This window comes from Streptomyces sp. NPDC092296, assembly GCF_044755465.1.
Taxonomy (GTDB): Bacteria; Actinomycetota; Actinomycetes; order Streptomycetales; family Streptomycetaceae; genus Peterkaempfera.
The window spans coordinates 55,355-110,309 of sequence record NZ_JBIVRB010000018.1; the positions used below are offsets into that span (position 1 = coordinate 55,355).

The window sequence follows — 54,955 nt, forward strand, 5'->3', positions numbered from 1 at the left end:
GGCGAGGCGGTGGGCAAGGACGAGATCCTGGACGAGGTGTGGCCCGCCGGGTACGACGGCGACCCCAATGTGGTGGAGGTGCACGTCAGCGCGCTGCGGCGCAAGATCGACGCGCCGTTCGGCCGGCACAGCCTGCTCACCGTGCGCGGCGCCGGCTACCGCCTGGTGCCGGACGTTGGCTGAGCGCGGCCGCCGGGTCCCGCTGCGGTGGCCGCGTCCGCGCGGCGTACGCAACCGGGCGGCGCTGGCCGCCGCGCTGACGGCGGCGGTGGCGTTCGGCGCCGGTGGGCTGGCCATCCGCCAGCTGGTCTTCCAGGACCGGCTGGACCAGGTGCGGGAGTCCACCGACCGGCTGGCGCAGAGCGTGGTGCAGCAGATGCTGGGCAGCCGGGTGCCGGAGACCTCCGCGCTGATCGACCAGACGTACGAGGTGGTGCTCGACGACGGGCATCTGCTGGAGGCCAGCCCCGACCTGGCGCCGTACGAGGTGGCGGGCGCCGTGCTGCCGCCGCTGCCCGGGTCACCGGACGGGGCGCTGCGCTCCCGTACCGTCCGCCTGGGCCCGCTGCCGCGCTCCCCCATCGCGCTGTCGGCCGGGCTGCGCGGGCAGTCGGAGGCGCTGGCCGACCGCACCTGGGCCGTGCGCAGCGCCACCGTGCACGGTATGGCGCCGCAGGCCGCCGCCGCCTACCTGGGGCCGGGAGCGGGCGGCGGGCACTCGTTCACCGTGCACATCCTGGTGCCGCGGTGGGAGGCGGAGCGGGTGCGGGCCTCGCTGGACCGGCTGCTGCTGACCGGGGTCTTCGCGGCCACCGGGTTCGTGGTGGTGGTGGCCCGCGCGGTCACCGGGCGGGCGCTGCGGCCGGTGGAGCGGATCAGGGAGGGCATGGCGGAGGTGAGCGCCAGCGAGCTGCACCGGCGGGTGCCGGTGCCGCCGGACGGCGACGAGATCACCCGGCTGGCCCTCACCACCAACCAGACGCTGGACCGCCTGGAGGAGGCGGTCGCCCGGCAGCAGCGGTTCGTCGCGGACGCCTCGCACGAGCTGCGCAGCCCGGTCGCCAATCTGCGTACCGGCCTGGAGGTGGCGCTGGCGCACCCCTCCCGCACCCACTGGCCGGAGGTCGCCCGGGACGCGCTGGCCAACACCGAGCGGCTGCACCGGCTGATCGACGACCTGCTGGTGCTGGCCCGGCTGGACGCCACCGCCCCGGCGCCGGACGCGGCCGACGTGAAGTTGACGGCCGTGGATCTGGCCGCCGTGGATCTGGCCGCCGTGGTCCGGGCGGAGTGCGCCGGGCGGGGCGGGCCAGGTGCCCGGCTGCGGCTGTCCGGCGGGGAGCCGGTGCCGGTCGCCGGTGACCGGGGGCAGCTGCGGCGGCTGGTCCGCAATCTGCTGGACAACGCGGAGCGGCACGCGCGCTCCGAGATCCGGGTGGCGGTGTCGGCGGACGGCGCCGGGCGGGCCCGGCTGGTGGTGGCGGACGACGGGCCGGGCATCCCGGCCGCCGAGCGGCAGCGGGTGTTCGAGCGCTTCACCCGGCTGGACGACGCCCGAGCGCGGGACGACGGCGGTTCCGGACTGGGGCTCGCCATCGTGCGGGAGATCGCCGTCCGGCACGGCGGCACGGTGGAGGCGGACGCCGCCGAGGGCGGCGGGGCGCGGCTGACGGTGCTGCTGCCCGGCTGGCCCGGCCGCCCCGGCCCGGTGACCCCTGGCTGAAGGGATCTTCAGGTGTCTTCAGCCCTGCTTCAGGCGGCGGCCGGGAGGCTGGTCCGGTCCGGCCCCGGCGACGCCTTGCGCCCGGGGCGGTCGCCGAGCGAGAGGTGGGGCGCATGGGTGCGCTGCGGGTACGGGCGGGCGGGCGCGGCGGGCGCCGCGCCGCCGGGTGGGCGGCGGCGCTGCTGCTGGCCGGGGGCGCGGTGGCGGGCTGCTCCGGCGGCGGCGGGCCGGAAGCCCTGGAGCCGCCCGCGCCGCCGCCGGGGGCGCGGGCGGCGACGCTGGGCGCGCCGGACTGCTCGGTGCCTGCCACGGCGCAGCGCCCCGTCACCGAGGCGCTGGTGGCGGGCTCCGGCGGGGCCGGGGGGACGGTCCTGGAGTACCGGTGCGACCGTACGGTGGCGGTGCCCGGCTCCAGGGCCGCCCGGGTGGCGGGCGTCGGCTCCTGCGGCCGGGGCTCGGTCACGCCCGATGACGTCTTCAGCAACGGCGGTCTCGCCACCGGGCTGCTGCCGGAGCAGTTGCTGTGGCATGTGTTCTGCGTGGACCGGGCCGGGCAGCGGCTGGCCGTCGGCTTCATGGAGCTGGAGTACGGGACGGGCAAGGGCGGGCTGCCCGGCGTCACGTACTGGGTGACCAAGCCGTTCTAGCGGGTGGGGCGGCGGTCGGCCCGCCGCCCCACCCGGGGGTCAGGCGTGCCAGGGGCTGATGCCCCAGCGCAGGACGTGCTGCTCACCGGGGGCGAGTTCGACCAGGTCGGTGCCGCTGCGGAAGGCGTCGGGCGGGCAGGACATCGGCTCCACCGCGATGGACCGGCGCCGCTCGCCCTCGGCCAGGGTGTCACCGGTGTAGAGCTGGACCACCCGGGTGCCCTCGCCCAGCCACAGGTCGGTGCCGTACTCCCCCGACGGGTGGGCCAGCCGCACCACGGCGCGGCCGTCGGCGTCGCGTTCCAGCTCGGTGAAGGCGGTGTCCAGGTGCAGCCCGCCGATCGGCCGCGCGGCGCGGAAGTCGTACGGCGTCCCCTCGACGTCCTCGACGCCCACCGGCAGGCCCTCTTCGTCGGTGCGCAGCCGCCGCCGACCGGGGACGGTCAGCACGGCGTCGTCCACCAGGTCGGTGCCGATCGTCAGATAGGGGTGCTGGCCGGCGCCGTAGGGCGCCGGGACCGCCGAGCGGTTGCGGGCGGTGGCGGTGACGGTGAGGCCGTCGGCGGCGAGCCGGTACTCCACCCGTACGTCGAGGTGGAAGGGGTAGCCGGGCTGCGGCCGCAGCGGCAGCGCGAGCACGACCCGGCTCTCGTCCTGCTCCAGCACCTGCCAGGAGTGCCACTGCACCAGGCCGTGGATGGCGTTGCCGTGCACCGGCTCGGTCAGCGACAGTTGCAGGTCCTGGCCGTGCCAGTGGTAGCGGCCGTCCCCGATCCGGTTGGGCCAGGGCACCAGCAGCTGGCCGCGACCGCCGGTGATCGGCGCGTCGGCGGCGAATCCGTCGACCAGCGGACGGCCTCCGACGGCGTAGCTGCGCAGCGCGGCGCCCAGTTCGACGACGGCGGCGCTCTGGTCGCCGTGTCTCAGCCGGATCTCCCGTCCGTTGGGGTTGTCGTCCGTGTGCGGCACCTGCTGCCTCCTGGTCGATCGCGGTACGGGACGCGCTCCGCTGCGGAACCGGTACCGGGTCGGCCGGTGCCGGGCGCGCGGAGCGCGAGGCGGCTGCCGGGCGGCGGCCGCGCACCACAGTACGACGCGCGGGTGCGGGTGGCTGCGGGTGATCGGCAACGCCGTTGGGAGCGGGTGGCCCACCGGGGGGCGGTGGTGGACGAACCGGCTGGTCAGGCCGGGGTTCCGGGGTCGGCCGGTCCGTCCACGGCCGGTCAGGTACGGGCGCGGGGGCCGGTGCGGGCGCACAGGGCCCAGAGCATCAGCAGGTCCACGGCGATCAGCACGATGGCCCAGAGCGGGTACCAGGGCAGCCACAGGAAGTTGGCGATCAGGCTCAGCCCCGCCAGCAGCACACCCACCGCCCGCGCCCAGCGTGCCCCGGTGAACAGCGCGCAGCCGGCCAGGGCCACGATGAGGCCGAGGATCACATGGATCCAGCCCCAGCCGGTGAGGTTGAACCGGTAGGCGTAGTTGGCGGTGCGGACCAGCAGGTTGTCCCTGGCGATGGCGGAGACGCCTTCGAAGATCGACAGCAGGCCGCCGAAGATCATCAGGACTGCGGCGAACACCGTCCAACCGGTCACCAGGTCGTTTCCGGTGCGGTGGGTGGCGGGGGTTCCCGGTCGGCCGGTTTCAAGCCGGCCGGTTTCGCCGTGCCGACCGGTTTCGCCGGGTACGCCGGTCTCTCCGGGTCGACCGGTTTCGCTGGGCCGACCGGTTTCGCTGGGCCGACGGGTTTCGCTGGGCCGACGGGTTTCGCCTGATCCGCCGGTTTCATCGGGTCCGCCGATTTCACTGGCCATGCGGGGCTCCTTGGTGAGATGACTCCCCCTGCCGGCCGAACCGGGTCGGGCCGGCGGCCCCCCGCAATGAGCCTGACACCCGGGGCGCCGGTCGGCACTTCGGCCGACGGCCGCCACCGGGTGCGGCTGGCCGCGTCCGGTGGTCGAATGGAAGTGCGGCGGTGCCACCCGCCCGTCGCAGCATGCCTGGTACCGGGAACCATGAGGAGCCCAAGATGAGCGACAACGCCAACAGGGCCGGGTACTCGGCGGGCCGGACGGCCCACCGGGTGGAACGGCGGCCGTCGGCGCAGCAGGCCGCCGACCCGATCAGCGACAAGATCGACCGGCTGAAGGAGATCAGCGACCTGCGGGACCAGGGCGCGCTGACCGACGCCGAGTTCGAGGCCCGCAAGAGCCGCATCCTCGCTTCCTGAACAGTTCCCCGACCGGCCTCCCGCGCGGGAACACGCTGCGGCGGCGTCCCGCCCGGTGCCGCCGGGGCGGGGGTACAGCAGGGGTATAAAGGCCGCATGTCGGACGAGAGCGAGACCGGGCCGGCCACGGCACCGTACGGCGACCTGAGCCCGGCCCGCCGACGCCGGCTGCTGCTGCGGTCGCTGCTGCGTTCCGCGCTGACGGTGGCGCTGCTGGTCGCCCTGTATGCCCTGGTGCCGCTGGAGGGCCCGGTCGACCTGGCCAGGGTCGTCGTGCCGGCGGTGGGGCTGGTGGTCTTCCTGGTCGTGGTCGTGGCCCAGGTACGGGCCGTCGTACGCTCCGACCACCCCTGGCTGCGCGCCCTGGAGGGGCTGGCCTGCGCCGTTCCGCTGTTCCTGCTGCTGTTCGCGGTGACGTACTACCTGTTCGCCCGGGAGGTGGCGGGCTCGTTCAACGAACCGCTGGACCGGGTGGACGCGCTGTACTTCGCAGTCACCGTGTTCGCGACGGTGGGGTTCGGTGACATCGTGCCGACCACGGGGGCGGCGCGGGTGCTGACCACGGTGCAGATGGTCGCGGACCTGGTGGTGATCGGCGTGATCGTCAAGGCGCTGCTGGGGGCGGTCCAGGTCGGCCGCCGCCGCCAGAGGGGGGCGGATCGGAGCGGGGGGTGACACCACCGGGGGATGCGGGTGACCGGTACGTCCGGCGCTCTCCGCCCACGGCGGGCTGTCCGCGCAGTTCCCAGAGCCCCTGGCACGGGCCACCCAGGCCGACGGCGGACACCACCGGGGAACACGAGTGACCGATACGTCCGACGCACTACGACAACGCGGCGCGTCCCTCGGCACGGGCCACCCAGGGGCGCGAGGAACTGCGCGAACAACCCACCGGCGTGCCGCAGGGTCGACGCAGACACCAGACCCCCACCCACCCAGGGGCGCGAGGAACTGCGCGAACAACCCGGGACCGAGCCGCACCGGACCGCAGTCCCAGCCACCCTCCGGCCGTCCCACCGCCCAACCGCCCTCGGCCGCCCCCGGCCGTCCGGCCGTCCAACCGCCCAGCCGCCCGACCGCCCAGCCGCCCAGCCGCCCTCGGACCGCCTACCCGCGATCCCCCGCCGCCGCGTTGCGCCACGCCTCCATCCCGGCCAGCGACGCCTCCCGGGCCTGGCGCAGCCGGGCCGCCGCCCGTTCGCTCGGCGGCACCTCCAGCTGTCGTACCCAGCGCCGCCCGGCACTGGCGAGGGCGTAACCGGCCAGCGCGATACCGGCGGACGCCAGCAGCGCACCCCCGGCGGTGAGCGCGGCCCCGACGCTGATCAGCCGACTGTCGATCTCCAGCGACCGCACGGCGGAAGGAAGGTGGTGATGGTTCATGCCTTCACCATGCGGTACCACGCCGCCGCCCGCATCCCGAGCCCCGGCCGCCACCCGTCCCCGCCACCCGCCCCGCCCCGGGATGCCGGAAGCGACCCGCCGACCCACCCTGGACACACGGGGAGCGAGCGGACCGAGGAGCGGCGAGGATGGCCCAGGCCGAGCAGGCCGCCCAGCCGGCGGACCTCCACACCCTGCTGCGCAGCCCCGGCTACCGGCGCCTGCTGCTGCTCTCCGCCCTGGCCGGCATCCCCATCTCGCTGATCGCCTTCGCCTTCGTCGCCCTCCAGCACGCCATGCAGCACGGTGTCTGGGTGTCGCTGCCGCACGCGTTCGGCAGGTCCGCCGCGCCCTGGTGGTGGCCGCTGCCGTGCCTGGCGCTGGCCGGCCTGCTGGTGGCGTGGGTGGTCGTCCGGCTGCCCGGTCGCGGCGGCCACGTACCGGTGGACGGGCTCGGCGGCGCGCCGACGCTGCCGTCCCAGCTGCCCGGGGTGGTGCTGGCGGCGCTGGTGGGCCTGTCGCTGGGGGCGGTGCTCGGCCCGGAGGCACCGCTGATGGCGCTCGGCGGCGGGCTGGCGCTGTCGACCGTACGGTCCGCCGAGCGGGCCGAGGTGCCGCAGCTCGGCGCGGTGCTGGCCACCGCCGGCGCGGCCGCCGCCATCTCCACCATCTTCGGCAACCCGCTGATCGCTGCGGTGCTGCTGATCGAGGCGGCGGGGATCGGCGGACCCCGGCTGTATGCGCTGATCCTGCCCAGCCTGCTGGCCAGCGGGGTGGGGGCGCTGGTCTTCACCGGGTTCGGCTCCTGGACCGGCCTGGGGATCGGGTCGCTCACGCTGCCGCTGGCCCAGCCGACGGCGCAGCCGGACGCGGGCGACTTCCTGTGGGGCGTACCGCTCGCCGTACTGATCGCGGTGGGCGCGGCAGGAGCGATGGCACTCGCCCGGCGGGCCGCCGTCTGGACGGCGCGGCGCACCGTGCGGCGGACCGTGCTGTGCGCGGTGCTGGTCGGGGTCTGCGCGGCCGGCTATGCGCTGGCCACGGACCGGGCGCCCGACGAGGTGCTGCTCTCGGGCCAGGCCACGCTGGCGGCGGTGGCCACCGACCCGCACGCGTGGCCGGTCTCCGCGCTGCTGCTGCTCGTCCTGTTCAAGGGCCTCGGCTGGGCGATCTCGCTGGGCAGCCTGCGCGGCGGCCCGATCTTCCCCGCCGTGCTGCTGGGCGCGGCGCTCGGGCTGGCCTGCGCGGGGCTGCCCGGCTTCGGCGTGGTCCCGGCCATGGCGGCCGGGATGGCGGCGGCGGCCACGGCGGCGCTGCGGCTGCCCGTCTCGGCGGTGGTGCTGGCCACGCTGCTGCTGGGCCGGGACGGGACCGACCAGATTCCGCTGGTGGTGATCGCCGCGGTCGTCGCCTTCGTCACCGGCGAGCTGCTGCGCCGCCGGTCCCCGGCCGCCGCCGAGGGCGGGTGAGTACGGCTCAGTGCCTGCGGTGGCGCGGTCCGCGCTGGTCGCGGTAGTGCGGGCCGCCGATCAGGAAGAGCAGGGTCAGTACGCAGATGGCCAGCACCAGCAGCGCAAAGCCGATCATCTCAAGAGCGATCATCACGGCTCCTTCCGTCCGGTGGCCGGAAACCGGCAGCCCAACCCGGCGATGCACCCCGGTATGCACCCATTAAGGCATGGCGGCGCGGCCACCGCAGAAGTCCGCGATCGTGGCGCCGGGGCGGCGCCGACGCCGGGCCCGGACGACGGATGACCGGCCCCTGGGCGGGGACCGGTCATCCGTTCGGTACGGCTCGTACGTACAGACTCGTACGGTCAGAGGATGGCGCCCGGGGTGTACTTGGCGGCCTCGGGGAACCGGTCCGCGACCTGCTGCACGCGGCGGACCACCTCGGCGACCTGGGCGGCGGCCGCGCCGGTGAAGGAGAGCCGGTCGGCGAGCAGCTCGTCCAGCTGCGGGCGGTCCAGCGGGATGCGCTCGTCGGCGGCGAGCCGGTCCAGCAGCTCGTTGTGACGGGCGCCCTCGCGCATCGCCAGCGCGGAGGCCACCGCGTGCTCCTTGATCACCTCATGGGCGGTCTCCCGGCCGACCCCGGCCCGCACCGCGCCCATCAGCACCTTGGTGGTGGCCAGGAACGGCAGGTAGCGGTCGAGCTCCGCCTCGATGACGGCGGGGAAGGCGCCGAACTCGTCCAGCACCGTCAGGAAGGTCTCCAGCAGGCCGTCGAAGGCGAAGAAGGCGTCCGGCAGCGCGACCCGGCGGACCACCGAGCAGGAGACGTCACCCTCGTTCCACTGGTCGCCGCCCAGCTCGGCGGTCATCGAGGCATAGCCGCGCAGGATGACGGCGAGGCCGTTGACGCGCTCGCAGGAGCGGGTGTTCATCTTGTGCGGCATCGCGGACGAGCCGACCTGGCCGGGCTTGAAGCCCTCGGTGACCAGCTCGATCCCGGCCATCAGCCGGATGGTCTTGGCCAGGCTGGACGGGGCGGCGGAGAGCTGCACCAGTGCGCTGAGCACGTCGAAGTCCAGCGAGCGCGGGTAGACCTGGCCGACGCTGGTGAGCACCTGCTCGAAGCCGAGGTGCCCGGCGACCCGGCGCTCCAGCTCGTCCAGCTTGGCGGCGTCGCCGCCGAGCAGGTCCAGCATGTCCTGGGCGGTGCCGACCGGGCCCTTGATGCCGCGCAGCGGGTAGCGGCCGATCAGCTCGTCCAGCCGGGTGAAGGCGGCCAGCAGCTCGTCGGCGGCGGTGGCGAAGCGCTTGCCGAGGGTGGTGGCCTGAGCGGCGACGTTGTGCGAGCGGCCGGCCATCACCTGCTCGGAGTACTGGGCGGCCAGCGCGCCGAGCCGGACCAGCACGGCGACGGTGCGCTCCCGGACGTGCTCCAGGGACTGGCGGATCTGGAGCTGCTCGACGTTCTCGGTGAGGTCCCGGGACGTCATGCCCTTGTGGATCTGCTCGTGCCCGGCCAGCGCGCTGAACTCCTCGATGCGCGCCTTGACGTCATGCCGGGTGACCCGCTCACGGGCGGCGATCGACTCCAGGTCGACCTGGTCGACCACGCGCTCGTAGTCGGCGACGGCGTCGGCGGGGACCTCGATGCCGAGATCCTGCTGTGCTTTGAGCACGGCCAGCCACAGGCGGCGCTCCAGCACCACCTTGTGCTCGGGGGACCACAGCCTGGCCAGCTCCGCAGAGGCGTACCGGGCGGCGAGGACATCGGGGATGTTGGGCTTGGCGCTCACGTTTCGCAAGCCTAACAGTCTGCCCCGCCCCTCCCCACAGCCGGGGCAACCGGGCCCCCGGGCAGCACTGGACGTCTGCGGCGCGGCCAAAACCCGGCCCCTGCTCGTCGGCTCCGTCCACTTCTCCGCCCCTCCCCGCAGCTTCCCGGGAGGCTCCCCCGAGCAGCCATGCACCTCCCCGGCCGTGTGGGAGGCACGGTGCAGACCTCAGCCAACCGAGCCGGGGCCTTCGAGTGCCGGCCAAGCCGAGAGAACAGCACACGACACCAGACGGACCACCCCCGCCCGCGCGGGGAGAACGACTCGGCCGCTTCGGCTGTCGCGAACCGGGACGGACCACCCCCGCCTGCGCGGGGAGTGGGAGTGCCCCGCGTTCGAGATGGTCTTCCACTTCGGATCACCCTCGCGGGGGCGGGGGTGGTTACTTCTTTTTGGGGGGTGTGGGGGTCTGGGGGCGGGTGAGGTGGTCGAGGACGGGGATGAGGTGGTCGACGCCGCCGACGAGGGTGGGGGCGGTGCGGTATTTGCCCTGGACGACGAGGCTGGGGAGTTCGGGGATCTCGTAGCGCTCCATCAGGGCCGGGGCTTCGCGGGTCTCGCGGGCGACCTGGTCGGACTCGTAGGCGTCGGTGAAGCCGTCCCGGTCGATGCCCTGGGCGGCGGCCCAGTCGGCTGCGGCGTCCTCGGTGGTCAGGTCGGTGTGCTGGTCGCGTACGGCGTGGAAGACGGCGGACTGGAGGCGGTCGACCAGGCCCAGCCGCTCCAGGGTGTAGTAGAGCCGGGCGTGGCCCGACATGGCCGGGACGTCGGGCCAGACGGCCGGGACGCGGCGCAGCCGTACGTCGGCGTGGCGGGCGGCCCAGGCCTCCAGCGGCTTCTCCAGGCGGTGGGAGTGCTCGCAGTCGTACCAGAAGAACTCCACCACCTCCCGGCCGCCGCGCTCCTGGACGGCCTGGGGGTGGGCCAGCTTCACGTACTGCGCACCCTCGCGTGGTGCGTCGGCGGCGGCGGTCCGGGGGCAGATGGTCGCGGCGACGGCGGCCAGCACGACGGCCACCCGAGTCAAGTGCTTCATCGCTGAACCGTGGCACCGCGCCGCCCCGCCGCTCGCGGGGCGCACGGCGGACGGCCCCGGATTCGCCCGGCCGGGCGACGGCTCAGCGGACCAGCAGGTCGGCCAGGCGGTCCAGCTCGGCGCCGGGGTCGGCGGTGAGGCCGGTGTGGACCGGGCCCGGCTGGACCACCGTGCTGCGCGGCGCCGTCAGCCAGCGGAACCGCTTGCCGGGAGCGTCGGCCGCCGCCGGTCCCGCCCGTTCGCCGCCGAGGCAGACGCCCTCGACGCCGAGCAGCACCCGCCGTACGCCCGCGAGGTCGGCTGCCGGGTCCAGGGCCAGCAGCCGGGCGTCGTCCAGGTGGGTGCGTACGCCGATGAACTCGGCGGTGCGGCAGTAGAGCAGCACCCCGACGTTGATGTACTCGCCGCGCTCGATCCGGGGCACCGCCCGCAGCAGCGCGTACTCGAAGTCGTGCCGCAGCTGCGGTCCGTCCGTCATGCCGCCACCTCCGGGAGCCAGTCGCGGGGGCCGGCCGTGCGGGCGGCGAGCTGGGCGACGTACGCCGCGCGGACCGCGTCCGGGGAGTCGAAGCCGGGTTCGTCGGTCAGCCACTCGTCGGGGATCAGGGCCGCCGCCTCGCCCAGCAGCGCTTCGGTGACCAGCGGCGCCAGGTCGCGGTCGGCGGCCGCCAGGTCGGGGGCGAACCGGGCCAGGGCGTGGTCGGCCGCGTCGAAGGGGCGGCGGGTCCAGCCGGCGGCGCCGGGCCAGTGGTGGTGGAAGATCAGGCAGGCGCCGTGGTCGATCAGCCAGAGCTGCCCGTCGGCCATCAGCAGGTTGGGGTTGCGCCAGGAGCGGTCCACATTGCCGATCAGCGCGTCGAACCAGACGATGCGGCCCGCCAGCTGCGGGTCCACCTCGAAGCAGAGCGGGTCGAAGCCGAGCGCGCCGGAGACGAAGGCCATGCCGAGGTTGACCCCGCCGCTGGCCCGCAGCTGGTCCTGGATCTGCTGGTCGGGCTCGCTGCGGGCGAGGACCGGGTCGAGCCGCAGCCGCAGCAGGCCCGGCACCGGCAGGCCGAGCCGCCGGCCCAGCTCACCGGCCAGCACCTCCGCGACCAGCGCCTTGCGGCCCTGCGCGGCGCCGACGAACTTGGCGACGTAGACGCCCAGGTCGTCGCCCTCGACGACCCCCGGCATCGATCCGCCCTCACGCAGTGGCGTCACATAGCGGATCGCCGTCACCTCGGGAAGCACCGTGCCACCCTACCGCCGGTGATCAGCAACCCCCGACGCCGATCCGGCCGGGGCCCTCCGGCCCTGGGCCCCGGGCCCGCAGAGGCATGATCCGCCGCTGCGCGGTGAGGAGGAGTACCGAGGCGGGCCCGCAGAGGCGGCAGGGCCGTGCCCCGCGTGCGACCGTGGCCGCAGGCGGGGCACGGCACCGCGCCAGGCAGGCCGGCGACGGTGGTGACCAGCACTGTGTGAGGGGTGTCAGATGGAACGACCTCGGATTCTGGTGGCGGGCGGCGGCTTCGCCGGCGTGGAGTGCGCCCGGCGGCTGGAGCGCCGGCTGGCGCCCGCCGAGGCGGAGATCGCGCTGGTCACGCCGTACAGCTACCAGCTGTATCTGCCGCTGCTGCCGCATGTGGCCGCCGGGGTGCTGACCCCGCAGTCGGTGGCCGTGTCGCTGCGGCGCACCCTGCGGCGTACCAACATCCTGCCGGGCGGCGCGATCGGCATCGACAGCGAGGCGAAGACCTGCGTCATCCGCACCATCTCGGACGAGATCGTCGCCAAGCGGTACGACTACCTGGTGCTGGCCCCCGGCAGCATCACCCGGACCTTCGACATCCCGGGGCTGAACGAGTACGCCCGGGGTATGAAGACGCTGGCCGAGGCCGCGTACATCCGCGACCACGTGATCGCGCAGCTGGACCTGGCGTCCGCGACGCAGGACCGGGCGGAGCGCGAGTCGCGGCTACAGTTCGTGGTGGTCGGCGGCGGTTACGCGGGCACCGAGACGGCGGCCTGCCTCCAGCGGCTGACCACGGCGGCCTGCAAGCGCTATCCCCGGCTGGACCCCAGGCTGATCAGGTGGCACCTGATCGACATCGCCCCCCGGCTGATGCCCGAGCTCGGCGAGAAGCTGGGCCGCACCGCGCTGGAGATCCTCAAGCGGCGCGGGGTCGAGGTCTCGCTGGGGGTGTCGGTCGCGGAGGTCGGCGCGGACACGGTGAAGTTCACCGACGGCCGGCTGCTGCCGAGCCGCACCCTGATCTGGACGGCGGGGGTGGCGGCCAGTCCGCTGGTGGGCACCCTGGGCGCGGAGACGGTCAAGGGGCGGCTCGCGGTCACCGCCGAGATGCGGGTGCCGCACTGCGACGGGGTGTTCGCGCTGGGCGACGCGGCGGCCGTACCGGACCTGACCAAGGGCGACGGCGCGGTCTGCCCGCCGACCGCGCAGCACGGGCAGCGGCAGGGCAGGACGGTGGCCGACAATGTCATCGCCATGCTGCGCAACCAGCCGCTGAAGCCGTACCACCACCATGACCTGGGCCTGGTGGTGGACCTGGGCGGTACGGACGCGGTGTCCCGGCCGCTCGGCGTGGAGCTGCACGGCCTCTCGGCGCAGGCGGTGGCGCGCGGGTACCACCTGATGGCGCTGCGCACCAATGTCGCCAAGGCCCGGGTGGCCGCCAACTGGGCGCTGAACGCGGTCGCGGGCGACGACTTCGTCCGCACCGGCTTCCAGGCCCGCAACCCGGCGGCGCTGCGGGACTTCGAGTTCACCGACTCGTATCTGACCCGGGATCAGGTGATGGAGCACACCCGGTCGCTGCTGGCCAAGGGCTGACAGCCATCCGGCAGCGCGGACGGTCTCATCCGTACGGGTGAGGCCATCCGCCGCGTACCGGTCACTCGTACGGGTGAGGACCGGGCGACCGGCGGGGGCGCTGCGACCCAGGTGGCGGGCGGTGCCGGGCCCGACACGCCGCAGTGGGACGGGCCGGGGCGGCGCGGCGGCGCCGGTAGCGTCCCACGTCCATGCGACCGCTCTCCCCCGCCGCGCTGCGCGCGCGGCTGCCCCGCCGCGCCGTCCTGGGCGCCGCCGCGGCCACCACGCTGGCCACCGCGACCCCGGCCCGCCGGGCCGCCGCCGCCCCGCCGCCGACCGCCGCCACCGACCGGGCGGCGCTGCCGTCGGACGCGACGATCGCCCGGCAGGTGCGCGCCGAGTTCCAGCACAGCTGGGAGGGGTACAAGCGCGCCGCCTGGGGCTATGACGAGGTGCGGCCGGTGTCGGGCCGCCACAACGACTTCTTCCTGCGCGGCCGGTCCTTCGGCCTGTCGATCGTGGAGGCGCTGGACACCCTGTACGTGATGCAGCTGGACGCGGAGGTCAAGCGGTCCGCCGACTGGATCGAGAAGCACCTCGACCCGGCGGTGGACGGCGACATCCATGTCTTCGAGGCGGTGATCCGGCTGGTCGGCGGCCTGCTGGCGGGCCATCTGTGCACGGGTCGGCCGAAGCTGCTGAAGCGCTGCCGGGAGCTGACGGACCGGCTGCTGCCGGCCTTCACCGCCTCGCCCACCGGCATCCCGTATACCAGGGTCAATCTGCGGACCGGCGCGGTCTCCGGCTCCACCCCGCCGCTGGCGGAGGTGGGCAGCAACATCCTGGAGTTCGGCCTGCTCTCCCAGCTCACCGGGGACGGCCGGTACTACGACGCGGCCAAGGGCGCCTACCGGGCGGTGCTGGAGCGCCGCTCGTCGCTGGACCTGCTGGGCACCACCATCGACGTGGAGACCGGCCGCTGGGTGGACTACACCTCCAGCGCGCCGAATCCGCCGGTGGACTCCTTCTACGAGTACCTGTGGGCGGGCTGGGAGCTGTTCGGCGACCCGGAGCTGCGGGACTGGTACCGGCTGCTGACCGACGCGGTGCTGCGCGAGCAGGCGGAGCGGCGCGACGGGCTGCTCTGGTTCAACCAGGTCGACCCGGACACCGGCGAGCTGCTGGGCACCGGGCAGTCGGAGCTGGGCGCCTTCTACGCCGGTCTGCTGGCCAGGGGCGGCGACCGGGCGGCGGGCGAGGACTACTACCGCTCCTGGACGGCGCTGCTCGACCGGTACCCGGTGCTGCCGGAGGGCGTCGACTTCGACGCGGAGGAGGTGACCTCGGCCCGCAACGACCTGCGGCCCGAGTACGTCAACTCCTCCTTCGACCTGTGGCGGCTCACCGGCAACGCCACCTACAAGCGCTCCGCCTACCGGTACTTCCAGGGGCTGCGCGGCCATCTGCGGGTGTCCGGCGGCTACACGGTGGCCGCCGATGTGCTCGCCAAGCCGATGCGGCTGGGCGACCTGACGCCGGGCTACTGGTTCGCGGAGAACCCCAAGTACCTGTACCTGATGTTCGCCGACTCGCCGCGCTTCGACCGGCGCCGGGGGCTGCTGTCCACCGAGGGCAAGATCCTGCGCGGCGCCGTACGCCGCTGACCGGCCGCGCCGCCCTGCGGGCCATCGGCGCCGCCCGGTTCCGGTCAGGCCAGGCGGTACACGGTCAGGCGGGGCGGTACACGGTCAGTGCCCGGCGCTGCTTGCCCAGCAGCAACGCGTCGGGCGCGGGCGCCACCTCGCCGTCGTACGCCAGGTCGGGGACCGCCGCCAGGCCGGTGATCCGCAGCCGGGGCAGCCGGGCGGCGGTGTACACCCGGGAGCGGCCCAGGGTGCCGGTGAGGACGGCGGCGACCAGCCGGGTGCGGGCGAAGGGGGTGCTGCCGTCGACCACCCGGACGTCGAGCAGGCCGTCGTCCAGCCGCTGCCGGTAGGTGGGGGCGAAGCCGTCCGGCAGATAGCGGCCGTTGCCGGCGAACAGCAGCCACAGGCGGCGCGGGCGGCCGGCCACCGACACCTCCAGCGGCCTGGCGGTACGCAGCACCCGGACCAGGCCGACCGCGACGGCGGGCCACTTGCCGAGGCTGCCCTCCAACTGCTCGCGGGCGCGGACCAGTTCGGGGTAGACGCCGATGCTGAAGGTGTTGAGGAAGCGCAGCTCCGGACCCGACGTACCCGACGTACCCGACGCGCCCGCCCCGCCCTCCGGCCGGACCAGGCCGAGGTCCACGGCGACCGCCTGGCCGCCGTCCACCGCGTCGGCCGCCGCCTCCAGCGTCGGCACGCCCAGGTCGAGCGCGAAGTGGTTGAGGGTGCCGCCCGGGAAGACCGCCAGCGGTACGCCGCCGCGCGCGGCGACGACCGCCGCCGCGTTGACGCTGCCGTCGCCGCCGCAGATCCCGAGCGCCCCGCCGCGCCGGGCGGCCCGGCGGGCGCCCTCCGCCAGCAGTTCGCCCAGGTCGTCGTCGGCCTGGCAGCGCAGGAGTTCGGCGGCCGGGAGCAGCGTCGCCAGCCGGTCCGCGCAGCTGGTGAAGGGGCCCACGGCGGAGGCGCCCGCCCGGTCGTTGACCACCACGACCAGCCCCTCGCCGCCGGGCAGCGCCGGGGCGGCGACGCGCGGCCGGGCGGCGGCGGGGGCCTGCGGGCGCAGCGGCCACCAGCGGCAGGTGAGGGCCGCCGCGCCCACGCCGAGGGCGCAGCCCGCCAGGACGTCGCCGGGGTAGTGCACGCCCACGTAGACCCGGGAGGCGGCGACGGCGGCGGCGACCGGTGCGACCAGGGCGCCGAGCCGGGGCGACTCCAGCAGGACGCCGGTGGCGAAGGCGGCGGCCGAGGCGGAGTGGCCGGAGGGGAAGGAGCTGGTGCCGGGCTGCCGGGCGAGCTGGCGGACCAGCGGCACGGCGTCGGTCAGCGGGCGGTGCCTGCGGGTGAGCCACTTGCCGGCCGTGTTGGCGGCCAGCGAGGCGACGGCCAGCGCGCCGAGGCCGCGCAGCGCGGCGCGTCTGGCCGGCCGGTGTCCGGTGGCGGCGAGCAGCGCGGCCGTACCCGTCCACAGCAGGCCGTGGTCGGCGGCCCGGCTGAGGCGTGGCAGCACCGGGTGGGCGCCGCGCAGGCGGCTCACGGCCACGCGGTCGAACAGGCGGCGGTCGAGCTGGCTGATCGTCTGCATGCCCGGTGGCTACCCCGCCGCCGCGCCGCCATGGCTGCCGGGGTCAGACCGGGCGGGTGGTGGCGGCGGGGCGGTGGCCGAGGACGGCGGTGATGTCGGCGGCGAGGGCGGGGACCTCCCGGGCCGTCAGGGTGGAGACGGTGATCCGGATGCCGGGTGGCGACTCCAGGCGGAAGCGGGCGCCGGGGGTGGTGGCCCAGCCGCGCTGGAGCAGGCCGGAGACGGCGGCGGCCTCGTCGCGGACCGGGAGCCAGACGTTGAGTCCGCTGGTCCCGTGGGCGGTCACCCCGTGGGCGGCGAGGGCGGTGAGCAGGGCGTCGCGCCGCTCCCGGTAGGCGGCGGCGATCCGCTGGGCGGGGGCGGCCTCGGTGCGCCAGAGTTCGGCGACGGTGCGTTGGAGCAGGTGGCTGACCCAGCCGGCGCCGAGCCGCTGCCGGCCGAGTACCCGGTCGATGGTGGCGCCGTCGCCCAGGGCGACGGCGAGCCGCAGGTCGGGGCCGTACGCCTTGGCCGCGGAGCGGATCACGGCCCAGTGGGCGGGGACCGGGTCCTGGCCGGGGGCGGCGGCGAGCGGCCGGTAGGGCAGGTCGACGATCCCGTGGCCGTGGTCGTCCTCGATCAGCAGGACGCCGGGGTGGGCGGCCAGCACGGCGCGCAGGTCGCGGGCGCGGTCGGCGCTGAGGGCGGCGCCGGTGGGGTTCTGGGCGCGGTTGGTGACGACCAGGGCGCGGGCGCCGGCCGCCAGCGCGCGGGCGACCTGCTGCGGCCGGGGGCCCTCGTCGTCCACGGCGACCGGTGCGGCCCGCAGGCCGAGCGCGGGCACCAGGTCGAGCAGGCTGCTCCAGCCGGGGTCCTCCACCGCGACGGTGTCGCCGGGGCGCAGATGGACGGCGAAGATCCGTTCGATGGCGTCCAGTGAACCGGAGAGGACGGCCGTCCGGCCGGCGGGGGCGCCGTCGGCGCGGAAGGAGGCGTGGGCGAGGTCGTGCAGTACGGGGTCGGCGGACGGGCAGCCGTAGAGCACGGGGTCGCGGTCGAGCGAGGCGGCCGCGGCGGCGGTGGCCGGGGCGAGCGGCGGCAGCAGGGCGGGGTCGGGGTTGCCGGCGCTCAGGTCGCGGGTGCCGGGCGGCACTTCGACGCGGATCTCGTCGCGGCTGGTCACGGCGGGCCGGGGGCGGATGCGGCTGCCGCGCCGCCCGGCGGTCTCGATGACGCCCCGGTCGCGGAGCAGCCGGTAGGCGGCGGCGACCGTGTTGGGGTTGACGCCGAGGTGGGCGGCGAGGTCGCGCAGCGGCGGCAGCGCCTGGCCCGGCCGCAACTCGCCGCTGCCGACCGCCCGTTCGACATCGGCGGCGATCTCCGTGGCACGGCGGCCCTGGATTGGATATTCTCCTAGCACAAACCACATTATGCACTAGTACAGAGGTTGCCATGTCGACCCACACCGAACCGCCGTACCCGCAGACCCCGCGCACCACCCCCACCCGCTACCGCGACCGCGCCACCTGGGAGCGGGAGGCCGTCCACGCCATCCTCGACGAGGGCTACCTCTGCCACCTCGGCTTCGTGGTGGACGGCGCCCCGGTGGTGCTGCCCACCATCTACGCCCGCGTCGGCGACCGGCTGTACGTCCACGGCTCGACCGGCTCCCGTCCGCTGCGCGCGGCGGCCGACCCCGGCATGCCGGTCTGCGTCACCGTCACCCTGGTGGACGGCCTGGTGCTGACCCGTTCCGCCTTCAACCACTCGATCAACTTCCGCTCCGTGGTGGCCCACGGCACCGCGCACCGGGTCACCGACCCGGCGGAGCTGGCCGTCGCGCTGGACGCCCTGGTCGACCAGGTGGTGCCCGGCCGGTCCGCCGACTGCCGGCCCGCCGACGCCAAGGAGCTGGCCGCGACGGCGGTCGTCCGGCTGGACCTGGACGAGGTGTCGGCCAAGGTCCGCGCCGACGACGCGGACGACGAACCGGCCGACCTGGCGCTGCCGCACTGGGCGGGCGTGGTCCCGGTCCGCACCGTACGGGGCACGCCCGTCCCGGACGCCGCACTGCCGCCGGAGCAGCCGCTGCCCCCGTACCTGCGCGACGCCGGCTGAGGGAGGACCCGTGCTGATCCGCTCCTGGGACCGCGGCGAGGAGGCCGAGTGGCGCGCCTGGCTCGCCGAAGGCCGCGACTTCGGGCTGCTGGCCGCCAACGGCCCGCCCGGCGCCGGTCCGCTGCTGACCCCCACCCACTTCCTGCTGGACGCCGACCGGGGCGAGATCCTGATCCACCTGGCCGCGCCCAACCCGCTCTGGGCGGCACTGCGCGCCGACCCGCACGCCACCCTCGCGGTCACCGACGACTACGCCTTCGCCCCCGGCCACTGGCGGGCCACCGGCGGCACCCCGCCGGAGCACTCCACGCCCACCAGCTACTACGCCTCCGTGCAGTTCGACTGCACCGCCGAGATCCTGGACGACCCGGCGGACAAGGCCGAGGTGCTGACCCGGCAGCTGGCGCACTTCCAGCCCGAGACACCGATCGACCCCATCGTCCCCGGCAGCGGACCGTTCGGCGGCCAACTGCCCGGCATCCGGGCGCTGCGGCTGACGGTGGTCCGGGTGCGGGCCAAGTTCAAGTACGACGACAAGAAGCCCCCGGCGGTGCAGGCCGTCGCCGCCGAGCGGCTGGCCGAGCGGGCGCTGCCGCGCGACGCCGGGGCCAGGGCCCAGCTGCTGCGCCGGGCCGCCGCCCGCGCTCCGGGGTGCCCGGTGGACTGACCCCACCGGCCGACTGCTCTGCCTGGTTTCCTGCGATTTACAGGGGATCGTCGGCTTTTGCTGGTGTGATGGAAGCGGATCACGTCCGACCCGCCGCGCGGGCGGTCCGCCCCAGCCCTCGGGAGCCCATCCTGACCAGCACCGCACCGGCGCCCCACGCCGGCGAGACGCCACTGGCCCATGTCGTCTTCATCGCCGCCAGCGCGGCCATGGGCGGCTTCCTGTTCGGCTACGACAGCGCCGTCATCAACGGCGCGGTGACCGGTATCCAGCAGCACTTCGCGGTCGGCCCCGGCGAGACCGCCCAGACGGTGGCCGCCGCGCTGCTGGGGTCGGCGGTGGGCGCGGCGGTCGCCGGGTGGCTGGCCGACCGGTTCGGCCGCATCCGCATCATGCAGCTGGCGGCGGTGCTCTTCGCGATCAGCGGCGTGGGCTCGATGTTCCCGCCGAGCATCGAGGTGCTGGCCGCCTGGCGGGTGGTCGGCGGCATCGCCATCGGCATGGCCTCGGTGATCGCCCCCGCCTACATCGCGGAGGTGTCGCCCGCCGCCTACCGGGGCCGGCTCGGCTCCTTCCAGCAGCTGGCGATCGTGCTCGGCATCTCCATCTCCCAGCTGGCCAACTACGCCCTCAACCAGGCGGCGGGCGGCGACTCCAGCGGTCAGCTGGCGGGCATCCAGGCCTGGCGCTGGATGCTCGGCGTGGAGGCGATCCCGGCCCTGGTGTACGGCCTGATGTCGCTGGCCATCCCCGAGTCGCCCCGCTACCTGGTCGCCTCCGGCCGCGAGGCCAAGGCCCGCCGGGTGCTCACCGAGGTCGAGGGGCCGGCGGCCGACCTGGACGCCCGGATCTCCGAGATCCGCTCCGTACTGGAGACCGAGCACCGCTCCCGGCCGCGCGACCTGCTGGGCGGTCGCTTCGGGCTGCTGGCGATCGTCTGGATCGGGATCGGCGCCTCGGTGTTCCAGCAGTTCGTCGGGATCAACGTCATCTTCTACTACTCGTCGCTGCTCTGGCAGTCCGTCGGGATCAACGAGAGCAACTCACTGCTGATCAGCCTCTCCACCTCGATCATCAACATCATCGGCACGGTGATCGCCATGTCGCTGGTGGACCGGGTCGGCCGCAAACCGCTCGCACTGGCCGGCTCGGCGGGGATGACGGTCGCGCTGGCGGTCGCCTCCTGGGCCTTCTCGTATCGCACCGGCACCGGCGACACCGCGTCCATCCCCAATGCGCAGGGGGCGGTGGCCCTGGTCGCGGCGCACTTCTTCGTGCTCTGCTTCGCCTTCTCCTGGGGTGTGGTGGTGTGGGTGCTGCTGGGCGAGATGTTCCCCAACCGCATCCGGGCGCTGGCGCTGGGGGTGGCGGCGGCCGCGCAGTGGCTGGCCAACTGGGCGATCACCGTGTCGTTCCCGTCCCTCTCGGACTGGAACCTGTCGGCCACCTACGCCGTCTACGCCGGCTTCGCGCTGCTGTCGATCCCGTTTGTGGCCTTCTGCATCCGGGAGACCCGGGGCCGCACCCTGGAGTCGATGGGCTGAGGCCGCCACCGGTCCCGGCCCCGCTCAGGTTCCGTCCCCGCTCAGGGGTTCCGTCCCCGCTCAGGCCCCGGACCCGCTCAGGCCCCGGACCCGCTCAGGCCCCGGACCCGCTCAGGTCCCGGCCCGGACCGCCCGCCGGACGCTCTCGCAGCGGGCGCGCACCACGGCCGGGTCGATGCCCACCGAGCAGAGGATCTGCCCGGACCGGCTGGCCGGGTCGGCGGCCAGCGCCGCCAGCAGCGGCAGCCCACCGGGGCCGTCCGCCGCCCGGCGCACCGCCCGCTCCAGCGCGGCGGCGGCCGCCGCACTCCAGCGCGGGCCGACCGCGCCCCGGGCCGCCAGCGGCGGCACCGCCGGGCCGCCGGTCGACCGGGTCGGGCAGCGGCTCTCGGCGACGGCCCGCCAGGGCCGGCCGAAGCCGATGCTGCGCTGCACCAGATACCCCATCAGCCGGGCCGTCTGCTCCGGCCTCGGGGCGGCGGCGGCCAGCGCGTCCGGGTCGGACTCCAGCAGGGAGTGCAGCAGGTGGCCGGTGTCGACCTCGCCGTCACCGGCCCGCGTCGCACGGCGGCGCGCCGCCGCGACCACCGCGCGCAGGGCGGCGGGCAGCTCGGGTGTGCGAGTGGTGCCGAAGGTGTCTGGCTGCACGGTTCCACCACATCACTCGGCCCGGGGCGCGGTCGTCCGCTCGGGGGACCGTCCCGGGGTGCACCAGGAGGAGGACCGGCGCGGAGGGCGCTCCTCCGTGAGAAGGAGGCCTCCCCCGCCGGGATGGCTGAAGCAGTCTGCTGCGTACGGTGACGGGGCGTCAACCCACAGGTACGGCCATCGCCCGTACGCGCCGTCCGGGTACGCTGGACAGCGGCCGACGCCCAGGTCGGGGCGGATCGGCCGGGCACCACCGGACGGCGAGCCACCGGAACGGGCCACCGGAACGGGCCACCGGAACGGGTCAGCGTGGTGCCACCCTCAGGGCGGCAGGGGCGCATACCATCGTCCGCGCGGACCGCCCCGGTCCCCCGCGCGCCCCACGGCAGCGGCGCGCGCCTCGCACGCCGTCCCCGAGGAGGGGCCATGACCGACCCGGACGGTCCCCGGCAGAACGTCTCCTTCCCGAGCAACGGCGCCGAGGCCCACGGCTACCTCGCGCTGCCGCCCGGCGGGTCGGGACCGGGACTGGTGGTGGTCCAGGAGTGGTGGGGGCTGACCTCGCACATCGCGGGCATGGCCGACCGGTTCGCCGCCGAGGGCTTCACCGTGCTGGCCCCCGACCTGTTCGGCGGCGCCACCACCCATGACGCCGAGGAGGCCGCGCGGCTGCTGCGGGAGCTGCCGGTGGACCGGGCCGCCCGCGACCTGCGCGGCGCGGTGGACTTCCTGCTGGCCCACCCGGCCACCACCGGTGGAGCGGTCGGCGTGGTGGGGTTCTGCATGGGCGGCGGCTTCGCGCTGGTGCTGGCCGCGCAGGAGGGTGACCGGGTGGCGGCGGCGGTGCCGTTCTACGGCCTGCCGGGCGTCCCGGAGTACGACTACCGGGGGTTGACAGCCCGGGTGCTGGGCCATTATGGCGAGCAGGACGACCACATCCCGATGCGCGCGGTGGACGCCGCCGCCGTCCGGATCGAGGCCGCGTCGGGCCGCAAGCCGGAGATCCACTTCTATCCGGCGGGCCACGCCTTCATGAACGACGAGAACCTGCTGGGCACCTACGACCCCGAGCAGGCCGGCATCGCCTGGCGCCGCACCCTGGCCTTCCTCCGCGGCGTCCTCAGCTGACACCCGCGCCCCGCCCACCCCCAGGGGCGCGAGGACCCGCGCGCACACCCCCACCGGCCCGGCGCGCGTTCCGTCCGCCGGACAGTTGCCCAGCCCCTCCGTCAGTGCGATCCTCCGACCACACCGACAGCAGTCGAGGGAGCAGAGCACCGTGACCATGCCTACCGCCCACTCCACGGACGCGGACCCGGCCGCCGCCCCGGAGCACGTGGACGTACTCATCGTGGGCGCCGGCCTGTCCGGGATCGGTGCCGCCTGCCACCTCCGGCAGGAGGCGCCCGGCACCACCTACGCGATCCTGGAGGCGCGCGGCGCCAGCGGCGGGACCTGGGACCTGTTCCGCTACCCCGGCGTCCGGTCGGACTCCGACATGTTCACCCTCGGCTATGCCTTCCGCCCCTGGCAGGAGGCCAAGTCGATCGCCGGCGGCGCGGAGATCCTGCACTACCTCCGGGAGACCGCGACGGAGTACGGCGTCGACGAGCACATCCGCTACCACTCCCGCGTGGTGCGGGCCGACTGGTCCACGCCGGAAGCCCGCTGGACCGTCACCGTCGAGCACACCGACTCGGGCGCCCGCACCACCCACACCTGCCGCTTCCTCCACCTCTGCTCGGGCTACTACCGCTACGACGAGGGCTACACGCCGGCCTGGCCCGGCCGCGAGGACTTCACCGGTACGGTCGTGCATCCGCAGCACTGGCCGGCGGACCTGGACATCGCCGGCAAGCGGGTGGTCGTCATCGGCAGCGGCGCGACGGCCTTCACCCTGGTCCCGGCGCTGGCGGCGACGGCCTCGCGGGTGACCATGCTCCAGCGCTCACCGTCCTTCGTGATGTCGGTGCCCGTCCACGACCCCGTCGCCAGGCTGCTGCGCAGGGTGCTGCCCGAGCACCGGGCCCATGCGCTGACCCGCTGGAAGAACGTACGGGTGTCGATCGCACTGTACGGGCTGTGCCGCAGGTACCCGGCCCGGATGCGGGCGCTGATCCGCAAGGGCGTCCTCAAGCGCCTGCCGGCCGGCTATGACGTCGACACGCACTTCAACCCGCCCTACCAGCCCTGGGACCAGCGGATGTGCCTGGTGCCGAACGGCGACTTCTTCCGGGCGATCCGATCCGGCAAGGCCGAGGTGGTGACCGACCACATCGACGCGTTCACCGCCTCCGGGCTGCGGCTGCGCTCCGGCGCCCGGCTGGAGGCCGAGGTGATCGTCACCGCGACGGGGCTCGACCTGCTCCCGCTGGGCGGCATCGAGCTGGCCGTGGACGGGGAGCCGGTGCTGATCCCGGAGCGGGTCGCCTACAAGGCGATGATGCTGGACGGGGTCCCCAACCTGGCCTTCGCGCTCGGCTACACCAATGCCTCCTGGACGCTCAAGGTCGACCTGGTCTCCTCGTACGTCGCCCGGCTGCTGCGCGCCATGGCGCGGTCCGGGTACGCGGTCGTCACCCCCCGGCTGCCGCGTGAGCCCATCAGGACGACGCCGTTCGTCGAGATGACCTCCGGCTACTTCCAGCGCTCCCGCGCACTCCTGCCGCTCCAGGGCGACCGGGCGCCCTGGCGGCTGTGGCAGCACTACCGCAAGGACGCGCTGCTGTTCGGCGAGCCGCTGGACGACGCCGAGTTGGAGTTCCGCCCGGCCGCCGCACCCGCCGGACGCCCGCGCCGCTGACCCGACCCGGACCCGGCGGGCCGCCGCCGCCCTCCGCCGTCAGGGCCAGAGCAGGCCGCGGCGCCAGCCGCCGTCGGCGCCCCGGGTGTAGACGAGCCGCACATGGCGGCGGTCGGGCGCGCCCTGCCAGAACTCCACCTCATCGGCGAGCAGCGCGTACAGGGTGTGCCCGGGGGCGACGGCGTCCGGTTCGCGGTCCAGCAGCGCGGCGGCCTCGTCCCAGGCCGCCGCCAGCTCCCCGGCGCCGTCCAGGGGCTCGCTCTGCCGGCCCACCAGGGAGGCGGTCCGGGAGGCGGGGCTCCGCCGCCGGAACTCGGCGGCGGCCCGGTCGGCGGGCGCCGCCTCCACCCGGCCGCGCAGCCGGACCTGCCGGCCCTGCGCGGGCCAGTAGACGGAGATCGCCGCCCATGGGGTGGCCGCCAGCTGGCGGCCCTTGGGGCTGTCCGCGTCGGCGGCGAACCACCAGGCGCCACGGGCCGCGTCCACGTCCCGCAGGGCCAGCACCCGGGCGTCGGGGCGGCCGTCGGCGTCCACCGTGCTGAGGGTGACCACCTGCGCGTCCGGTACGTCCTCGGCCAGCGCCTGGAGCAGCCAGTCGACGAAGAGCGGCCCCGGCTCGGCGGGCGCCGGCCCCGGGTCGAAGGAGGGGAGTGCGCGGGCCATCGGCGGCCTGTCGTACAGCAACCGCCCGAGCGGGCCGGCCTGCTGTCCGCCGGACCCGGTGCCTTCCGCCACGTGCCGCACCGACTCGCCTCCTCACAGTGCCGACCCGGACGGGGCGGCACTGTGATCATTCCACGCCGGTGCCGCCGCACAACCGGGCGGGGCCAGCGGGGGGTCAGTCCTCCTCTGCCAGGATCAGGTAGAGCTTCTTGCGGGCCTCGGCCACGACCGCGACGGCCTTGGTGCGCTGCTCGGGGCTGCCGGTGGCCACCACCTGCCGAAGCGCGTCGAACAGGCCGCCGAGCGACTTGCGGACGTCATGGACGGCCTCCCAGTCGATGTCCGGACCGGCCGCCTCCTCCCAGGGCGCCGCCGAGCCCGCTTCGGCCTCGGCGCGGCCGGTGTCGGTGAGTTCGAACAGGCGCTTGCCGCTGCTCTCCTGACTGCTGATCAGGCCCTCCTCCTCCAGCATCTGGAGGGTCGGGTAGACCGAGCCGGGGCTCGGCCGCCAGGCACCGGAGGTGCGCTCGGCGACCTCCTGGATCATCTCGTAGCCGTGCATGGGCCGCTCCTTGAGCAGCGCCAGCAGGGACGCCCGGACATTGCCCCGCCGGGCCCGCCCACCGGGCCGGCCACGGCCGCGCGGCCCGTGCCCGAAGGGCCCGAACCCGGGCCCGAAGCCCTGACCGCCGCCGAACCCGGGCCCGAACGGCCCGAAAGCCGGACGCCCCTCGAACGGCCCCGGGCCTTCGCCGTGCGGGTGTCGGTGATGGCCGTGCTGACCGGCCTCGAAGAAGGGATTGCCGCGTCGCATGGTGCTACTTCCTCTCGTCGTACATCGGCGTACTGTCTCCGTACGCTCCCGATGCCTCAACGATATATCGGTAACTGTCGTCGGTCAACGAAAAACATCGCTGCTGCTGCTGCCGCGCGGGTGTGCTCGGTGACGCCCCTGGGTGTCAGGGAGCGCCTAGCGGGTGCGGTGTGGGTGGTGGAAGCCGACGGAAGGTCGGCGCCGCGACGGCTGACAGACGGCCGCCACCCTGTCCCGCGCGGCCGGGCATCGCCCACGCACTGAGCACCGGCCGCGCCGGCAAAGCGGTCGCCATGCTCGCGGGCACCGCCTACGAGCCGAGAAACGTCCACGCCGGGCCGCCCGGCGGCCCCCTGGCCCGAGTGAGCGACACCCGGCCCGAGCTGCGCGCCGTCCGGTGGGGCAGCCAGGAACGCCGCCCGGGGCGCGTCGCCAGGACGGCCCGTTCCCGCTGGTCACGCTGGTGCACGGCGGTCCCTGCCGGCGGCTTGCCGAGGCGTTCCGCAAGTTGGGGCGGCCGGTGCCGCCGTCCAGCAGGGTGGTGCGCTCGTTGGCCGCCGACGTTGCCGGCCGTGGATGCTCGTGCCCGGGGCTGTCCGTTGCCCGGCACGACGGGGGCATGGACAGCCTCGGGCACGCCGGCTGCGTTGGGGCCGGGGCCTGGGTCAGCGTTCGAAGGTGCCGGTCAGGCGGGCGCGGTCGAGGACGGGGGCGGTGATGGCGGGCAGCAGGGCGCGGGGCCGGGCCCGGTCCGGTGGCGCTGCGCCGGGGGCGCCGCCCACCGGGGCGGACAGGGCGAACAGTTGGAAGACGTAGCGGTGCGGCCCGTGGCCCTTGATGGGCGCGGGGCCGTGGTAGCCACGCCCGATGGTGGACCGCAGCGGCTGCACTCCGGTGGCGGGCCGCCGCGCGGCCAGGGCGCCGGGCTCCAGGTGTTCGACTGCCGGGTCGATCAGGGCGACGCAGTGCACGGCGGGCTTGGCCAAGGGGACGTCGATGTCTTCGACGACCAGGAGGAGTTGGGCGGTGCCGGGTGGCGGCGCGGTCCACGCCAGTTGGGGGGACAGGTCGCCGCCGCCGATGTGCCTCGCGCAGTGCTCCAGCGGCATGGCCTCACCGTCAGCGAACTGCCGGCTGGTGAGGGTCAGCAACTCGGGACCTCGCAGGTTGGGCAGGTTCCACGCCGTGTGGGTGTCCCCGGCCCTGCGGTTGCTCAGGAGTCGGCCGAGCAGCGTCATCGCGTTGCCTCCACCATGTCGATGACCTCGGCGGTGGTCGCGGTTTCGCCGAGCTTGGGGAAGACGCGTTCGATGCTGTGACGGTGGGCGTCGGCATCCGGGTCGCTCATGGCGTCGGTGGCCAGGACGACGTGGTAGCCGTGGTCGGAGGCCGAGCGTGCGGTCGACTCGACGCCTGAGCTGGTCGCGATGCCGGCGAGCACGATCTGGGTGACGCCCAGATCCCGCAGGAGGGTGTCGAGGCCGGTGTCGTGGAAGGCGCTGCGCCGCCGCTTGGTGATCAGGTGGTCGGTCGGCTGGACGTCGAGTTCGTCGATGAGGTCGGCCCAGCCGGTCGGCAGTGCGGCGCTGCTGCCGGACCATCCGGCCTCGGTGCGCCCCGGCGCGCCGCCGGTAACGTTGACCAGGACCACGGGCAGGCCGTGCCGCCGGAACTCGGCGGCCAGGTGGGTCGCCTGTCTGACCACGGCGGTGACCGGATGGTCGGCGCGGGCCGAGACGATGCCCTTCTGTAGGTCGATCACGACGAGCGCGGACGTGGGGTCGATCGTTGTCAGTGCCATGGTTGTCTCTCCTGTGGAGGTCGGCTGGTTGCCGGAGTCGGGCGGTGCGGTGGCCTCAGCCGCCGGTCACCCGCCCGGTCGCGGGCGGGCGGCGCGGCGCGGGGCTGGGCGGTGCGGGGCGGCGCGGGCGCGCATCCTGGGAGGAGCCGTCATCAGCTTGCTTCCGCACGGTTCCCTCGGCGTCAGACGTTCCGAGCCAGTCGCTCCAGCAGCGCCGCAGCCGCTGCGAGCTGCTCCAGCTCCGTCGGGGTGAATGTGCCGCTGGTCAGGGACCGGGCGATGAGTTCGGTTCGCGCGTTGCGCTTGTCCTTCAGCGCCTGCCGACCGGCGTCGGTCACCGTCAGCACCACCCGCCTGCCGTCGTTCGGATCGGGACGGCGTTCGACCAGGCCACGGGCCCGCAGCGCGCCGATCGTCGCCCCCATCGCCTGGGCGGTGATCTGCACCTCCCGGGCCAGCGCCGAGGAGGTGGTGGGGCCCGAGCGGTCCAGGTGCGACAGGGCTGTCCGCTCGGGCATCGTGAGCCCGCCGTCGATCGGCACTTGGTGTACCCGTCGCACCAGCACGCTGAGACTCGCCAGCAGGGCTGCGGCGACTCCCTCGGGGTCCAGGTCATCGTTCATATACTAAGGCTACTTTATCAACCCACCTTAGCGAATTCGTCTCCTCCGCCACGGCCGTCTCTCACGGCTACGAGCCGATCGGCCACAGGCCGGTCGGCGGCAGCTTCACCGAGGTCGGGGACGACCGCCGGGGCAGGGCACTTCGGCCGACCGGCAGGGCGTCGGCTGACGGTGCGTCAACCGGTCCGGCTCTGCCGGGACCGAGGAGCGTTGCCGACTCCAACAGGACGGTCCCCCTTGACCTCAAGGGGCCTTGAACCGCGAACCTGAGCGGATGGCTCCCCCACGGACGGCTCGTTTGCTGCCCCCGACGTACCAGCCGCTCTTCGCCCACCCGCGGTTCCGCCGGCTCCTGCCGGCCCTGGCGGCCTCCGACCTCGGTGACGGGATGAGCGTGGTCGCCGTGGCCTGGCTGGCCATCCGGATCGCGCCACCCGGCCGGTCCGGCCTGCTCGTCGGTGCCGCGATTGCCGCGTACGCCCTGCCCGGTGCTGCCGGCGCGCTGCTGTTCGGCCGCCGACTGCGCCGCCTGCCCGCTCGGCGGCTGCTGGCTGCGGACAGCCGGCTCCGGGCGTTACTCCTCGGATGCGTGCCGCCGGCCTGGCTGGCAGGGGTGCTGCACCCGGTGCTGTACGTCGTGCTGCTCGGCGGTTCGTCGGTGCTGCACGCCTGGGGAAGCGCGGGAAAGTACTCCCTGCTCGCCCAGTTGCTGCCCCCGGATCAGCGACTGGCCGCGAACGCCCTGGTCACGTCGAGCGCCTCGGCGTCCGTCGTCATCGGTCCCGCACTCGCCGGCTTCCTGGCGACGGCCGTGAGCCCGGCCTGGATCATCGGCCTCGACGCCCTGTCCTTCGCGGCCCTCGCCGTCCGGGTCGGCCGACTGGGCGGCGTGGCCGAGGCGGTGGCGACGTCCGCGCCGGTGGACACCGGCCGATCGGCGGCCGGCCTGCACCTGCTGCGCAGGCAACCCGAACTCCTCGGGGTCCTCGCCCTGACGTGGTTCTTCAACTTCCTCTACGGACCGGTGGAGGTCGCCCTCCCCTTGCACGTCACCCTCGACCTGCATGCCGAGCCCAGCCTCCTCGGGCTCTACTGGACCCTCTTCGGAGCGGGTGCGGTACTCGGCAGCCTGGCCACCGGCGCCCTGCGCGGGCTCCCGCTCTGGCCCGTCACCCTGGCCATCGTCGCCGGTTGGGGGCTCACGCTGGTGCCGTTCGGCCTGGGGGCGCCCACCTATGTCTCCCTCGGCTGCTTCGCACTGGGCGGCCTGATCTACGGACCTTTCACGGCGCTGTCCTTCACCCTGTTCCAGGACCGCACGCCCGCGGCCCGGCTGACCACGGTCCTGGCCGTCCGGGGCGCCGCCCTGCTCACCGCCGCCCCGGTCGGCACCGCGCTCGGCGGCCCCCTCACCTCCGCCCTGGGCCCCCGGTCGGTGCTGGCCGCCTCGGGGATCGCGACCATCGCCCTGGCCGTCGTCGCCACCGGGGTACGGCTCCGGGGGCGAGCGCCAGGGCGGTGACGCTGACCCGGGCACCTCGCACGGGAGGTCTCAGCCGGCGGCCCGGCCGCCCCGGGCCCCCGCGCCCCTGCCGAGCGCGAACCGGATGGGCACCAGGGCCAGCCAGCTCCAGAGCGCTGCGGCGGGCGAGGCGAAGGCGATCGGCACCGTTGCCCCGAAGACCAGGACGGTCGAGCCCAGGTCCGCGACGATGGTGCGGCCGACGCTCCGGGGGACGGCGTACGGCTGCTGCGGGTCGCGCCAGACCCGGAGCAGGATCGCCAGCTGCAGCAGGTCGATGACGACGATGGTGGCGGCATATCCCGCCACGGCCAGCGGCTGCGAGGCGTACTCGGAGAGCAGGGTGGTGGGGAAGGGCAGCAGGGCGATGACGCCCAGGCCCGCCAGCGTGAGCCGTACGGAGACCGTGTCCATCCGCCGGGCCAGCTGGAGGATGCGGCGGTGGTCGCGCCAGAGCCCGGCGAGGATGGTGAAGCTCAGCGCGTACGCGGCGATCTTGGGCAGCAGCGCACGCACCATGTGCCGGAAGCCGGCCGGGTCCAGGCCGCCGGTCACCCGGATGTCGAGCACCAGCAGCGTCATGGCGATGGCGAAGATCCCGTCGGACAGGGCGGTCAGCCGGTCCCGGTTCTGCTCGTCCGCTCTGCTGTCGTCCACGGATACAGCGTGACCGGCCGAGACCGCACCGGCCCTCATTGCGCCCACGGCGGGCAAGCCGACCGGGAGTCGGGTGGGCCGCCTACCGACTCCGGCGCCCTAGGCTCCTGGCATGCGCATCAGGATCATCGACGCCTTCTCCGACCGCCCCTTCGCCGGCAACCAGGCCGCCGTCTGCCTGCTCGACCGGCCCGAGTGGCCCGCCGACGGCTGGATGCAGCAGGTGGCGGCGGAGCTGAACCTCTCCGAGACCGCCTTCGCCCACCCGCTGCCCGCCGGCGGTGCGGCCGACTGGGCGCTGCGCTGGTTCACCCCCGCCGTGGAGGTGGACCTGTGCGGCCACGCCACGCTGGCGACGGCCCACGCCCTGCACGGCGACGGCGCGCTGCCGCCCGGCGGTACGGTGCGGTTCGCCACCCGCAGCGGTGTGCTGACCGCGCGGGCGGCCCCCGGCGGCGGGCTGACGCTGGACTTCCCCGCCGCGCCCGCCAGGCCGGTCCCGGTGCCCGAGGGTGTCGCCGCCGCGCTCGGCGTCCCGGTCACCGCCGCCTACGACACCGGGGCGCTGGGCGACCTGCTGGTGGAGGTGGCCGACGAGGCGACCGTACGCGCCCTCGCCCCGGACCTGGCGGCGGTCGCCCGGCTCGGCACCCGGGGCGTCATCGTCACCGCCGCCGCCGAGGACCCGGCGGCGGGCCACGACTACGTCTCCCGGTTCTTCGCCCCGGCGGTCGGCATCGCGGAGGACCCGGTGACCGGCAGCGCCCACACCGCCCTGGCCCCGCTCTGGTCCGCCCGCCTGGGCCGCACCGACCTCACCGGCCTCCAGGCGTCCGCCCGCTCCGGCCTGGTCCGCACCGCGCTGCGCGGCGACCGGGTGCTGCTCACCGGCGACGCGGTCACCGTGCTGGACGGCGAGCTGCGCCGCTGACCACGCCCGGTCCGCGCCCCACGGCCGCACCGGCCGCTGCCGGGCGCTCGGCTGCCGTCCCGCGCCCCGGCTGCCGTCCCGCGCCCCGGCGGCCGGGGCGCGGGACGGTGCGGGGTCAGACCTTGAGTTCTTCCGGTACCAGGTCCAGCGCCGCCTGGATGGCGTCGATGAGCCGCCGGGCCGATTCGGCGGTGAGTTCGAGGGCGACCCGGGCGGAGGGGCCCTTGGCCGGGTCGGTGAGGTCGATGTTGAGGGTGTGCTCGGCCATCGCGTGGACGGGGTGGTCGAAGTAGACCGTCGCGTCCGTGACCCGGAACCAGCTGCCGTTCGGTCCCTTGGCGCTGCCTTCCATCGGCTCGCGGACCGTCGCGTAGGTGCACATGGTCAGCCTCCGAGGTGCTTGGCGTAGAAGGCGGTGATCCGCTCCCAGCCGTCGTTGGCGGCCGGGACGTTGTAGGACGGCCGGTCGACGGAGAAGAAGGCGTGGCCGGCGCCCTCGTAGCTGTGGAACTCGAACTCCTTGCCCTCGGCGGTGAGGATCTGCTCCAGCTCCGCCACCTGCTCCGGGCCGGGGAACCGGTCCTCGACGCCGAACAGGCCGAGCAGCGGCGCCCGCAGTCCGGGCAGCTGGTCGACCAGGTTGGTGACCTTGAGCGGGAAGCCCTCCGGCGGGGTGCCGGTGACGAAGGCGCCGTAGCAGTCGACCGCCGCGTCCAGGTCGAGGTGGCAGGCGGCCAGCACGCTCTGGCGGCCGCCCGAGCAGTAGCCGATGACGCCGACCCTGCCGTTGGACGTCGGCAGCGCGCGCAAATGGGACGCCGCGCCGGCCACGTCCCCGACCAGGCGCTCGTCGGGGACGCCGCCCTGCGCCCGAGCGGTGGCGGCGGCGTCGTCGGGGGACGCGCCGGGTGCCTCGCGGGAGTAGAGGTTGGGGCAGATCGCGTCATAGCCGAGCTCGGCGAACCGGCGGACGATCTCCTTGGTCGCCCGGTCGTAGCCGGGCATGTGGTGGATGACCACGACGCCGCCGCGCGGCGCCTCGCCGTCGGGCCGGGCGAGGTACGCCTCGATCTCGTCGCCGCCGTGTCCGGTGATCCGGGTGGTACGGGCACTGAGGGAATCACTCATGGGCAGATCATAAGCCTGGACTGATAAGTCTATGCTGAGGGCATGCCGACCCCGAGTGATGTCGCCCAAGCCGCCGGAGAGCTGCGCGCCTGCCTGGGTCCGCTGGTCCGCAGGCTGCGCCAGGTGCACCAGGACGGCGAGCTGACCCTCTCCCAGGCGGCGGTGCTGGTCCGGCTGGAGCGGGAGGGCCCCGCCACGCCGGGCGCGCTGGCGGCGGGCGAGGGCATCCGCGCCCAGTCGATGAGCGTGCTGGCGTCCGGCCTGCGGGAGCGCGGGCTGGTCACCCGCAGCCCCGATCCGGCGGACCGGCGGTGCGTACGGCTGTCGATCACCGAGCGCGGACGCGAGGCGCTGTGCGGCGCCCGGCAGGAGAAGGCCCAGCGGCTGGCCCGCGCGATCAGCGAGGGCCTGACCCCGGCCGAGCAGGAGCAGCTGATCGCGGCGATACCCCTGCTGGAGCGGATCGGCCGCCTGGTCTGAACCAGGCCGGGCGGTCAGCCGGTCGGCAGCCAGCCCACGTGCCCGGCGAGCAGCGTGTAGCCGACGAAGGCCACCGTGTCGATCAGGGCGTGCGCCGCCACCAGCGGCATCACCCGCCCCCAGCGGCGGTAGAGCAGGCAGAAGATCACGCCCATCACCACATTGCCGACGAAGCCGCCGACGCCCTGGTACAGGTGGTACGAGCCGCGCAGCAGCGAGCTGGCGACCAGCGCGGCCGGCCAGGACCAGCCGAGTTGGCCGAGCCGGCGCAGCAGGTAGCCGACGACGATGACCTCCTCCACGATGGCGTTCTGCCAGGCGGAGGTGATCAGGACCGGGATGCGCCACCAGACGGCGGGCAGCGAGGAGGGCACCACCGTGAGGTTGGCGCCGGCGGCCCGCGCGCCCAGGTAGAGGGCGAGGCCGGAGCCGCCGATCACGGCGGCCACCAGGACGCCGCGCCCGAGGTCGGGCAGCTTGCGGGTCAGGTCGAAGCCCAGCGCGCGTACCGAGGAGCCCCCGCGCAGCAGCAGGTACGCCACCAGCGCCACCGGTACCAGCGCGGTGCCGATGCCGAACAGCTGCCAGGCCAGGTCGAGCCAGGGGCGGCCGGGGGCGAGCGAGCCGTTGAGGGTGGCGGTCTGCTGCTTGAGCGCGGCGCGGCGGGTGAGCGAGCCGATAAAGCTGATCAGCGCGCTCAGCCCGCTGGCGCCCAGGGACAGCGCCAGGACGATGATCAGCTCCTGGCCGAGCAGCCGCCGGGGGACCGTGAGCGCCGGAGCGGCGCTGTGGGTGGTCGTCAAGGGTGGCTCCAACGCGCAGCAGGTCCGGGCCGATCATCATTTCACAGCACTTCGCGAGGGGTTTCCCGGCACTGCGCACGGGTTTTCCCAGCACCGCGCGCGGGCCGGGGGCGGTTCAGTCCACCGGCCAGGTGTGCACCGGCTCCCCGCCGCGCATGTACTCCATATACCGCCTGGTCATCGAGGCCAGCGCGGTCTGCCGGTCCTGGCCGAGGCGGTCCCTGAAGTGGTGGAACGCCGCGCTCTGCCAGGCGGCGCCATTGGTCCGGCGGCGGCAGCGGGCCTCCACGATGCCCAGGTAGCGGTCCCGGTCGGCGGCCTCCACCCCCCAGGCGTCCAGGCCCTGCGCGGCCAGCGGCAGCAGCTCCTCCAGCACGAGTTCCACCGCCGGCACCCGCACCGGCGGCCCGCCGCCCCGCCCGCCGCGCCCCGGGCGCGGCCAGTGCAGTACGGCGTCGATGCCGGCCCGGGAGGCGGCGTGGAAGTTCTCCGACGCCAGCGCGAACGGCAGCCGGGACCAGACCGGCCGCTGCTGCTCGGCCAGCGAGCGCACCAGGCCGTAGTAGAACGCGGTGTTGGCCAGCGTGTCGGCCACCGTCGGCCCGGCCGGCAGCACCCGGTTCTCCACCCGCAGATGCGGCACCCCGTCCGCGACGTCGTACACCGGGCGGTTCCAGCGGTAGATGGTGCCGTTGTGCAGCCGCAGCTCGGCCAGCTTGGGCACCCCGCCGGAGGCCAGCACCTTGCCGGGGTCCTCGTCGTCGCAGATGGGCAGCAGCGAGGGGAAGTAGCGGACGTTCTCCTCGAACAGCTCCAGCGCCGAGTCCACCCAACGCTCGCCGAACCAGGTGATCGGCCGGACGCCCTGCGCCTTGAGCTCCTCCGGCCGGGTGTCGCACGCCTGCTCGAAGAGGACCGGGCGGGTCTCCCGCCACAGCTCCCGGCCGAACAGGAACGGGGAGTTGGCCCCCACCGCCACCTGCGCGCCGGCCAGCGCCTGGGCGGCGTTCCAGACGGCGGGGAAGCGCTCCGGGGTCACCTGGAGGTGCAGTTGGAGCGAGGTGCAGGCGGCCTCGGCCACGATGGACGCGGACTCCACCTCCAGCCGCTCCACACCGTCGATGTCCAGCGCGATGTCCTCGCCCCTGGCGGCCAGGATCTGGCTGTTGAGCAGGCTGTAGCGGTCGCTGCGGGACATGTTGTCCAGCACCGCGTGGTCATTGGTCAGGGTGGGCAGCACGCCCACCATCACGATCCGGGCGCCCACCTCGGCCGCCTTGCGGTCGGCGTAGCGCAGCCCGGTGTCGATCTCCTCGCGCAGCTCCTCGAAGACCCGGCCGCCGAGCCGGTGCGGGGCGATGTTCACCTCGATGTTGAACTGCCCCAGCTCGGTCTGGAAGTCGGGGCTGGCGATGGCCTGGAGCACCTGCTCGTTGCGCATCACCGGCAGGCCCTGCTCATCGGCGAGGTTGAGTTCGATCTCCAGTCCCATCACCGCGCGCGGGCGGTCGAACCGCTTCTCCCGCAGCATCCGCTCCAGCGCCTCCAGGCACGTTCTGAGCTTCCTGCGGTAGAGCTGCCGGTCGGACAGGTCGGAACCAGTGGCCGCGACCTTCTCGCCCATGGGCCCCACTCCTCCTCGGTGCACCGTGCCTGCATCATGCCCAGGCCGGATGATCGATAGCCGGACGGTCCGGCTGCGGCGGGGCGCCTTTCCCCCGGGGTGCGGATCACACCGGCCTTCCGCCGGGACGCGGATCACAGCGGCGGACGGCAGTGGATGCGTCAGAATCTGTGCCCATGGTGCGAAAGGACGGGAAGTCCTCTTGCGCTGGGCCCCCGGCGGCCTTACAAGGGTCACTGACGGCAGTCACCGCCTGCGGACACGGCTCACCTAGAATCGGTCCGACGGGCCGACGCACTCCGCAACGCCCGGTCCCGGCCCGGCGGCCTGCCCAGGCCCGCCCGCCGCCGCCCCGCGTCGCGTCACCGGCTCGGCAGCACAGCACACGGCACCCCGCTCCGCCCCCGTCCGGGCCCGGCCCCGGACGGGACGGTCCTCACGCGCCCGCACGCCTATCTCGACCGGAGAGGCGACCGCCATGACCCTGCAGCTCCCCCAGCCGCCCGCCGGAGCCCTGCGCTCCGTCCTCGCCGCCCTTGCCTCGCCCCACGCCGTACGCCATGTCACCACCCCCGCCCTGCGGGTGCCCGACCCGGCCGACCCGCCACGGCCGACCCAGCCGCTCCCCGCCCACCTGCTGCGGGCCGGTGTCGCCCTGGAGGCGGCGCCGCGCACCGGCTGGCGGTTCCTGATCCGCTGCGGGGGCCAGGTGGTCGCGGCGGCGGAGACCCTGGAGACGCCGGACGGCCACGCCTTCTCGCACTTCGCCGAGGGCCCCTACCTGGCGGCCTCGCTGCTGGCCCTCCAGCAGGCCCGCCGGATCACCACGGGCAGCGCGGTGCCGTACGAGCCCCGGCTGCTGTCCATACCGGCCCGCTACACCACGGCGCTCTGGCTGCACCCGCTGCGCCCCGGCGCGACGGACCTGCTGATCCCGCTGGCGCCCGCGCCGCTGGGCGTGGCCGCGCACCGGCCGTACCCGGCGGCGGAGCTGCTGGACCTGTTCCGCCGGCCGGCCGCGCCGCCCGACCGGGACCGGCCCGGTACGCCGCCCGCCGGCCCGGACGCGCTGACCGCAGCGGGCCGGTGACGCGCCCCGGCGGCGCACTCCGGTGACGATGCGCCGCCGAAGCATCCGAACGGGTGATCTCTGCCGGAGAGGTGTGGCGCATGTCACCAAATGGCTGCGCAGGACCGACCCGATGCAGACACTGGGAACCAGCGCGGAAAGGTGGTTGTCTTACCCCGTGGGCACATGGCTCACACCTGCCGGGTCGGTGATTCCCGGCACCGGGCAGCGGACCGCCGCGCGGCGACCGAAAACTTCGAAGCGAGGGTTCGAGCAATGTGCCAGCACCGACCTGAGTGCCCATCGGCCGACTCCGCCGACCGCGAGGCGGCGCAGCCCGTGGCCTGCCACCCGGAGCAGGGCTGGAGCCTGCTGTGCAACGGCGTCCTGCTGTTCGAGGACACCGGCGAGCTGCTGCCCGACGGCCGGGTGATCGCGCCGCACCGCCCGCTGGCGGCTGCGGCCGCCTAACCGGCGGCGAGCGGCCGGGAGTGCCGCGAGGGGCGGTACGGCAGCCGCCGCACCGCCCCACACCGGGCCCGGGTCAGGCGCCGTACTCGTCCATCGGCGGGCAGGAGCAGACCAGGTTGCGGTCACCGTAGGCGCCGTCGATCCGCCGCACCGGGGGCCAGTACTTGTCCGCCGGGTCGACGCCGGGCGGGAAGACGGCCTCCTGCCGACCGTACGGGTGCGGCCAGTCGCCGGTCAGCACCGCGGCGGTGTGCGGGGCGCCCCGCAGCGGGTTGTCGTCGGCGGGCCACTCCCCCGCGCCGACCTTCTCGATCTCGGCGCGGACGGCGATCATCGCATCGCAGAACCGGTCGAGTTCGCGCAGGTCCTCACTCTCGGTGGGCTCGATCATCAGCGTGCCGGCCACCGGGAACGACATGGTCGGCGCGTGGAAGCCGTAGTCGATCAGCCGCTTGGCGACATCGTCCACCGTCACCCCGGTCGCCTTGGTCAGCGGCCGCAGGTCGATGATGCACTCGTGCGCCACCAGGTCGTTCGGCCCGGTGTACAGCACCGGGTAGTACGGCGCGAGCCGCCGGGCGACGTAGTTGGCGTTCAGCACCGCCACCTGGGTGGCCCGCCGCAGGCCCTCGCCGCCCATCAGCCGCACATAGGCCCAGGAGATCGGCAGGATCGCGGCGGAGCCCCAGGGCGCGGCCGAGACCGGGCCGACGCCGGTGGCCGGGCCGGCCTCCGGCTGGAGCGGGTGGTTGGGCAGGTACGGCGCCAGGTGGGCGCGGACCGCGACCGGGCCGACGCCGGGGCCGCCGCCGCCGTGCGGGATGCAGAAGGTCTTGTGCAGGTTCAGGTGCGAGACGTCCGCGCCGAACTTGCCCGGTCGGGCCAGGCCCACCAGCGCGTTGAGGTTGGCGCCGTCCACGTACACCTGGCCGCCCGCCTCGTGCACGGTGGCGCAGATGTCCGCGATGTTGTCCTCGAAGACGCCATGGGTCGAGGGGTAGGTGACCATCAGCACGGCGAGCGTGTCGCGGTGCTGCTCGATCTTGGCGTGCAGGTCGGCCACGTCCACGTCGCCGTCGGCGCTGGTCTTCACCACGACCACCCGCATCCCGGCCATCACGGCGGAGGCGGCGTTGGTGCCGTGCGCGGAGGACGGGATGAGGCAGACGTCGCGCTGCGCCTGGCCACTGGCCCGGTGGTGGGCGCGGACCGCCAGCAGGCCCGCCAGCTCGCCCTGGGAACCGGCGTTGGGCTGGAGCGATACGGCGTCGTAGCCGGTCACCTCGGCGAGCCGCTGCTCCAGCTCGCGGATCAGCGTGAGGTAGCCGGCCGCCTGCTCCGCCGGGGCGAAGGGGTGCAGCTGGCCGAACTCCGGCCAGGTGATCGGCTCCATCTCGGTGGTGGCGTTGAGCTTCATGGTGCAGGAGCCCAGCGGGATCATGCCCCGGTCCAGCGCGTAGTCGCGGTCGGCCAGCCGGCGCAGGTAGCGCAGCATGCCGGTCTCCGAGCGGTGGCGGTGGAAGACCGGGTGGGTGAGGTACTCGTCGGTGCGCAGCAGCGCCGGCGGCAGCGCCTGGCCGGCGGCGGCGTCCAGGGCGTCGATGTCGCCGCCGGGCACGCCGAAGGCGGCCCAGACGGCGGTGAGCTGGTCGCGTCCGGTGGTCTCGTCGCAGGCGGCGGAGACCAGGTCGGCGTCGACCTGGCGCAGGTTGACGCCGTGGTCGCGGGCGGCGGCGACCACCTCGGCGGCGCGGCCGGGCACCCGGGCGGTCACCGTGTCGAAGAAGGCGCCGTGCACCACCTCGACGCCGCCGGCGCGCAGGCCCTCGGCGAGCACCGCGGCGTAGCGGTGGGTGCGGCGGGCGATGGCGGCGAGGCCGTCGGGGCCGTGGTAGACGGCGTACATGGAGGCCATCACGGCGAGCAGCACCTGCGCGGTACAGATGTTGCTGGTGGCCTTCTCGCGGCGGATGTGCTGCTCGCGGGTCTGGAGGGCCAGCCGGTAGGCGCGGTCGCCGTCGGCGTCGACCGAGACGCCGACCAGGCGGCCGGGCAGGCTGCGGGCGTACTGGGCGCGTACCGCCATGTAGCCGGCGTGCGGGCCGCCGAAGCCCATGGGGACGCCGAACCGCTGGGTGGTGCCCACCGCGATGTCCGCGCCCAGCTCGCCGGGGGAGGTCAGCAGGGTGAGGGCCAGCAGGTCGGCGGCGACGGTGACGACCGCGCCGAGGCCGTGGGCGCTCTCGATCAGCGGGGCCAGGTCGCGTACCTCGCCGGAGGCGCCCGGGTACTGGAGCAGCACGCCGAAGACGCCCCGGGCCTCGGCCTCGGCCGGGATGCCGTCGGAGAGGTCCGCGACGACCACCTCGACGCCGGTGGGTTCGGCGCGGGTGCGGAGCACGGCGACGGTCTGCGGCAGGCAGTCGGCGTCCACCAGGTAGACGCCGTCCTTGACCTTGCCCATCCGGCGGGAGAGCGCCATCGCCTCGGCGGCGGCGGTGCCCTCGTCCAGCAGCGAGGCGCCGGAGGTGGGCAGGCCGGTGAGGTCCGCGACGACGGTCTGGAAGTTCAGCAGCGCCTCCAGCCGGCCCTGGGAGATCTCCGGCTGGTAGGGGGTGTAGGCGGTGTACCAGGCCGGGTTCTCCAGCACATTGCGCAGGATCACCGGCGGGGTGAAGGTGCCGTAGTAGCCCAGGCCGATCATCGGGGTGAGCAGCTGGTTGCGGTCGGCCAGCTCACGCAGTTCGGCCAGCACCTGGGCCTCGGAGCGTCCGGCGGGCAGGTCCAGCGCGTGCAGGCTGCGGATGGCCTCGGGGACGGCGGCGGCGGTCAGCTCGTCCAGCGAGCCGTAGCCGATGTGGGCCAGCATCTTGTCCTGCTCGGCCCGGTCCGGGCCGATGTGGCGGTTCTCGAAGGGGCTCGCCTGCTCCAGCTGGGCAAGGGTCGCCGCACTCTCGGCGCGGGGGCGCCCGATCGTCTGCTCGGCATTCATGGCGCTTGAGGCCTCCTGGTCACGGACCGGTGGGGGCTCGCGCGCGTACGGGTCGCCGGACTGCGGGGCCGGCGGCCGGGGCGTGCGGGCCCGGACGGCCTCCCCCTCTGTCATCGGAACCTGAGAGCTTCACCGGCCTGCCCGCGCCCGGGGGTCTGCCCCGCGTCGGTGCCGCCGGCTTGCACCGTCGGTGAGGGTCGGCCGCCGCCCGGCTCCTTCGCCGGCCGCGCCCGCCCCTGCTTTCCAGAGTGACCTTGCCCGTGCGGTACGGCTGCCTGAGAGATTCCGGGGAGGAGTTGCTCCTTCGGCGCCCCGCCCATCTGGTGGAGGGTGGGGACTCTCCCGAACGGGCTCGACGGTCGCCCCCCAGACTACCAGCGGCACCCCGCCTGCCTGCTGCTTCTTCCTGCGGCCGGGATCAGCCGCGCAGGTGGCGCTGCTACCCCGAACGGCTCACCGCATTCCCGGTCGGCCCCTTCCGGCTCGACAGTGGGCCCGATGTGGCTTTTGGTGTGAATTGGCGGTCTGACAGCCGCCGGGTACTCATTCATTGCCCCGGCCCTCGGGGCCCGCCGGCGTGCATGCCGGGGAACCGCACTGGAGGAACCGTGCAGACCGACATCGATCCGCGGGACCTGATCGGCCACAAGGCCGTCGATCGGAACGGGGACAAGATCGGTACCGTGGACGAGGTGTACCTCGACGACGCGACCGGGCGGCCGGAGTGGGCGGCCGTCCGCACCGGCGTCTTCGGGCGCGACGCCTTCGTACCCCTCGACGCGAGCGAGTTCTCGGGCGACCAGCTGCGGGTGCCGTACGAGAAGTCGCTGATCAAGGACTCCCCCGACTTCGGGGCCGGCCAGCACCTCTCGCCCGCCCAGGAATTGCAGCTCTACCGCTACTACGGACTGGACGCGCCGGGCAGCCGGGCCGCCGAGAGCGCGGCGGCCGCCGCACCGGACCGCGAGTTCGGCGCCGCGGCGGACCGCGAGTTCGGTGGCGTACCGGCCGCCAGCCTGGCGCCCGACATCCGGAACCCCCAGGCGGCGGCCCCGACCGGGGAGCCGCAGCACGCCGAGCCCCGCACGGAGGTGCAGCAGCCGGAGCCGCCCCGCGCCGAGCCGCGCCGCGTGGGAGGGCACCTCACGGAGGCGTCGACCACCGAGCAAGGGCACGCCGCCCCCCGGTTCGCGGAGCCCGCCGCCGAGCCGGCCGCGCCGCAGCGGTCTGCCGTCGGGGCGGTGGACCGCCCGGGGCCGTCGCGGCTTGAGGTGGTCTGCCGCGAGGAGCAGGTGGAGGTCACCACCGAGTGGCACAACCTGGGCACCGCCCGGCTGCGCAAGTACATCGTCACCGAGGAGGTGGAGCGCCGGGTCCCGGTGGTCCGGGAGCGGGTGCGGGTCGAGCGGGTGCCGGTGACCGAGGCGGAGCTGGCCGGACTGTCCGACGAGGACATCTCGGAGGCGGTCGAGGAGGTCGTGCTGCGCGAGGAGCGCCCGGTGGTGCGCAAGCGGATGGTACCGATCGAGCGGGTCCGGCTAGTGGTGGAGCGGGTCACCCACGAGGAGGTCGTCCGCACCACGCTGCGGCGCGAGCAGGTCAAGGTCCACGACGGCGGCATGGCGGCGAGCAGCCGGGGCGAGCAGGGCGGGCTGACGGAGACCCCGCATGTGACGCAGTACAACGGTTCGCAGTTGGAGCAGCCGATCGCCTGAGAGTGCGTCCCGCAGCTGCCCGCGCCTCCGGTTCCCCGGGGTCGCGGGCAGCGGTCTGCTGCGAACCTTCAACCATCGATAGTTGACAGCATGAATCAATCCGCTCCATGATTACTTCACTACTTCAAGTGTGCTGTTCATGAACTATCTCTGGAGGAAGACCCGTGAGTGAGGCATCCGAGCCCACCACGTCGGCCGCGAAGCCGGGCAGCGGACGGGTGCTGCCGGCACTCGTCCTGGCCATGCTCGCCTTCTCCGTGGTGCAGACCGCGGTGGTGCCGATCCTGCCGTCCCTGGCCAAGGAGCTGGACGTCTCCGGCGGCTCCATCACCTGGCTGATGACGGCGAACCTGCTCGCCGCAGCCGTCCTCACCCCGCTGCTCGGCCGGTTCGGCGACCTGCGCGGCCGCAAGCCCATGCTGCTCGTCTCGCTGGCCGGCCTGGTCGTCGGCTCCGGGGTCGCGGTCAGCACCCACTCTTTCGGCTGGCTGCTGGTCGCCCGCGTGCTCCAGGGCGCCGGCGGCGGTGTGCTGCCGCTGGCCATCAGCATCGTCCGCGACGAACTGCCCCGGCAGAAGGCCACCGGGGGCGTCGCCCTGATCAGCGCCAGCATGGGCGTCGGCAGCGGCCTCGGCCTGGTCGCCACCGGCCTGCTGATCGAGCACTGGGACTACAAGTCCATCTTCTGGACGGGGCTGGTCCTCGGCCTGCTCGCCCTGCTGCTGGTCGCCGTACGCATCCCCGCCGACCCGGTCGTCGACCGCAGCGGCGGCGCCGACCCGCTGGGCGCCGTCGCGCTGGCCGGCTGGCTGGCCGCACTGCTGGTCGCGGTCAGCCAGGGCAACAGCTGGGGCTGGACCTCCGCCCGCACCCTGGGCCTGTTCGCCGCCGCCGCCGTGATCGCCGCCGGCTGGGTCGCCGTCGAGCGGCGGGTCGCCCATCCACTGGTCGACATGTCGATGATGGCGCGGCCCGCGGTCGCCTTCACCAACCTCTCCGGGCTGCTGATCGGCTTCGGCATGTACGGCTCCTTCATGGTCATCAGCAATTTCGCGCAGACCCCCGGCCGGGTGGGCTACGGGTTCACCGCCACCGTGCTGCACGCCGGGGTGCTGCTGCTCCCCTCCGCGCTCGGCAGCCTGGTCGCCGCGCCGCTGGGCGCGCTGCTGATCGCCCGGCGCGGGCCGCGCCTACCGCTGGTCCTCGGCGGTGTCTTCGGCACCGTCGCCATGGGCTACCTCGCCCTGCGGCACGGCAGCGAGGGCGATCTCTACGCCGCCGCCGGAGCCTTCGGCCTGGGCGTCGGACTGGCCTACGCCGCCATGCCCGCGTACATCAACGGTGCCGTCCCGGCGGCGCAGAGCGGCATCGCCAACGGCATGAACGCGGTGCTGCGCACCGTCGGCGGCGCGATCGGCACCGCCGTGATGGGCGCGGTCCTCACCGGCGACACCATCCCGACCCTGGGCCTGCCCACCCTGGACGCCTACCGCCACGCCTTCTGGATCACCGCCGCCGGCTGCCTGATCGCCGCCGCCGTCCCGTTCGCCATCCGCCGCCCCGGGCCCGCCAACCACCCCACCCCGACCCCCACCCGAACCCCCACCCACGCCTGACCCACCCAGCAACCCCCATCCCCCCGAGGGCGCGAGGAACTGCGCGAAAAACCACCCACCCCGCAAAGCCCAGAACCCACAACCACCCCCACCCACCCAGGGGCGCGAGGAGCCCCGCGAAAAACCACCCACCCCGCAAAGCCCAGAACCCACAACCACCCCCACCCCGAGTGGCCCACCCACCCCCGCCCCACCAACCAACAGGACGTCACCTCCCCAGGACGTCACCCCACAGGACGTCACCCTCATGACGTCACCCCCAGGGCCTCACCCCCCAGACGTCAACGGCAACGCAGCCGCCGGCCGCAACTCCGGATCGTCCACCGGAAACGTCCGCACCCGCCCCGGCGCCGACCCCGGCGTCTCAAAGCGAACCGTCACCCGCCCGACCCCACTCCCCTGCACCCACCCCGGCCCGTACTCCTCATGCTGCACATCCTGACCCGGCAACCACCGCCGCCCACCCACCCCACCAGCACCGCCGCCGTCTTCCTCCCCGCCCGCCCCCGCCCCTCCCGGATGGAACCCCCTCGGCTCCCCCGGCCCCCCATAGGCCCCCTCCCCGTCAGCCCCCTCCTCGCCCTCCCCCTCAGCCCCGTCACCCTCCCCACCCCCACCCTCACCCAGCACCGCCCCACCCTCCTCCCCCACCCGCGCCGCCTGCGCGAACAGGTCCTCCTGCGTGAAGTCCGCCAACCCGGACACCCCCACCCCGAGCAGCCGCACCCCACCCGCGATGTCCACCTGCTCGATCAGCCGCCGAGCCGTCTCGGCGATCACGGAGGGATCGTCGGTCGGACCCCGCAGCGTCTCCGAGCGCGTCAACGTACTGAAGTCGAACCGCCGCACCTTGACCACCACCGTCCGCCCCGACCGCGCCGCCGCCCGCAACCGCCCCACGCACCGCTCCGCCAACCGGTCCACCTCGTGCAGGACCCGCCCCCGGTCCACCAGGTCGACCTCGAAGGTGTCCTCCACCGAGACCGACTTGGCGTCCCGCTCGGCCACCACCGGCCGGTCGTCCAGGCCCAGCGCCATCGCATGCAGCGAGACCCCGTGCGCCCGCCCCAGCAGCCGGACCAACTCGGCCTCCTCCGTCGCCGCGACCTGCGCCACGGTGAGCAGCCCCATCCGCCGCAGCGTCTCCGCCGTGGCCGGGCCGACCCCGGGCAGCGCCCGCACCGGCAACGGGTCCAGCACCGCCCGCTCACGGCCGGGCTCCACCATGAACAGCCCGTCCGGCTTGGCCTCCTCCGAGGCGATCTTGGCCAGCAGCTTGCAGCCCGCAAGCCCCACCGAGCCGGTCAGCCCGGTGGCGGCCCGGATGTCGGCCCGCAGATCCTCACCGAGCGCCCGGACCATCTCCACCCCGGCCGCCGAGGAACCCGCCGCCTCCAGCACCTCGCCGTACGGACCGGCCGCCAGGTCCACGAACGCCTCGTCCAGGCTCAGCGGCTCCACCAGCGGGGAGAGCTGCCGCAGCAGCCCCATCACGGTCTCGCTGACCTGCCGGTACAGCTCGAACCGGGGCACGAGGAACGCCGCGTTCGGGCAGAGCCGGCGGGCGTGCGCCATCGCCATCGCGGAGTGCACCCCGAAGCGGCGCGCCTCGTACGACGCCGTCGCCACCACACCCCGGCCGCTCAGCCCGCCCACCACCACCGGCTTTCCGCGCAGGCTGGGCTTGGACGCCTGCTCCGCCGAGGCGTAGAAGGCATCCATGTCCAGATGCAGGATCGTCGGTAGGGGACGCACACGGCCGATCATCCCTCACGGGTCGGACATTCATCCGGAACCGACCCCCACCCCGGCATCTACCGGCCGACCGCCCCGACCCCCACCCCGGCTACCGCCGCCCGGAGCGCTCCAGCGCCCGGGTGACCCCCGGCTCGGCGGGGCCCAGGACGTGCGGGTCGGGCCGGACGGCCGCCTCCAGCGCGGCCTTGGTGGCCGCGGCGACCTCCCGTACCCCGCCGTAGTACCAGGTGGCGTCGTGCGGCTCGGACACACCGACGCCGTAGGAGTCGATCCCGGCCGCCCGGCAGAGCGCGATGGCCCGCCGGATGTGGAAGTCCTGGCTGACCAGCAGTGCCCGGCGGACACCGAAGATCCGGCGGGCGCGGGTGCACGAGTCCCAGGTGTCGAAGCCCGCGTAGTCCAGCACCACCTGTCCCTCGGGCACCCCATGGCCGCGCAGGTAGTCCCGCATCGCGGTCGGCTCGTCGTAGCCCGTGCGGCTGTTGTCCCCGGTCACCAGGATCGCCCGCACCGTGCCCTGCCGGTAGAGCCGTACGGCGGCGTCCAGCCGGTTCGCCAGGTACGGCGAGGGCCGCCCAGCGTCCAGGCCCGCGCCGAAGACCACCGCGACCGGCTCGGCGGGCGCCGTGGCCACCGTCCGCACCCGTCCGCCCGTGTCGAGCCAGAGCCAGGTGGCGGGGGTGAGCACCGCGACGCAGAGCACGACCAGCACCCGCAGGGCGCGGCGGCGGGCCCGCCGGGTCGCCGGCAGCCGCCACCCGGCCGAGACCGTCCGCAGCCGCCCCAGCCACTGCCTGCCGCCCCGCACCACCCCACGGTCCGCTTCGCCCACTGCTCCCCCTGCCGCTCCCGGGACCGTACGGCCTCCCCCACGCCGACGCACGGAGGGGCCCGGACGGTTCCCCGTCCGGGCCCCTCCGACGATCACAGACCCCGCAGCCCCCCGACCCTCAACCGGCCCGATTGCGGCGGCGGGCCAACTCATCGGCCGGGTCCTGGCCGACCAGGGTCTCCCCGGTGTCGGTCCGCTCGCCGTGCAGCTTGCTGAGCGACCCCTCCAGCTCGCGCCAGACCGCCCCCACCGCGATCCCGAAGACGCCCTGCCCACCCTGGAGCAGATCCACCACCTCATGCGGCGAGGTGCACTCGTAGACGGTCGCGCCATCGCTCATCAGGGTGATGCCGGCCAGGTCCGCGACCCCCCGGGTACGCAGATGAGTGACGGCCACTCGGATGTTCTGCAACGAGACCCCGGCGTCCAGCAGCCGCTTGACGATCTTCAGCACCAGGATGTCGCGGAAGCTGTAGAGCCGCTGGCTGCCCGACCCCTGGGCCGGGCGCACACTCGGCTCGACCAGCCCGGTACGCGCCCAGTAGTCGAGCTGGCGGTAGGTGATCCCGGCGGCGGAGCAGGCGGTCGGGCCGCGGAAGCCGATCAGGCTGGAGGTGGGCGCCGGGTGCGCGGGCGGCAGCGGGGACGGCTGCTGAGGCACCTCCGGCATGCGTGCCTCCCAGGCGTGCCGCACCGGGCGGCGGTCCCCCCGCACCGGGTGGATGGGGCAGGAGCCACCTGCGGCTGTACTGTCGCCGGTGCTGCTCACGCCGACCTCCGTCCACTCGTCCCCCGGGGCCGTCGGACACCGGGCACACACTCGACGGTAGGCAGTCGCCAGGGGCGCGTCAACGATCGCCACGCTGGGCACGCCGGGCGAAGTCAACCTCGTGAGTGGTTTCGCGTGCCCTCAGTGTGGGTACGACTGTTTGTTTTGGCAAAACGACCGGGAAATGACGCGCTCAGCGGACACTGCGCTCACTGGTTCCCGCCGCCTCCGAAGTCCTCCGGCGAGATCTGGTCGAGGAACTCGCGGAACTTCTCCACCTCGTCCTCCTGCTCGTCCGGGATGGCGATACCGGCCTCGTCGAGCACCCCGTCACTGCCGTAGATCGGCGTCCCGGTGCGCAGCGCCAGCGCTATCGCGTCGGACGGGCGGGCGCTCACCTCCACGCCGCTGGCGAACACCAGCTCCGCGTAGAAGACCCCCTCCCGCAGGTCGGTGATCCGCACCTCGGTGAGCTGCTGCCCCACCGCCTCCAGCACATCGCGGAAGAGGTCATGGGTCAGCGGCCGCACAGGCGTCATCCCCTGCTGGGCGAAGGCGATGGCGGTGGCCTCCCCGGGACCGATCCAGATGGGGAGGTACCGGTCACCCCCTACTTCCCGCAGCAGGACGATCGGCTGGTTGGAGGGCATCTCGACCCGGACACCCACGACGTCGAGCTCGTTCACAAGAGCAACCCTATGGCCCCCGCCCCGGATATGAAAGCGCAGCCCGGACTCACGCCCCGGCGCGCCGGGGCACGCCGGCCCCGGCGACGGCCGTCACGGCAGCGTACGGAGCCCCGCCTGCACCAGCGCGGCGTGCAGCCGCACCGCGAGTGTCGCCAGCTCACGGGCGGTGACCTCGGCGTGGGCCCGGGTCTGCGGGTTGCGGTGCCGGCGCAGCGGCGCGACCACCTGCTCCACCAGGCTCACCTCCCGCTCGGCCGCCGCCTTCACCCCGCGCAGATGGCGCGGTTCCAGCCCGAACCGGCCCAACTCGGCCACCAGCTTGGCGATCTGGAGCATCTCGCCGTCGTAGCCGCCGTCCTGCCCGGAGCTGATCAGCCCGTACGACTCCCACTCGCGCAGCTCGCCCTCCTGCGCGTCCGCCGCCGCCAGCAGCTCCGCCCGGCCGAGCCGCACCCCGCTGCCGCCGGCGCCGGGCGACAGCTCGCGCTCGGCCTCCTCCACCGGCCCCGGCCGCTGGTCGGGGCCGGGCAGCGCGGGCGGCGCCTCGCCCCGGTCCATGGCGTCCAGGTGCTCGCGGATCACCCGCAGCGGGAGGTAGTGGTCGCGCTGCATGCGCAGCACATAGCCCAACCGCTCCACGTCGGCGGTGCCGAACTTGCGGTACCCCGAGGGCGTCCGCCTGGGCTCGACCAGCCCCTCCGCCTCCAGGAAGCGGATCTTGGAGATGGTGACCTCGGGGAAGTCGTCCCGCAGCAGCGCGAGCACGGCGCCAATGCTCATCAGCGGGTCCCGGACGGACCGCGCCGGAGCGCGGTCCGCGACAGGCGGAGCCTGGGCCACCACCTTCGCCACGGTGGGCGTGCGGCGAGCACCGGTGTCAGTGTGCACGGCTGGGACTGCTCCTCCCGGTACGGCTGCTCAGAACCCCCGGTGGCCGGCGAAGAACACCAGCCGGTACTTGCCGATCTGCACCTCGTCGCCGTTGGCGAGCGTCCACTCGTCGATCCGCTCGCGGTTGACGTAGGTGCCGTTGAGGCTGCCCACGTCCGCCACCGTGAAGCCGGTCGCGGTGCGGCGGAACTCCACATGCCGCCGGGAGACGGTGACATCGTCCAGGAAGATGTCGCTCTCGGGGTGGCGCCCGGCCGTGGTCAGGTCGGAGTCCAGCAGGAAGCGGCTGCCCGAGTTGGGCCCGCGACGCACGATCAGCAGCGCCGACCCGGCGGGCAACGCGTCGATCGCGGCCAGCACCTCCGGCGACAGCGCCGGCTGGCTGCCGGTGCCGGTGGCGTCCGGGTCGTACGACTCCAGGCCGGAGATCGAGATCGTCGAGGTGGTCTCGGCAGGCCGCTCAGCCGGGTGGCCGCCGCGCAGCGGGGCACCGCAGTTGGAACAGAAGCGGGCCGCCTCCGGATTGTGGTTCCCGCACCGGGTGCACACCGTCGCAGCCATGGCGTTCGCAGCCTCCTGGCGCGGGCCGCCAGGGTGGGCGGCGCCCGCGTAGGGATCGGGGGTGAACCCTCCACCTGAGGTTGAGGGTCCCGCGTCGAAACCTATGCGCGGTGCGCCCGAGGGGTCAACCGACGCGCCGTAAGCTCCGCTGCGGCCACCCGGATTCCCACCGGTGCCCTCGCCGTCCCGGAACAGCGGGCGGTCTCCGGCCTGGGTGGCGAACTCGTCGCCCTGCGGGGCACCCCGCATCCCCGGCACCCCGCCGGGCTCCTCGCCGGCACGGCGGTGGCGTGCGGTGGGTGCCTCGGCGGCGCCGCGGCGTGCGTTGCGGCCGAACAGCTTCGAGAACAGACTCACGGGCGAATCCCCTTGCGTGAAACAGACCCGCCCGCGGGGCGAGGTGGTGTGGTCGTTGGACAGTCTGGCGGACGGACCCGCCGCAGGCGGCACCGGGGGCGGGCGGAGGCACCGGTCATTGCTGCGCCGGCCGAGCGTACTCAGCGGCCTTCGACTTGATCAAGGCATCCACGGTGAGCTTCTGCTCCTCGGTGATGGTGGCCGTGGCCTGCTCCTTCTCCAGGGTACGCACCACACCGCCGGGGATGTTGAGGGCGGGCTGGAGATCCTGAGGATTCCCGATCACGGTGAACACGTAGGGCTGCGACACGCTCTTTCCGTCGATCTGCACCCCGCCCGACGAGGGGTCGGTGAAGTAGGTGTCCGCGACCACGCGCACGTTGTTGATCTGAATCGCCTCCGCCCCCGCCGCCCGCAGTTCCTGCAGCGTGTCCAATAGCATATCCGCCTTGACGTGGCCCTCGGGGTCCTTGATCGTCAGCGAGATGCCCGGCCCGGTCGCCTTGACCGTACCGGCCAGCACCCCGAGCTCGTCCTCCTTGCGGCGGGTCTGCGCCTGCGCCTCCTTGGCCTGGTTGGAGCTGGTCTCCAACTGGGCCAGCGACTGCTCCAGCTGGTGCTTCTCCTGCTGGAGGCGCTGCTGCCTGCCGTCGAGCTCGTCGAGGATGCGGACCAGGTCCTCCTGGCGGGCGCCGCGCAGCTGGCTCTGGTCGTTGGTGGAGCGGACCTGGATGGCCAGCCCCAGGCCCAGCGCGCAGAGCAGCACCGCGACCACCAGCTGGGCCCGCGAGACGCGCGGCGGCCAGGCGGCGGCCAGCAGCCGGTGCCGACCGTCCTGCGCGGTGCCCTCCGGCTCCGGGTCGGTGCCGGGCTCGGGCGGCTCCTGCCGCTGCTCCGGCGGCTCCGGGAGCGCCGACCGCTCCGCCGGTTCCGGTTGCGGGGTGGCGGCCTTCGGCGGCCCGGCCGGCTCCGGGGGCGTACCGCCGCGCTGCTCGGGCGTGCCGTGGCCGCCCGGCTCGGCGGCGGGCAGCTCCGGGGCGCCGTCCCCGCGCCCCGGCTCGCTCTCGTCCTGACTCACCCGTGCTCCCGCCGGCCCATGCGCTTCACTGTCGTCGCTGCGTTCATCGAGTCGCTGCCGGCCCGTCACGCCCGGAAGACATGGCGGCGGATCGCCGCCGCGTTGGAGAAGATCCGGATGCCGAGCACCACGACCACGCCGGTCGACAGCTGGGAGCCCACCCCCAACTGGTCACCGAGGAAGACGATCAGGGCCGCGACCACCACATTGGAGAGGAACGAGACGACGAAGACCTTGTCGTCGAAGATCCCGTCCAGCATCGCCCGCAGACCGCCGAAGACGGCGTCCAGCGCCGCCACCACGGCGATCGGCAGATAGGGGACCACGGCGTCCGGTACCTCGGGCTGGACCACGAGTCCCAGCACGACCCCGACCACGAGCCCCAGTACGGCAATCACGGTGTTGCTCCTCCTGTCCCTGCGCCGGCCGTCCCCGCCCCGGCACTGCTTGCTCCGGTCCTCGCCGGCCCGGCCTTCCCCGGCCCGGCCTTCCCCGGCTTGGACTTCCCCGGTCCGGGCTTCGCCGCTGCGGACTTCTGCGGCCGGGCATAGCGCAGCGTCACACCGGTCGCCGCCGGCACGTCGACGCTCCCCTGCACCGAGACGCTCGCCCGGATTCCGTAGTCGTCCTGCAACAGCTTGAGGTACCGGCCCCCCACACTGTCGTGGAAGCGGGTGCCGAGCCCCCGGCCGTCCCCGATGGCCAGCACGGTGTACGGCGGCACCAGCGGCCTGTTGTCCACGAGTATGGCGTCTCCGGCGGCCCGGATCGCCGAAAGCGCGGTCAGCCGCTGGCCGTTGACGGCGACCGCCTCCGCGCCCGACACCCACAGGCCGTTGACGACCAGTTGCAGATCCCGGTCGCGGACCCGGCCGCTGTTCCCGAACCCGCTGGAGTCCCTGGGGTTGGTACCGCCCTCACCGCCCACCGCGTCCGGCGCGTCGTCCACCACCAGCTTCAGCCCCGGCCCGGTCGCCGCGACGGTACCGGCGACCAGCCCCAGCCCCTGCAACCGCTGGTCCTCGCCCGAGGAGTTGAGCGCCTGCCGCTGCGCGTCGTCCACCTGGGTCCGCAACCGCTCTATGTCCTGCTGCATCCGGTCCGCCGAGGAGTCCGCCGCGTCGATGCGGTCGATCAGCTCCTGCCGCTCCTTGGCCAGCGTCGGCGCGGCCTCATGCGACTGGACCCCGCCCACGGTGACCACGATCGCCGCCAGCGCCAGGCCGACCGCCAGCACCAGCCGCCCGCGTGCGGCGGAGGGCATCCGGCTGCTGCCGTACGCGCCCCTGCGCCGCGCCGCCTCGGCGTACCCGTCGTCCAGGCTGTGGTCCATGACATTGGTCAGCAGCGACATGGAGGCGTCCGGGCGCGCGTACCGCGCATCGGGCTCTCGGGTCGTCCGCTTCTCCGGCATGCCGGACATCGTCGCATGTCGAGCGGGGGCCCCTCGCACAACCCCCGCCACAGCGGAGCCTATCGGAGACACGATCGTGACAAAGCCGCCGATACGCCGGGGTGAACGCCCGGCGACGGCCGGGCAGCACTGCGGGGGCGCCCGGCCGGGCGCCCCCGCAGTCGGCCGTTGTCCGGGTCTCCGCTAGCGTCCGGCCCCCTCCACCACGGCCGCCCACTCGTCCAGCAGCGCCTCGGTCGACGCCTCGTCCGGGCCCTCGGCCCACAGGTGGGTGACCGCCTCGGCCGGGTCGGGCAGCACCATGGTCCAGCGCCCGTCGGTCTCCACCACCCGGACCCCGTCGGTGGTGTCCACCTGCCGGTCACCGGCCGCCTCGACCACCGAGCGCATCACCATGCCCTTGGCGGACCACGGGGTGGCCAGGTCCCGGCGGTGCACATGGGCCTTCGGGATGCGCGCGTCGATCTGGCTGAGCGTCAGCTGCGTACGGGCCACCAGGCCGATCAGCCGTACGAAGGCCGCGGCGCCGTCGAAGACCCCGCTGAACTCCGGCACCACATAGCCGCCCCGCCCGTCACCGCCGAAGACGGTGCCCTCGGCCGCCGACGCCCGGGTGAGGTCGTCGGGCGAGGTCGTGGTCCACAGCACCTGGGTGCCGTGGTACGCCGCCACCTGCTCGGCGATCCTGGTGGTGGTGACAGGCAGCGCCACCCGGCCGCTGCGCCGCTCGGCCGCGACCAGGTCCAGCAGGACCAGCAGCGCCCGGTCGTCCTCGATGATCCGGCCCCGCTCGTCCACGAAGGAGACCCGCTCGCCCACCGGGTCGAAGCGCACCCCGAAGGCCGCCCGGGAGGAGGCGACCAGCTCACCGAGCCGGATCAGCCCGGCCCGGCGGTCCTCGGTGGTCTCGGTGGGATGGGTCTCGTCCAGGCCGCCGTTCACGGTCAGCGCCTCGACGCCGAGCCGGCCCAGCAGGCTGGGCAGCACCAGCGAGGCACTGCCGTGGGCGGTGTCCACGACCACCTTGAGGTCGGACTCGGCCACCCCGCTGATGTCCACGGCCCGCAGGAGCGTTCCTGCATAGGAGTCGAAGACCCGGGAGGAGGAGGTGAGGTCACCGATCTCACCGGGGAACGCCCGGCGGTACTCCTGGCGGGCGTACACCCGGTCCAGCTTGCGCTGACCGGCCTGCGAGAGGTCGGCGCCCCGCTCGTCGAAGAACAGGATGTCCACCGAGTCCGGCACGCCCGGTGTGGTCCGCAGCATGATGCCGCCCGCGCTGCCGCGCGCGGTCTGCTGCCGGGCCACCGGCATCGGCACGTTCTCCAGGTCGCGTACGTCGATGGCGCTGGTCTGGAGAGCCGAGATCATCGCCCGCTTGAGCGCCCGCGCGCCACGGGAGTGGTCACGCGCGATGGTGACGGTGGCGCCCTTCTTGAGCGTGGTGGCATAGGCCCCGGCGAGCCGGACCGCCAGCTCCGGGGTGATCTCCACATTGAGGATGCCGGAGACCCCGCGCGCCCCGAAGAGGTGCTCCTGGCCACGGGACTCCCAGATCACCGAGGTGTTGACGAAGGCGCCGGCCTCGATGGTCTTGAACGGGTAGACCCGGACGTTGCCGGCGATGATCGACTCTTCCTCGATCAGGCACTCGTCACCGATCACCGCCCCGTCGTCGATCCGGGCCGCCCGCATGACATCGGTGTTCCGGCCGATCACGCAGCCGCGCAGATTGCTCTGCGGCCCGATGTAGACGTTGTCGTGCACCACGGCCTTGTGCAGGAAGGCGCCCCGCTTGACCACCACGTTGCTGCCGAGCACGGTGTGCTCCCGCAGCTCGACGCCGGCCTCGACCTTGGCGTAGTCCCCGATGTACAGCGGGCCGCGCAGCACCGCCTCGCGGTCCACCTCGGCGCCTTCGGCCACCCAGACGCCCGGCGAGATCTCGAAACCGTCGATGTCGACGTCGACCTTGCCCTCCAGGACGTCGGCCTGCGCCTTGACGTAGCTCTCGTGGGTGCCGACGTCCTCCCAGTAGCCCTCGGCGATGTAGCCGTAGATGGGCTTGCCTTCCTTGAGCAGCTGCGGGAAGACGTCGCCCGACCAGTCGACGGACTCGTCGGCCGCCACGTACTGGAAGACCTCCGGCTCCATCACATAGATGCCGGTGTTCACGGTGTCCGAGAAGACCTGCCCCCAGGTGGGCTTCTCCAGGAAGCGCTCGACCTTGCCCTCGTCGTCGACGATGGTGATGCCGAACTCGAGGGGGTTGGGGACCCGGGTCAGGCAGACGGTGACCAGTGCGCCCTTCTCCCGGTGGAAGCGGATCAGGTCGGTGAGGTCGAAGTCGGTGAGCGCGTCACCGGAGATGACCAGGAAGGAGTCGTCCTTGAGCGCGTCCTCCGCGTTCTTGACGCTGCCTGCCGTCCCGAGCGGTACCTCCTCATTGGCGTAGGTCAGGGACATCCCCAGTTCCTCGCCGTCACCGAAGTAGTTCTTGACCAGCGATGCAAGGAACTGCACGGTGACCACGGTCTCATTGAGACCGTGCCGCTTGAGCAGCCTCAGTACGTGCTCCATGATCGGGCGGTTGACCACCGGCAGGAGCGGCTTGGGCATGCTTGAGGTCATCGGGCGCAGGCGAGTGCCCTCGCCTCCGGCCATCACGACGGCCTTCATGTCGGGTGCGTCCTCCTTCAGGGCTGTGGACGTCAGTCCATCCGACTGTTCCCGTGCTCCCCGTGCTCAGGTAGGCATCCGCCCCGTCCGACGCTACGGGATCAGCCGGTCGCGGTGTCCGCCTTCAGGATTCGGCGGACCTGCACCGCGTACAGAATCCCTGCCCACCAATAGAGGGTTGTACCCCACCAGGCGAACGCCCATCCGAAGATTGCGGCCGCATTGCCCAGCCAGCCGTCCCAGTCACTGAGAAGGAGCAAGGGGAATGCGTACATCAGGTTGAACGTGGCGGCCTTCCCCAGGAAGTTCACCTGGAACGGACCGTAGCCGTTCCGGCGCAGGATGAGCAGCATCACTGCCATGAACAGCTCACGAAGCAGCAGAATCGCCGTGAGCCACCAGGGGATGATCTCCCGCCAGGTGAGGCCGACCAGGGTCGACAGCACGTACAGCCGGTCGGCCGCCGGGTCCAGCAGCTGGCCCAGTCGGCTGATCTGCCCCCATTTACGGGCGAGCTTCCCGTCCAGATAGTCGCTCACCCCGCTCAGCAGCAGGATCAGCAGCGCCCAGCCATCACTCTTCGGGCCACCGAACTCGGGCCGGAGGATCAACCACAGGAACACCGGCACGCCGACCAGACGCGCCATGCTCAGCAGATTGGGGATGGTGAGGACGCGATCCGTCTGGACGCGCGTCTCCTGAACCTCCACCCGGGGGCCTCCTGTCCGGGGTACCGACGATGCACGCCGACTTTACCTGGCCATGGGAACGGGCCGGCGCCGACCCCTCGACCCGCCCCAGGACGCGAAAAAGCCGTGGCCCCAGCGTTGAACGCTGGGGCCACGGCCTCAATGATTGTTCGGCGGCGTCCTACTCTCCCACAGGGTCCCCCCTGCAGTACCATCGG

Annotated in this window: 53 protein-coding genes and 1 riboswitch (1 of these 54 only partly in view); of the genes, 20 read left to right on the forward strand and 33 right to left on the reverse strand. The window is 74.0% G+C overall.

What is annotated here, in order from left to right:
- The 3 genes from ACIQGZ_RS26730 to ACIQGZ_RS26740 form a co-directional block, all read left to right on the forward strand.
- Nucleotides 1-183, forward strand: the end of a protein-coding gene (locus ACIQGZ_RS26730; protein WP_402606489.1) for a response regulator transcription factor. Its footprint begins 495 nt before the window's first position; 183 of the gene's 678 nt are visible here — the last part of the coding sequence; its start codon lies off the left edge, out of view; it ends in the stop codon at nt 181-183.
- Nucleotides 176-1,723, forward strand: a complete 1,548-nt coding sequence (locus tag ACIQGZ_RS26735; protein WP_402606492.1) for a sensor histidine kinase — start codon at nt 176-178, stop codon at nt 1,721-1,723. Before ACIQGZ_RS26730 ends, ACIQGZ_RS26735 begins: the two co-directional genes overlap by 8 nt.
- Before the next feature lie 113 nt (nt 1,724-1,836).
- The gene (locus ACIQGZ_RS26740; protein WP_402606494.1) at nt 1,837-2,370 is read left to right on the forward strand and encodes a hypothetical protein; all 534 of its coding nucleotides are present in this window, start codon (nt 1,837-1,839) and stop codon (nt 2,368-2,370) included.
- Between the two features lie 39 nt (nt 2,371-2,409).
- Here ACIQGZ_RS26740 and ACIQGZ_RS26745 read toward each other — a convergent pair whose 3' ends face one another.
- Nucleotides 2,410-3,339, reverse strand: coding sequence for an aldose 1-epimerase family protein (locus ACIQGZ_RS26745; protein ID WP_402606496.1), 930 nt, complete (start codon nt 3,337-3,339; stop codon nt 2,410-2,412).
- Between the two features lie 254 nt (nt 3,340-3,593).
- On the reverse strand, nt 3,594-3,965 hold the full coding sequence (locus tag ACIQGZ_RS26750; protein ID WP_402606498.1) for a hypothetical protein: 372 nt from the start codon (nt 3,963-3,965) through the stop codon (nt 3,594-3,596).
- 434 nt (nt 3,966-4,399) lie between these two features.
- Here ACIQGZ_RS26750 and ACIQGZ_RS26755 point away from each other — a divergent pair, with 434 nt between their 5' ends.
- Together ACIQGZ_RS26755 and ACIQGZ_RS26760 are read left to right on the forward strand one after the other, a co-directional pair.
- Nucleotides 4,400-4,600 (forward strand): SHOCT domain-containing protein, encoded by a 201-nt coding sequence (locus ACIQGZ_RS26755; protein WP_402606500.1) that lies wholly within the window; start codon nt 4,400-4,402, stop codon nt 4,598-4,600.
- A gap of 96 nt (nt 4,601-4,696) precedes the next feature.
- On the forward strand, nt 4,697-5,275 hold the full coding sequence (locus ACIQGZ_RS26760) for a potassium channel family protein (protein ID WP_402606502.1): 579 nt from the start codon (nt 4,697-4,699) through the stop codon (nt 5,273-5,275).
- A gap of 432 nt (nt 5,276-5,707) precedes the next feature.
- Here the strand turns inward: ACIQGZ_RS26760 and ACIQGZ_RS26765 are convergent, their stop codons facing one another.
- Nucleotides 5,708-5,983 (reverse strand): hypothetical protein, encoded by a 276-nt coding sequence (locus ACIQGZ_RS26765; RefSeq protein WP_402606504.1) that lies wholly within the window; start codon nt 5,981-5,983, stop codon nt 5,708-5,710.
- A 149-nt stretch (nt 5,984-6,132) separates the two neighbouring features.
- Between ACIQGZ_RS26765 and ACIQGZ_RS26770 the strand changes: the two genes are divergently transcribed.
- Nucleotides 6,133-7,452 (forward strand): chloride channel protein, encoded by a 1,320-nt coding sequence (locus tag ACIQGZ_RS26770; RefSeq protein WP_402606507.1) that lies wholly within the window; start codon nt 6,133-6,135, stop codon nt 7,450-7,452.
- Nucleotides 7,453-7,459: 7 nt separating this feature from the next.
- On the opposite strand, the gene ACIQGZ_RS26775 is transcribed toward ACIQGZ_RS26770, so the two are convergent.
- From ACIQGZ_RS26775 to ACIQGZ_RS26795, 5 genes are all read right to left on the reverse strand, one after another.
- The gene (locus tag ACIQGZ_RS26775) at nt 7,460-7,585 is read right to left on the reverse strand and encodes a hypothetical protein (RefSeq protein WP_402606510.1); all 126 of its coding nucleotides are present in this window, start codon (nt 7,583-7,585) and stop codon (nt 7,460-7,462) included.
- A gap of 215 nt (nt 7,586-7,800) precedes the next feature.
- Nucleotides 7,801-9,231, reverse strand: coding sequence for an adenylosuccinate lyase (purB, locus tag ACIQGZ_RS26780; RefSeq protein WP_402606512.1), 1,431 nt, complete (start codon nt 9,229-9,231; stop codon nt 7,801-7,803).
- Between the two features lie 421 nt (nt 9,232-9,652).
- Nucleotides 9,653-10,306: a thiol:disulfide interchange protein DsbA/DsbL gene (locus tag ACIQGZ_RS26785; protein ID WP_402606514.1), complete on the reverse strand. Its 654-nt coding sequence runs from the start codon at nt 10,304-10,306 to the stop codon at nt 9,653-9,655.
- 82 nt (nt 10,307-10,388) lie between these two features.
- Nucleotides 10,389-10,784, reverse strand: a complete 396-nt coding sequence (locus ACIQGZ_RS26790; RefSeq protein WP_402606516.1) for a DUF3037 domain-containing protein — start codon at nt 10,782-10,784, stop codon at nt 10,389-10,391.
- Nucleotides 10,781-11,539, reverse strand: coding sequence for a HipA family kinase (locus ACIQGZ_RS26795; RefSeq protein WP_402606518.1), 759 nt, complete (start codon nt 11,537-11,539; stop codon nt 10,781-10,783). The genes ACIQGZ_RS26790 and ACIQGZ_RS26795 overlap by 4 nt, the downstream gene beginning before the upstream one ends.
- Nucleotides 11,540-11,780: 241 nt before the next feature.
- Between ACIQGZ_RS26795 and ACIQGZ_RS26800 the strand changes: the two genes are divergently transcribed.
- Nucleotides 11,781-13,139, forward strand: a complete 1,359-nt coding sequence (locus tag ACIQGZ_RS26800; RefSeq protein WP_402606520.1) for an NAD(P)/FAD-dependent oxidoreductase — start codon at nt 11,781-11,783, stop codon at nt 13,137-13,139.
- Between the two features lie 191 nt (nt 13,140-13,330).
- A complete protein-coding gene (locus tag ACIQGZ_RS26805) occupies nt 13,331-14,785 on the forward strand; it encodes a glycoside hydrolase family 47 protein (protein WP_402606523.1) in 1,455 nt (484 codons plus the stop codon).
- Between the two features lie 64 nt (nt 14,786-14,849).
- On the opposite strand, the gene ACIQGZ_RS26810 is transcribed toward ACIQGZ_RS26805, so the two are convergent.
- A complete protein-coding gene (locus ACIQGZ_RS26810) occupies nt 14,850-16,352 on the reverse strand; it encodes a phosphatase PAP2 family protein (RefSeq protein WP_402606525.1) in 1,503 nt (500 codons plus the stop codon).
- 43 nt (nt 16,353-16,395) lie between these two features.
- Entirely contained in the window at nt 16,396-17,751 is a 1,356-nt protein-coding gene (locus ACIQGZ_RS26815) for an aminotransferase class I/II-fold pyridoxal phosphate-dependent enzyme (RefSeq protein WP_402606528.1), read from the reverse strand.
- Nucleotides 17,752-17,783: 32 nt separating this feature from the next.
- Here ACIQGZ_RS26815 and ACIQGZ_RS26820 point away from each other — a divergent pair, with 32 nt between their 5' ends.
- From ACIQGZ_RS26820 to ACIQGZ_RS26830, 3 genes are all read left to right on the forward strand, one after another.
- A complete protein-coding gene (locus ACIQGZ_RS26820) occupies nt 17,784-18,449 on the forward strand; it encodes a pyridoxamine 5'-phosphate oxidase family protein (RefSeq protein WP_402606531.1) in 666 nt (221 codons plus the stop codon).
- A gap of 10 nt (nt 18,450-18,459) precedes the next feature.
- Nucleotides 18,460-19,116: an FMN-binding negative transcriptional regulator gene (locus tag ACIQGZ_RS26825; RefSeq protein WP_402606533.1), complete on the forward strand. Its 657-nt coding sequence runs from the start codon at nt 18,460-18,462 to the stop codon at nt 19,114-19,116.
- 68 nt (nt 19,117-19,184) lie between these two features.
- The gene (locus ACIQGZ_RS26830; protein ID WP_402606536.1) at nt 19,185-20,660 is read left to right on the forward strand and encodes a sugar porter family MFS transporter; all 1,476 of its coding nucleotides are present in this window, start codon (nt 19,185-19,187) and stop codon (nt 20,658-20,660) included.
- Between the two features lie 111 nt (nt 20,661-20,771).
- On the opposite strand, the gene ACIQGZ_RS26835 is transcribed toward ACIQGZ_RS26830, so the two are convergent.
- Nucleotides 20,772-21,308, reverse strand: a complete 537-nt coding sequence (locus ACIQGZ_RS26835) for a Clp protease N-terminal domain-containing protein (RefSeq protein WP_402606539.1) — start codon at nt 21,306-21,308, stop codon at nt 20,772-20,774.
- A 426-nt stretch (nt 21,309-21,734) separates the two neighbouring features.
- Between ACIQGZ_RS26835 and ACIQGZ_RS26840 the strand changes: the two genes are divergently transcribed.
- Nucleotides 21,735-22,436: a dienelactone hydrolase family protein gene (locus ACIQGZ_RS26840; RefSeq protein ID WP_402606541.1), complete on the forward strand. Its 702-nt coding sequence runs from the start codon at nt 21,735-21,737 to the stop codon at nt 22,434-22,436.
- 157 nt (nt 22,437-22,593) lie between these two features.
- Nucleotides 22,594-24,111 (forward strand): flavin-containing monooxygenase, encoded by a 1,518-nt coding sequence (locus tag ACIQGZ_RS26845; protein ID WP_402606610.1) that lies wholly within the window; start codon nt 22,594-22,596, stop codon nt 24,109-24,111.
- 39 nt (nt 24,112-24,150) lie between these two features.
- Here the strand turns inward: ACIQGZ_RS26845 and ACIQGZ_RS26850 are convergent, their stop codons facing one another.
- From ACIQGZ_RS26850 to ACIQGZ_RS26870, 5 genes are all read right to left on the reverse strand, one after another.
- Nucleotides 24,151-24,855: a pyridoxal 5'-phosphate synthase gene (locus ACIQGZ_RS26850; protein WP_402606543.1), complete on the reverse strand. Its 705-nt coding sequence runs from the start codon at nt 24,853-24,855 to the stop codon at nt 24,151-24,153.
- 94 nt (nt 24,856-24,949) lie between these two features.
- Nucleotides 24,950-25,588, reverse strand: coding sequence for a PadR family transcriptional regulator (locus ACIQGZ_RS26855; protein ID WP_402606545.1), 639 nt, complete (start codon nt 25,586-25,588; stop codon nt 24,950-24,952).
- A gap of 665 nt (nt 25,589-26,253) precedes the next feature.
- Nucleotides 26,254-26,826 carry a YbhB/YbcL family Raf kinase inhibitor-like protein gene (locus ACIQGZ_RS26860; RefSeq protein WP_402606548.1) on the reverse strand — a complete coding sequence of 191 codons (573 nt, stop codon included), beginning with the start codon at nt 26,824-26,826 and terminating at the stop codon, nt 26,254-26,256.
- Nucleotides 26,823-27,389 (reverse strand): isochorismatase family protein, encoded by a 567-nt coding sequence (locus ACIQGZ_RS26865; RefSeq protein ID WP_402606549.1) that lies wholly within the window; start codon nt 27,387-27,389, stop codon nt 26,823-26,825. The genes ACIQGZ_RS26860 and ACIQGZ_RS26865 overlap by 4 nt, the downstream gene beginning before the upstream one ends.
- Nucleotides 27,390-27,571: 182 nt before the next feature.
- Entirely contained in the window at nt 27,572-28,012 is a 441-nt protein-coding gene (locus ACIQGZ_RS26870; protein WP_402606551.1) for a MarR family winged helix-turn-helix transcriptional regulator, read from the reverse strand.
- A gap of 298 nt (nt 28,013-28,310) precedes the next feature.
- On the opposite strand from ACIQGZ_RS26870, the gene ACIQGZ_RS26875 reads away from it, so the two are divergent.
- Nucleotides 28,311-29,534, forward strand: a complete 1,224-nt coding sequence (locus ACIQGZ_RS26875; protein WP_402606553.1) for an MFS transporter — start codon at nt 28,311-28,313, stop codon at nt 29,532-29,534.
- Nucleotides 29,535-29,564: 30 nt separating this feature from the next.
- On the opposite strand, the gene ACIQGZ_RS26880 is transcribed toward ACIQGZ_RS26875, so the two are convergent.
- Entirely contained in the window at nt 29,565-30,191 is a 627-nt protein-coding gene (locus ACIQGZ_RS26880) for a TMEM175 family protein (RefSeq protein WP_402606555.1), read from the reverse strand.
- A gap of 112 nt (nt 30,192-30,303) precedes the next feature.
- Here ACIQGZ_RS26880 and ACIQGZ_RS26885 point away from each other — a divergent pair, with 112 nt between their 5' ends.
- A complete protein-coding gene (locus tag ACIQGZ_RS26885) occupies nt 30,304-31,122 on the forward strand; it encodes a PhzF family phenazine biosynthesis protein (RefSeq protein WP_402606558.1) in 819 nt (272 codons plus the stop codon).
- Between the two features lie 115 nt (nt 31,123-31,237).
- Here ACIQGZ_RS26885 and ACIQGZ_RS26890 read toward each other — a convergent pair whose 3' ends face one another.
- Together ACIQGZ_RS26890 and ACIQGZ_RS26895 are read right to left on the reverse strand one after the other, a co-directional pair.
- Entirely contained in the window at nt 31,238-31,504 is a 267-nt protein-coding gene (locus tag ACIQGZ_RS26890; protein WP_402606560.1) for a DUF6295 family protein, read from the reverse strand.
- 2 nt (nt 31,505-31,506) lie between these two features.
- Nucleotides 31,507-32,250 (reverse strand): dienelactone hydrolase family protein, encoded by a 744-nt coding sequence (locus ACIQGZ_RS26895; protein WP_402606562.1) that lies wholly within the window; start codon nt 32,248-32,250, stop codon nt 31,507-31,509.
- A gap of 42 nt (nt 32,251-32,292) precedes the next feature.
- On the opposite strand from ACIQGZ_RS26895, the gene ACIQGZ_RS26900 reads away from it, so the two are divergent.
- On the forward strand, nt 32,293-32,730 hold the full coding sequence (locus ACIQGZ_RS26900) for a MarR family winged helix-turn-helix transcriptional regulator (protein ID WP_402606564.1): 438 nt from the start codon (nt 32,293-32,295) through the stop codon (nt 32,728-32,730).
- Between the two features lie 14 nt (nt 32,731-32,744).
- On the opposite strand, the gene ACIQGZ_RS26905 is transcribed toward ACIQGZ_RS26900, so the two are convergent.
- A complete protein-coding gene (locus ACIQGZ_RS26905; protein WP_402606567.1) occupies nt 32,745-33,533 on the reverse strand; it encodes a CPBP family intramembrane glutamic endopeptidase in 789 nt (262 codons plus the stop codon).
- A gap of 115 nt (nt 33,534-33,648) precedes the next feature.
- A complete protein-coding gene (locus tag ACIQGZ_RS26910; RefSeq protein ID WP_402606569.1) occupies nt 33,649-35,157 on the reverse strand; it encodes a glutamate--cysteine ligase in 1,509 nt (502 codons plus the stop codon).
- Between the two features lie 478 nt (nt 35,158-35,635).
- Between ACIQGZ_RS26910 and ACIQGZ_RS26915 the strand changes: the two genes are divergently transcribed.
- Together ACIQGZ_RS26915 and ACIQGZ_RS26920 are read left to right on the forward strand one after the other, a co-directional pair.
- A complete protein-coding gene (locus ACIQGZ_RS26915) occupies nt 35,636-36,247 on the forward strand; it encodes a hypothetical protein (RefSeq protein WP_402606571.1) in 612 nt (203 codons plus the stop codon).
- Nucleotides 36,248-36,502: 255 nt separating this feature from the next.
- On the forward strand, nt 36,503-36,697 hold the full coding sequence (locus ACIQGZ_RS26920; RefSeq protein ID WP_402606574.1) for a DUF5999 family protein: 195 nt from the start codon (nt 36,503-36,505) through the stop codon (nt 36,695-36,697).
- 73 nt (nt 36,698-36,770) lie between these two features.
- On the opposite strand, the gene gcvP is transcribed toward ACIQGZ_RS26920, so the two are convergent.
- Nucleotides 36,771-39,689: an aminomethyl-transferring glycine dehydrogenase gene (gene gcvP, locus ACIQGZ_RS26925; RefSeq protein ID WP_402606576.1), complete on the reverse strand. Its 2,919-nt coding sequence runs from the start codon at nt 39,687-39,689 to the stop codon at nt 36,771-36,773.
- Nucleotides 39,690-39,942: 253 nt separating this feature from the next.
- A riboswitch (glycine riboswitch) is annotated at nt 39,943-40,044 on the reverse strand.
- 253 nt (nt 40,045-40,297) lie between these two features.
- Here gcvP and ACIQGZ_RS26930 point away from each other — a divergent pair.
- Nucleotides 40,298-41,404 carry a DUF2382 domain-containing protein gene (locus ACIQGZ_RS26930; protein ID WP_402606578.1) on the forward strand — a complete coding sequence of 369 codons (1,107 nt, stop codon included), beginning with the start codon at nt 40,298-40,300 and terminating at the stop codon, nt 41,402-41,404.
- Nucleotides 41,405-41,568: 164 nt separating this feature from the next.
- Nucleotides 41,569-43,020 (forward strand): MFS transporter, encoded by a 1,452-nt coding sequence (locus tag ACIQGZ_RS26935; protein WP_402606580.1) that lies wholly within the window; start codon nt 41,569-41,571, stop codon nt 43,018-43,020.
- Between the two features lie 267 nt (nt 43,021-43,287).
- Here ACIQGZ_RS26935 and ACIQGZ_RS26940 read toward each other — a convergent pair whose 3' ends face one another.
- The 11 genes from ACIQGZ_RS26940 to pgsA form a co-directional block, all read right to left on the reverse strand.
- Nucleotides 43,288-44,775 (reverse strand): DNA polymerase IV, encoded by a 1,488-nt coding sequence (locus tag ACIQGZ_RS26940; protein WP_402606582.1) that lies wholly within the window; start codon nt 44,773-44,775, stop codon nt 43,288-43,290.
- Between the two features lie 91 nt (nt 44,776-44,866).
- Nucleotides 44,867-45,610, reverse strand: coding sequence for a vancomycin high temperature exclusion protein (locus tag ACIQGZ_RS26945; RefSeq protein ID WP_402606584.1), 744 nt, complete (start codon nt 45,608-45,610; stop codon nt 44,867-44,869).
- Between the two features lie 118 nt (nt 45,611-45,728).
- Nucleotides 45,729-46,379, reverse strand: coding sequence for a MerR family transcriptional regulator (locus ACIQGZ_RS26950; protein ID WP_402606586.1), 651 nt, complete (start codon nt 46,377-46,379; stop codon nt 45,729-45,731).
- Between the two features lie 209 nt (nt 46,380-46,588).
- The gene (locus ACIQGZ_RS26955) at nt 46,589-47,065 is read right to left on the reverse strand and encodes a bifunctional nuclease family protein (protein ID WP_402606588.1); all 477 of its coding nucleotides are present in this window, start codon (nt 47,063-47,065) and stop codon (nt 46,589-46,591) included.
- 93 nt (nt 47,066-47,158) lie between these two features.
- Nucleotides 47,159-47,848 (reverse strand): MerR family transcriptional regulator, encoded by a 690-nt coding sequence (locus ACIQGZ_RS26960; RefSeq protein ID WP_402606590.1) that lies wholly within the window; start codon nt 47,846-47,848, stop codon nt 47,159-47,161.
- Between the two features lie 138 nt (nt 47,849-47,986).
- Nucleotides 47,987-48,970, reverse strand: a complete 984-nt coding sequence (locus ACIQGZ_RS26965; protein ID WP_402606592.1) for an FHA domain-containing protein — start codon at nt 48,968-48,970, stop codon at nt 47,987-47,989.
- Nucleotides 48,971-48,992: 22 nt separating this feature from the next.
- Complete coding sequence (locus ACIQGZ_RS26970) at nt 48,993-49,955, reverse strand: DUF881 domain-containing protein (RefSeq protein WP_402606595.1); 963 nt, start codon at nt 49,953-49,955, stop codon at nt 48,993-48,995.
- 65 nt (nt 49,956-50,020) lie between these two features.
- Nucleotides 50,021-50,353: a small basic family protein gene (locus tag ACIQGZ_RS26975; RefSeq protein ID WP_402606598.1), complete on the reverse strand. Its 333-nt coding sequence runs from the start codon at nt 50,351-50,353 to the stop codon at nt 50,021-50,023.
- Nucleotides 50,350-51,369 carry a DUF881 domain-containing protein gene (locus ACIQGZ_RS26980; RefSeq protein ID WP_402606600.1) on the reverse strand — a complete coding sequence of 340 codons (1,020 nt, stop codon included), beginning with the start codon at nt 51,367-51,369 and terminating at the stop codon, nt 50,350-50,352. Before ACIQGZ_RS26980 ends, ACIQGZ_RS26975 begins: the two co-directional genes overlap by 4 nt.
- Before the next feature lie 183 nt (nt 51,370-51,552).
- A complete protein-coding gene (locus tag ACIQGZ_RS26985; protein WP_402606602.1) occupies nt 51,553-54,048 on the reverse strand; it encodes a sugar phosphate nucleotidyltransferase in 2,496 nt (831 codons plus the stop codon).
- Nucleotides 54,049-54,149: 101 nt separating this feature from the next.
- Nucleotides 54,150-54,758, reverse strand: a complete 609-nt coding sequence (gene pgsA / locus ACIQGZ_RS26990) for a CDP-diacylglycerol--glycerol-3-phosphate 3-phosphatidyltransferase (RefSeq protein ID WP_402606605.1) — start codon at nt 54,756-54,758, stop codon at nt 54,150-54,152.
- Nucleotides 54,759-54,955 lie beyond the last annotated feature (197 nt).

Bases quoted from the DNA above. Each gene is read 5' to 3' on its own strand.
- ACIQGZ_RS26915 (WP_402606571.1), top strand. From the start codon at position 35,636: ATGACCCTGCAGCTCCCCCAGCCGCCCGCCGGAGCCCTGCGCTCCGTC.
- gcvP (WP_402606576.1), bottom strand. From the start codon at position 39,689: ATGAATGCCGAGCAGACGATCGGGCGCCCCCGCGCCGAGAGTGCGGCG.
- ACIQGZ_RS26890 (WP_402606560.1), bottom strand. From the start codon at position 31,504: ATGTGCACCTACGCGACGGTCCGCGAGCCGATGGAAGGCAGCGCCAAG.
- ACIQGZ_RS26755 (WP_402606500.1), top strand. From the start codon at position 4,400: ATGAGCGACAACGCCAACAGGGCCGGGTACTCGGCGGGCCGGACGGCC.
- ACIQGZ_RS26770 (WP_402606507.1), top strand. From the start codon at position 6,133: ATGGCCCAGGCCGAGCAGGCCGCCCAGCCGGCGGACCTCCACACCCTG.
- ACIQGZ_RS26760 (WP_402606502.1), top strand. From the start codon at position 4,697: ATGTCGGACGAGAGCGAGACCGGGCCGGCCACGGCACCGTACGGCGAC.
- ACIQGZ_RS26885 (WP_402606558.1), top strand. From the start codon at position 30,304: ATGCGCATCAGGATCATCGACGCCTTCTCCGACCGCCCCTTCGCCGGC.
- ACIQGZ_RS26920 (WP_402606574.1), top strand. From the start codon at position 36,503: ATGTGCCAGCACCGACCTGAGTGCCCATCGGCCGACTCCGCCGACCGC.
- ACIQGZ_RS26785 (WP_402606514.1), bottom strand. From the start codon at position 10,306: ATGAAGCACTTGACTCGGGTGGCCGTCGTGCTGGCCGCCGTCGCCGCG.
- ACIQGZ_RS26775 (WP_402606510.1), bottom strand. From the start codon at position 7,585: ATGATCGCTCTTGAGATGATCGGCTTTGCGCTGCTGGTGCTGGCCATC.
- ACIQGZ_RS26895 (WP_402606562.1), bottom strand. From the start codon at position 32,250: ATGAGTGATTCCCTCAGTGCCCGTACCACCCGGATCACCGGACACGGC.
- ACIQGZ_RS26820 (WP_402606531.1), top strand. From the start codon at position 17,784: ATGTCGACCCACACCGAACCGCCGTACCCGCAGACCCCGCGCACCACC.
- ACIQGZ_RS26840 (WP_402606541.1), top strand. From the start codon at position 21,735: ATGACCGACCCGGACGGTCCCCGGCAGAACGTCTCCTTCCCGAGCAAC.
- ACIQGZ_RS26830 (WP_402606536.1), top strand. From the start codon at position 19,185: ATGGAAGCGGATCACGTCCGACCCGCCGCGCGGGCGGTCCGCCCCAGC.
- ACIQGZ_RS26790 (WP_402606516.1), bottom strand. From the start codon at position 10,784: ATGACGGACGGACCGCAGCTGCGGCACGACTTCGAGTACGCGCTGCTG.
- ACIQGZ_RS26980 (WP_402606600.1), bottom strand. From the start codon at position 51,369: ATGCCGGAGAAGCGGACGACCCGAGAGCCCGATGCGCGGTACGCGCGC.
- ACIQGZ_RS26900 (WP_402606564.1), top strand. From the start codon at position 32,293: ATGCCGACCCCGAGTGATGTCGCCCAAGCCGCCGGAGAGCTGCGCGCC.
- ACIQGZ_RS26810 (WP_402606525.1), bottom strand. From the start codon at position 16,352: ATGCAGACGATCAGCCAGCTCGACCGCCGCCTGTTCGACCGCGTGGCC.
- ACIQGZ_RS26960 (WP_402606590.1), bottom strand. From the start codon at position 47,848: ATGAGCATTGGCGCCGTGCTCGCGCTGCTGCGGGACGACTTCCCCGAG.
- ACIQGZ_RS26740 (WP_402606494.1), top strand. From the start codon at position 1,837: ATGGGTGCGCTGCGGGTACGGGCGGGCGGGCGCGGCGGGCGCCGCGCC.
- ACIQGZ_RS26805 (WP_402606523.1), top strand. From the start codon at position 13,331: ATGCGACCGCTCTCCCCCGCCGCGCTGCGCGCGCGGCTGCCCCGCCGC.
- ACIQGZ_RS26765 (WP_402606504.1), bottom strand. From the start codon at position 5,983: ATGAACCATCACCACCTTCCTTCCGCCGTGCGGTCGCTGGAGATCGAC.
- ACIQGZ_RS26860 (WP_402606548.1), bottom strand. From the start codon at position 26,826: ATGACGCTGCTCGGCCGACTCCTGAGCAACCGCAGGGCCGGGGACACC.
- ACIQGZ_RS26910 (WP_402606569.1), bottom strand. From the start codon at position 35,157: ATGGGCGAGAAGGTCGCGGCCACTGGTTCCGACCTGTCCGACCGGCAG.
- ACIQGZ_RS26855 (WP_402606545.1), bottom strand. From the start codon at position 25,588: ATGCGACGCGGCAATCCCTTCTTCGAGGCCGGTCAGCACGGCCATCAC.
- ACIQGZ_RS26985 (WP_402606602.1), bottom strand. From the start codon at position 54,048: ATGAAGGCCGTCGTGATGGCCGGAGGCGAGGGCACTCGCCTGCGCCCG.
- ACIQGZ_RS26845 (WP_402606610.1), top strand. From the start codon at position 22,594: ATGCCTACCGCCCACTCCACGGACGCGGACCCGGCCGCCGCCCCGGAG.
- ACIQGZ_RS26800 (WP_402606520.1), top strand. From the start codon at position 11,781: ATGGAACGACCTCGGATTCTGGTGGCGGGCGGCGGCTTCGCCGGCGTG.
- ACIQGZ_RS26870 (WP_402606551.1), bottom strand. From the start codon at position 28,012: ATGAACGATGACCTGGACCCCGAGGGAGTCGCCGCAGCCCTGCTGGCG.
- ACIQGZ_RS26865 (WP_402606549.1), bottom strand. From the start codon at position 27,389: ATGGCACTGACAACGATCGACCCCACGTCCGCGCTCGTCGTGATCGAC.